Below are 57,671 nucleotides of genomic sequence, written 5' to 3' on the forward strand. Positions count from 1 at the left end.
GACTGACCTACGACGTCGCAGGGCTCGAGCGGTTCGCGCTGACCTGCGTCGAGGCGTTCGCCGGCCGGGTCGCCGTGGTCAAGCCGCAGTCGGCCTTCTTCGAGGTCTTCGGCAGCCGCGGGCTCGTCGTCCTCGAGCGGGTGCTCGCCGAGCTGCGCGAGGCGGGGACGCTGACGATCCTCGACGCGAAGCGCGGTGACATCGGGTCGACGATGGCGGCATACGCCCAGGCCTACCTGGGACCGGACGCCGTCGCGCCGCCGGACGCGCTCACCGTGAGTCCCTACCTCGGCTACGAGTCGCTGCGCCCCGCGATCGACCTCGCGCAGCAGAACGGGCGCGGGCTCTTCGTCCTGGCCCTGACCTCCAACCCGGAGGGTGCCGGTGTCCAGCACGCCGTGCGGGACGGCGAGTCCGTCGCGGCGTCCGTCGTGCACGGCGCCCGGGACGACAACGCCGCTGCGCGGGCCCGGGGTGAGCTCGGGAGCATCGGTCTCGTCATCGGTGCGACGGTCGGTACCGCGGTCACCGACCTCGGGCTCGACCTCGTGGAGGCCGCGACCCCCGTGCTGGCTCCCGGCTTCGGCGCGCAGGGCGGGACGGTCGAGTCCCTCGCGGCGACCTTCGGCGCCGCGCAGGGCCAGGTCCTGGCCTCGTCGAGCCGGGAGATCCTCGGGGCGGGACCTGACCCGAGCCGTCTCGTCGCGCAGACCGAGCGCGTCCTCGAGTCGCTGCGCGGCTGACGCCTGGCCAAGAGCGGTCAAGACCGGCCAAGGCCGACTGAGGCCGACTGAGGCCGACCGCGGCCGACCCCGCGTTGCGGCGCGCGCCGCCAGATCGCTAGGTTCGGCGGAGACATCACGAGACGTTGAGAACGACGGGGGCGCGGCACGCTTCCCGAAAGCAGCAAGGAGACCGAAGACCGTGGCGCTTCCACCGCTCACCCCGGAGCAACGGGCCGCAGCACTCGAGAAGGCTGCAGCCGCCCGTCGGGAGCGAGCTGCGGTCAAGAACCGGCTCAAGTACTCCAGCGGCTCGCTCGCCGAGGTCCTCGAGGACGGCAAGGTCGACGCGGTCATCGGCAAGATGAAGGTCACCGAGCTGCTCGAGTCGATGCCCGGTGTCGGCCGCGTCAGGGCCAAGGCGATCATGGCGGAGGTCGGGATCGCCGAGTCCCGCCGCGTGCGGGGTCTCGGTGCCAACCAGGTCGCGGCGTTGCTGCACCGCTTCGAGAAGCCGTGATGGCGGCGGACGCACCCTCGACCGCGCAGCCCCAGCACGAGCCAGCCGGGCGTGCCCGCGGCCGCCTCACGGTGCTCGCCGGCCCGACCGCGGTCGGCAAGGGCACCATCGCCGCCTATGTGCGCACCCACTTCCCGGGCGTGTGGTTCTCGGTCTCGATGACGACGCGGAGTCCCCGGCCCGGCGAGGTCGACGGCGTCCACTACCACTTCGTGGACGACCACGAGTTCGACCGCCTCGTCGAGGCGGGCCAGTTCCTCGAGCACGCCGTCGTGCACGGCGCGGCCAAGTACGGCACCCCGCGCGGACCCGTCGAGCGGGTCATCAGCGAAGGCCGCGACGCCCTGCTCGAGATCGACCTGCAGGGAGCCCGTCAGGTGCGGGAGACGTGGCCCGAGGCCCTCTTCGTCTTCCTCGCGCCGCCGAGCTGGGACGAGCTGGTGCGCCGTCTTGTCGGTCGCGGCACCGAGGACGAGGCCGAGCGGGAGCGTCGGCTGTCCACCGCCCGTGCCGAGCTGGCTGCCCAGAGCGAGTTCGACGAGGTCGTCGTCAACGACGATGTTCGTCGCGCCAGCGAAGAACTCGTATCATTGATGAGATCGGGACGCGCCGACCGGTGAGTCCCGCCCTGATGTGTGCCAGCCCACGGCATACGGCCGCGTGGCCGTCGTCGCGTCGCACACCTCACGCCCGCTGAAACCAACGAAACGAGATCACTGTGTCCGGTACCCAGGCAGCTCCCATCGGCATCACCAACCCGCCGATCGACGACCTCCTGACCGTTGCCGACTCGAAGTACGCGCTCGTCATCTACTCCGCCAAGCGCGCGCGCCAGATCAACGCCTACTACTCCCAGCTGCAGGAGGGCCTGCTCGACTACGTCGGCCCGCTCGTCGAGACCGAGGTCCACGAGAAGCCGCTGTCGATCGCGCTGCGCGAGATCAACGAGGGCCTGCTGACCTCGACGCCCACCGAGGCCTGAGCACCCCGACGAGGCCGGAGCAGCCGATGCGCGTCGTGCTCGGGGTGAGTGGCGGCATCGCCGCCTACAAGGCGTGCTCGCTGCTCCGGCTCTTCACCGAGCACGGGCACGACGTCACGGTCGTGCCCACCGCGGCGGCGCTCGAGTTCGTGGGCGCCCCGACGTGGGCTGCCCTGTCGGGCAAGCCGGTCAGCACCGAGGTGTGGTCCTCGGTCCACGAGGTTCCGCACGTGCGCATCGGCCAGTCCGCCGACCTCGTCGTCGTCGCGCCGGCCACGGCCGACCTCCTCGCGAAGGCCGCGCACGGGCTCGCGGACGACCTCCTGACCAACACCCTGCTCACCGCCCGGTGCCCCGTGGCGTTCGCGCCGGCCATGCACACCGAGATGTGGGAGCACCCGGCCACGCAGGCCAACGTCGCCACCCTGCGCTCGCGCGGTGCGCACGTCATCGACCCCGCCGTGGGCCGCCTCACGGGCAAGGACACCGGCTCCGGCCGCCTCCCCGAGCCCGAGGTGTTGTATGCCGCGTGCCTCGCCATCGTCGAGGGTGGCTCTCCCGCTCCGGCGGCGGCACCCACCCGCGATCTCGAGGGCCGCCGCGTCGTCGTCTCCGCCGGCGGCACCCGCGAGCCGCTCGACCCGGTGCGCTACCTCGGCAACCGCTCGTCCGGCAAGCAGGGCGTGGCCATCGCGCGTGCGGCGGCCGAGCGTGGGGCCAAGGTCACGCTCGTCGCGGCTACGATGACGGTCCCGGTGCCCGAGGGCATCGATGTCGTAGCGGTCGAGACGACCCTCGAGCTGCAGCGTGCGGTCGAGGAGGCCGCCGACGGCGCTGACGTCGTCGTCATGGCCGCGGCCCCGGCCGACTTCCGGCCCGCGTCGGTGAGCGAGAGCAAGATCAAGAAGTCCGACCCCGACGGCGGCCTGACGGTCGAGCTGGTCGAGAACCCCGACATCGTCCGCGCCCTGGTCACGGCACGCGACGCCCGCGGGAGCCGGGAGCCGCTCGTCGTCAGCTTCGCGGCCGAGACGGGCGACGCCCAGGGCAGCGTCATGGACCACGCCCGCGCGAAGTTCGCCCGCAAGGGCAGCGACCTGCAGGTCGTCAACCAGGTCGGCACCGACCTCACCTTCGGCAAGGACGAGACGACCGTGCACCTGATGCTGCGCGGCAGCGACGAGGTGACCACGGTCGGACCCGCCTCCAAGGACGCCGTGGCGGACGCGCTGTGGGACACCATCTCGCCGCTGCTGGACTGAGCACTAGACTCTCGCCCCAACGCGGGCGCGTGCCCCGCGGGAGGCCCGCCCGGGCTCCGCGCAGCACCCGCGCCGCACGCATACGAACCGCACACCACCCCGCACACCACCCCGCACCCGAGCTAGGGAGAGCAAGTGTCCGCACGGCTGTTCACGTCCGAGTCCGTCACCGAGGGACACCCGGACAAGATCTGCGACCAGATCAGCGACTCGATCCTCGACGCCCTCCTCACCGACGACCCGCAGGCGCGCGTCGCGGTCGAGACGATGGTCACGACCGGGCTCGTGCACGTGGCTGGTGAGGTGTCGACGACGGCCTACGTCGAGATCCCGAGGATCGTGCGGGAGACCATCCTCGAGGTCGGCTACGACGGGTCGCAGAAGGGCTTCGACGGGCGCACCTGCGGTGTCTCGATCTCCATCGGGGCGCAGTCGCCCGACATCGCCCAGGGCGTCGACACCGCCCACGAGCACCGCAGCGGCGAGGTCGGCGACCTTCTCGACAAGCAGGGCGCCGGCGACCAGGGCCTGATGTTCGGCTACGCGTGCGACGACACGGCCGAGCTGATGCCGCTGCCGATCCACCTGGCCCACCGTCTGTCCGAGCGGCTGACCCAGGTGCGCAAGAGCGAGGAGCTCGCCTACCTGCGCCCCGACGGCAAGACCCAGGTCACCATCGCCTACGAGGGCGACAAGGCCGTGTCGCTCGACACCGTCGTCCTGTCGACCCAGCACGCGCCGGACGTCTCGCTCGACGGCATGCTCGAGCCCGACATCCGTGCCCACGTCATCGAGCCCGTGCTCGCCGAGCTCCGCGAGAGCGGCACCGACCTCGACGTCAGCAGCTACCGGGCGCTCATCAACCCGACCGGGCGCTTCGAGATCGGCGGCCCGATGGGTGACGCCGGTCTGACGGGCCGCAAGATCATCGTCGACACCTACGGCGGCATGGCCCGCCACGGCGGCGGTGCCTTCTCCGGCAAGGACCCGAGCAAGGTCGACCGCTCGGGCGCCTACGCGATGCGCTGGGTCGCCAAGAACATCGTCGCGGCGGGCCTCGCGCGCCGCTGCGAGGTGCAGATCGCGTACGCCATCGGCAAGGCCCAGCCGGTCGGCCTCTACGTCGAGACCTTCGGTACCGAGACGGTGCCCGTCGACAAGATCCAGCAGGCCATCGGCGACGTCTTCGACCTGCGCCCGGCCGCCATCGTCGACGCGCTCGACCTGCTGCGCCCGATCTACAAGCCGACCGCCGCCTACGGCCACTTCGGCCGCACCAAGGCCGACGGCGTCGAGAACCCCTTCACATGGGAGCGCACCGACCGCGTCGAGGCCCTGCGCAACGCCGTCTCCGGCTGAGGATAGGTTCGCCCTCGTGGGCGACGACAACGACGAAACCAAGCAGCGACCGGCCCGTGGGCCGGTCGCTGCCGTCGTCGTGGAGACCCCGCTCGCGCACCTCGACCGCGTCTTCGAGTACGCCGTCCCCGACGCGCTCGACGCCGATGCCGTCCCCGGGGCCCGGGTGCGGGTGCGCTTCTCGGGCCGCGAGCTCGACGGCTTCGTCGTCGAGCGCCGTGAGCAGCCCCAGCACGATGGCCGGCTGACGCCGCTGCGCCGCGTCGTCAGCGCGGAGCCGGTGCTGACCCCGGAGGTGCTGGCCCTGTGCCGGGCCGTCGCCGACCGGTATGCCGGCACGCTGAGCGACGTGCTGCGCCTGGCGGTGCCGAAGCGCCACGCCACCGCAGAGCGCAACCTGGCCATGGAGGCGCCGCTCGTCGAGGAGGTGGCGGCGCCCGGGCCGGGCCCGTGGGCGGCCTATCCCGCAGGTCCGGCGTGGCTGCGCCGCGTCGCGTCGGGCGAGGGACCTGCGGCGGCGTGGGCCGCGCTCCCGGGTCGGACGGGTGACGCCGACTGGCCCGCGGCCCTTGCCGTCGCAGCCGTGACAGCGCTGGCGGCGGGCCGTGGCGCGCTCGTCGTCGTCCCGGACCACCGCGACGTCGACCGCCTCGACGCGGCGCTCACGGCCCTGCTCGGCAAGGGGCGGCACGTGCGGCTGACCGCCGACCAGGGGCCCCAGGCCCGCTACACCGCGTGGCTCAAGGTGCTCCGGGGGCACGCCAAGGTCGTCATCGGCACGCGTGCCGCGGCGTTCGCCCCGGTGCACGACCTCGGGCTCGTCGCCTGGTGGGACGACGGCGACGACCTGCTCGCCGAACCCCGCGCCCCCTACCACCACGTCGGCGTCGTCCTCGGCCTGCGGGCGGCCGCGACGGGCGCCGCGCTGCTCACCGGCGGCTTCGGGCGCAGCCTGCGGGTGCAGGTGGAGGTCGAGGCGGGGGCGCTCGTCCCCGTCGAGGCCGACGCGGCGGTCCTGCGTGCCGCCGCGCCTCGCGTCACGATCGCGGGCGAGGGCCTCGACGAGGAGCGCGACGGACCGGCCGCCCGTGCCCACATCCCGTCCCGCGCGTGGCGTGTGGCCAAGGACGCCCTCGTCGACGGGCCAGTGCTCGTCCAGGTGCCACGGCGCGGCTACCTCCCGTCCCTCAGCTGCGCCGAGTGCCGCACGCCGGTCCGGTGCGCCCGCTGCCAGGGGCCGGTGGCCCTCGGGGCCTCGGGCACGGCCCCGGCGTGCCGGTGGTGCGGCCTGGTCCTCGCCGGCCACGGTTTCGAGTGCGACCACTGCGGGTCGCGCCGGTTGCGCTCGTCGATCACCGGCGCGAAGCGCACCGCCGAGGAGATCGGCCGTGCCTTCCCGGGCTTCCCGGTCCACACGTCGGGCTCCGGGGAGGTGCTCGCCGCCGTCGGCCGGGAGCCGTCCCTCGTCATCGCCACGCCCGGCGCCGAGCCTGTCGCCGACGGAGGCTACACCGGCGTGCTGATCCTCGACGCGTGGGCGAGTCTCGACCTGCCCACCCTCGATGCACCGCTCGAGGCGCTGCGCCGGTGGATGGCGGCTGCCGCCCTCGCGAGGGAGGGGCGTGCCGTCGTGCTGAGCGGCGCCCCCGAGGCCGTGGCGCTCCCGGCCGTCGAAGCCCTCGTGCGGTGGGACCCCGCGTGGCTCGCGGCCCGCGAGCTCGCCGAACGGCGCGAGCTCGGCCTGCCGCCCGCCGTACGCGTGGCGCAGCTGACCGGCAGCCGCCGGGCCCTCGAGGAGGCGCTCGGGCAGGCTGACCTTCCGGCGGCAGCCCAGGTGCTCGGGCCCGTGCGGCTCGCGAACGCCGGAGCGCCGCCGCGTCGCCCGCCAGGAGACGGTGAGTCCGAGCGAGCCCCTGCCGACCACCACGTGCTCGCGCGGGTGCCCGCCTCCGAGACGCAGTCGCTGACGCGGGCCCTGCTCGCGCTCAAGGCGTTTCGTTCGGCGCGCAAGGAGACCGACGTCGTGGCCGTGCGGGTCGACCCGCTCGACATGTTCTGACGGGTGGTGCTGGGCTGCGGCGTGGCCGTGACAGAGTGACGGCATGTCCGATCGCGAGCTCGACATCGTCCTCTACGGCGCCACCGGCTTCGTCGGGGCCCTGACCGCCGCCCACCTCGCCCAGCACGCGGGACCCGGCGTGCGGATCGCCCTCGCAGGGCGCTCGCGGTCCAAGCTCGAGGCGCTCCGGATCGAGCTGGGTCCGACGGCGTCGTCGTGGGAGCTCGTCGCGGTCGACGCGACCGATGCGCCGGGTCTGCGCGGCCTGGCGGGGCGCTCCCGTGTCCTCGCCACGACCGTGGGTCCCTATGCGACCCATGGCAAGGAGGTCGCTCGCGCCTGCGCGGAGTCCGGGACGCACTACGCCGACCTGACCGGAGAGGTGCTCTTCGTCCGGTGGTCGCTCGACGAGCTCGACGCCCGGGCCCGGGAGACCGGGGCGGCCATCGTGCACGCGTGCGGCTTCGACTCCATCCCGTCCGACCTCGGGGTGCTCACGACGGCCAGACGCGTCGCCGCGGACGGGGAGGGCACCCTGGCCGAGACGACGCTCCTCGTCCGGTCGCTCAAGGGCGGCTTCTCCGGTGGAACCATCGACTCGGCCCGCCAGCAGGCCATCACCGCTCGTGCCGACGCCCGAGCCCGGGCGGTTCTCGGCGACCCGTATGCGCTCAGCCCTCGGCGTTCCGAGGAGCCCGCGTCCGGCCGACGGCCGGCCGGCGGCATCGCCGGGGTGGCTGGGGTTGCCGGGGTCGTGGACCGGCTGCGCCGGCTCGTGCCGGTCGACCGGGACCCGGCCACGGGCCGGTGGACCGGCCCGTTCGTCATGGCGTCGTTCAACACCCGCATCGTGCGACTGTCCAACACGCTGACCGACTGGTCCTACGGACGCGAGCTGCGCTACCGCGAGGCGACCGACTTCGGCTCGGGTCCGATGTCGCCCGTGATGGCCGGTGGCATGGCCGTGGGTCTCGGGGGCGTGGTGGCCGGCATGGCATACCGCCCGACCCGTGCGGTCATCGACCGTTTCCTGCCCAAGCCCGGCGAGGGCCCGAGTCCCGAGACGCAGGCCGCCGGCCGCTTCCGGCTCGACATCCGCTCGACGACGACGACCGGGGCGCGGTACCGCACCCGGGTCGGCGCCGACTACGACCCCGGCTACGGCGGCACGGCGGTCATGCTCGGTCAGACGGCACTCGCCCTCGCCCTGGACGACGGGCTTCCCCGACGGGTCGGGGTCTGCACACCAGCCACGGCGCTCGGGGAGGTTCTCGTCGAGCGACTGCGCGCGCAGGGGTTCACCTTCGACGTCGAGCGCGAAGGGTAGGACCGGCCGGGCGGTGTCGGCCTGCGCCTCCGGCTCCGCAACTGACCAGGTGGCGGGTTGTCGTGCTCCGGCACGGCATGGCCCGCAACAAACCACCACGTGGCTCAGTGTCGCGGCGCATCCGGTGCCGACGCGGCGACCTGATCGCTGGGATGGCGTCCGAGCTCAGGGGGCGGCGAGCAGGGTGAGTGCGTCCGCCACGCGACCGATCTCGATGCTGGCCGGTCTCGTCCGCGGATCGTCGTCCGCGCGGGCGGCGACCAACGTGCTCACGCGTTCCCGGGCCTCGACCACCGCAGCACCCGACTCGGCGGGGGCGGGGAGCGCGGCGAGGTCGGCAAGGCTGCGCGCCTGTGCCGCCAGCTCGCAGCAGCCCGAGGCCAGCTCGGGCGAGGTGATCCCGGACTCGGCCACCTCGACGGCGAGAGCGCGCGCGTGCCCCCCGCACGCGCCGAGCACGCTGAGCCGGTGGCGCAGCCGACCGCGGTCGACCCCGACCAGCCCTCCGCGGGCGACGGAGCGGTACGTGTTGACGACCTGCCGCCCCCACGCGTCCAGAGCGACCGCGAGGGCCAGGAGGTCACGGTCCGGGTCTTCTCGCAGGTGGTCTGCGCAGCCCTCCAACAGGTCGGCCAGCTGGAGCAGGAAACCGGACCGGGCCGCGCGGGCCGTGGCTCGGGTCCCGGTCGGCAGCACGAGGATCGAGACGGCGACGCCGATGGCTGCCCCGGCGGCGGTCTCCTCCAGGCGCAGCACGAGGACGGCGTCGGTGAACGTGTTCAGCAACGTGTACATCTGCCCCAGGAGCAGCGTGATGAAGAAGATCATGGCGGCGTACGACAGCCGCTGGACGTAGAAGGCCAGGAAGATGCACGCGAACAAGGCGGTCACGGCCACGGTCGGGTGTCCGGTGGTCACGTGCGCCAGCCCGATGGCTCCGACGAGCCCAGCCATGGTGCCGGCCACCCGGGCGAAGCTGCGTCGGATCGTCTCGCCGGCGTTGGAGGCGCCGGTGAAGGCGATGAACGCGGCGATGACCGCCCAGTAGTACCGCTGCGCCGAGATGACCTCGCCGACGATGATGGCCAGCGCGGCTGCCAGCGCCGCCTGCACCGCCTGGCGCGTGGTCAGCTCGAGACGCGCGAAGGGCCACCGTCCCTGGCCGCGGGACTCCTCGACCATGTCGGATGCCACGGCCGCCGAGCCCGGCAGGTTCCCGGCGAAGAGCGTGATGACCGGCTCGAAGTCCGCGTCGTCGTCACGGCCGGCGTCGCCGGCATCAGCGGCGTCGGCGGTGTCGAGCGGGTCGCTGCCCGAGCGGGCGGCGCCCTGGTCGTCGAGCCGCCCCGCGTCCCACTGCTCCACCAGCTGCAGCAGGTCCGCCGCCGCCCAGGTGAGCCTGCGAAGGCCGGGCAGCTGTGGCGCGGGCTGCTGCTCGAGAGTGCGGACCCAGTGGCGCGCCCGATCGCCGGCACCCCACCCCAGGACCTGGAGCAGACGGCGGATGTCGTCCAGCTGCCCGGGCGGCAGCTCGTCCTTGTGCCGCGCGAGGTCGACCACCGCGGCGGCTGTCTCGTCCATGGCGATCTCGATGTCGACGGCCCACCGACGCACCTGCCCTCGCCGCAGCCCTGCGGGAACGGCGCGCGGGTCGGCGAGCTGCCCGTCCATGAGCAGCGCGATCTCCGAGAGCTGCACCAGCTGCGTTCGCAGCCGGCGTTGGGGACCGACCGCGTCCGGGTCCTCGAGGACGTCGAGCATGGCCGCGATGCCGGCCCGCGCGCGGGCGCGAAGCGCCTCGACGGTCCGGCGCAGGCGTACACGCGGGTTGCCGCGCAGCACCGTCAGAAGCAGCAGCGTCACCCACATCGACGCGACGACGACCGCACCGAGCAGGAACGGCAAGGCGCTCAGCGGTGGGTGCAGGAAGAGCGCGAAGAAGAAGCCCTGCCACGCCAGGAACCCGTAGGTGAACCACCGCACGCCGAACCGGCGCACCCAGACCGCCGCGAAGGAGACCACGACGAAGGTCACGAGGCCGAGCACGTGACGGGTGGAGGTGACGACGCCCAGGGTCACGCCGACCGAGGCGGCGAGCGGCACGCCCGCCATCGTGCCGAGCGTCGCGGTCCGTGAGGGCTCGCTGACGAGGGTGGAGACGAGCATGGCCACGATCGCCCCGACGAGGACGGCCATGGTGGCAGGCACACCCAGCGCACCGGCATACCGGGACTCGACGAGCACCGTGGTGCCGACAGCGAGCACCGCCCGGAGTCCCTGGCGAAGTCGTCCGAGCCCGGGGTCAGAGGCGACGAGTCGGTCGCGGGAGTCGCGCAGCCCCGTCCTCAGGCGACCGGCGCCGAGCTGCGGCAGCACCCTGGACCAGCCGGGGGCAGGGGTGGGGTGCACAAGAGCGGATCATTCCAGACGACACCGGGGGTGCCGGTGGTCAGGTCGGCTCCAGCACCAGCATCCGGCCGCGCACCTCGCCAGCGGCCAGCAGGGCGCCCATCCGGCCCGACTGCTCCTCGGCAGTCTGCCAGCGCGGGTCGTCACCGTGTCGGCGCTCGAGCTCCCGCTGGACCGTGGCCATCACGTCCTCCCAGTCGGCGGGGAACGCGGCGAAGTGGTCGGTCCAGCCACTGTCCTGCACCCGCAACGATGCGCGGTCGAGCATGCTCTCGAGCGCCGCGACGGTGGGGAAGTCGTTGCCCTCCGGTGCCTCCAGCCGCAGGTCCCCCGCGTGGGAGGCGCAGTACACGATCAGGCCGAAGCGGGCCCCCGGGTGCAGCACTCGTCGGATCTCCGCGAGGTATGCCGGCTGGTCGTCCACCGTGCAGAGCACCCCGAGGCTCCATCCGAGCTCGACGGCCCCCGTCGCGATCGGCAGCTGGGTGCCGGCCTGCAGGGCCGGCAGGCCGAACAGGGAGCGGGCTGCCCGGCACGCCCCGGGCTCCGGGTCGGTCAGCACCGGGCGGACGCCCGTCTCCCGCGCCGCGAACGCAGCCGGGCCGCCCACACCGGCACCGCAGTCGAGGAAGACCTGGTCGCTCTCGGGCTCCAGGTGGTCGAGCAGCCAGTGCAGGGCGCCCGGGCTGCCGCTCCCGCGGCATCCCGCCGGGATGCGCTGCGCCGGCTCGAGGCCAGCGACGACCTCGGCGGTCCACAGCGCCACGGTGTCGAACTCGGCATCCATGGAGTCGGTGGAGTCCGTGGACTGCGTCGGGTCGGGGGAGGTGCTCACTGCTGGGCTCCTTGCGTTGCGCGGATTCGACGTCCGATCTCGGCCTGGATCTCGGCGGCGGCCTGCACGCCCTCGGACGACGCGAGGCCGGAGAGGTTCACCCCCGCCACGCCTGGCATACCCAGCAGCAGGGCCGCCTCGTCCACCGCGGCCGCGATGCCGGCTTCGACCGGGTCGGCGGCCGTCAGCACGGTCTCCCGGCGCTCCAGCGCGATCTCCAGTCCCGGCAGGGCGGCCAGCACGTCGGCCGAACGCTGGTCGGTGAAAACGACGACCGAGGCGATGACCGGCATGCGCAGCCCTGCCGCGCGGGCGGAGGCGAGGAACTCGAGCAGCTGCGCCCCGGTCGGCACGTGGTTGAGCGCGCCCACCCGGGCTCCCGCCCGCTGCTTGTGCACCAGCCTGGCGGGCCGCAACGCCACGGGCCGGGCGGTCGGGGTCTCGGCCACCGCGACCGGCAGCCCCAAGGAGGCGGTCAGTGCAGCCAGTCGCGTGCCGTCCAGGTCGAAGGCCTGGGTCACGTCCGGCCGCACGTCGTACGCGCGGCCGTCCCCGGTGACGCACAGCACCGTGGCGAGCCGGTCGAGCGCGAGGGCCCGGAGCTCCTGCTCGAGCGAGAGCCGGTTGCGGTCGCGGCAGGCCAGCGTCACCCAGGGCACGGCGCCGGCGTCGGCGATCAGGCGGGCCAGGGTGCTGGGCGGGAAGTCGATGCGGTCCTGGTGGTCGCCGACGAGCAGCGCATCGCAGCTCCCGGCCAGCACCCGGGCGGTCGCCCGGAGGGTGGCGGCGTCGGCCGGGGGCACGCTCAGGTCGGTCAGGATCGTCGGCACCCGCCACCCGTCCGGTGCCTGCGACGGCCGGTCGGCGGCGGCTGCGTCCGTCTCGGCGAACACGTCCTGCGGGAAGGCCCGGAGAGCGTCGAACACGCACGGGGCCGCCGCCACCATCTCGCAGCTCCCGTCCTGGCGGACGCCTCCGCAGGGGCCGTAGACCATCCGCTTCGGACAGCCGGGCACGCGCTGCTGGGAGAGCTCCACGCCGCCCAGCCTGTCACCCTCCGGCGCGGGGTCGGCTGCTGGGCCGCGACCGACCACGGCGCCGACCCCCAAAGGGTTGCTTGACGGTTGAGCCCGCGAGACGGCATACTCCCAAACATGTCTTTGGAGGATGAGCGCATCAGCGAGCTGCGGGCCACCGCGCACCCGTTGCGCCTGCAGATGCTGTCGCTGCTGACGGGCGCCGAGCTGAGCGCCGCCGAGGTCGCCCGCGAGCTCGACATCACGCAGGCCAACGCCAGCTACCACCTGCGCCTGCTCGAGTCGGCGGGTCTCCTGGAGATCGCGGGGGAGGAGTCCGTCCGCGGCGGGCGGGCCAAGAAGTACCGGCACCCGTGGGACGCCCCGACCGTGCGTCCCGAGTCGACCCGCGACGAGGACCGTCTCGCCTCCGTGCGCGTGCTCGCCGACATGATCCCGCGCCGGTTCGCCGAGCGGCGGCAGGGGAGCCGGAGCCAGTTCACCGACGCCGAGCTCTGGGTCGAGCCGGAGGTGTGGGACCGGGTCACCGCGCTCCTCGTCGAGGCCAGCTCCCTGCTGCATGGATCCGCCCGTCCTCCGCGCACCGAGGAGACCGTCCGCGTCGCCCTGTCCGTCGCGGCGTTCCAGCTCGACGGCGAGAGGAAGTCGGCGCGATGAAGGTCCAGGACTCGCTGGGCGCGCTGGCCGACCGCAGGTTCGCGTGGTACTTCGCGGCTCGATCGGTCTCGACCGCGGGGTCGGTGATGGTGCCCGTGGCGCTCGCCTTCGCCGTGCTGCACATCGACTCCTCAGCCGGCGCGCTCGCGCAGGTGCTGGGCGTCCGCACCCTGACGATGGTGGTCTTCCTGCTCGTCGGCGGCGTCGTCGCAGACCGCTTCTCACGCATCGTCGTGCTCCAGGTCTCGCACGTGCTCACCTGCGTCACCCAGGCGCTCGCGGCATACCTCATCATCAGCGGTAACGCGACGCTCACGCAGCTGACCGTCATCGAGGGTGTCAACGGGGCCGTGTCGGCGTTCACGATGCCGGCGATGATGGGCATCGTCCCGCTCGTCGTCGACCGGTCACGGCTCCAGCAGGCCAACGCACTGCTGTCGTTCAGCCGCAGTGGGCTCTCCATCATCGGGCCAGCCGTGGCCGGGGTGCTCGTCGTGAGCGTCGGCCCGGGCTGGGCGCTCGCCGTCGACGCGCTGACGTATGCCGTCGCCATCGTCTGTCTCGCCCGCGTCGGTCTGCCACGTCGCCCGGACGGGGCGGGCACAGCGCGCCACTCGATGGTGCGCGAGCTGCGGGAGGGATGGAGCGAGTTCCGCCGGCGTGAGTGGCTGTGGGTCGTCGTGCTCGTCTTCGGACTGACCAACGCGATCCACTCCGGGGTCATCGGGGTGCTCGGGCCGCTCGTGGCGGCGTCGACCGAGTCCATCGGCGAGGCAGGTTGGGGTCTGGTGCTGAGTGCCGAGGCCGTCGGCACGGTGCTCATGACCCTCGTCATGCTGCGACTGCGCCTCAAGCGCCCCTTGCGTGCCGGCATGATCGCCATCTGCGTGCTCGCCGTGCCCATGGTGCTGCTCGGGGTGGCCCCCGCCCTGGTGCCCGTCGCCATCGGGTTCTTCCTCGCCGGTGCGGCAGTCGAGGTCTTCGGCGTCGGGTGGAGCACCGCGCTGCACGAGCACGTGCCGATCTCCGTGCTGTCGCGCGTCTCGAGCTACGACGCGTTGGGGTCCTTCGTCGCCATCCCCGTCGGCACGTTCCTCTACGGGTGGCTGGCGACGGCCGTCGACACGGAGACGCTGATGATCCTCAGCGCCGGCGTCTACGTCGTGATCTCGCTGTCCGCGCTGCTCTCACGGTCGGTCCGCGAGCTGGGCCGGACGGTCGAGGAGCCCGCTGAGGAGCCCGCCGGGGAGCCCACCGAGGAGCCCACCGAGCTGTCCCGTCCCGGCGTCAGCGAGTGACGACGCCGTTGTGCGTCGCAAACACCTTCTGCAGGTCGGCCGAGTCGACCAGGGTGGGGTTGGACGACGACTGGTTGCCCCACCCGTAGGCGTAGTCCATCACCGGCGACGGCACCAGCCGGTGCCACTCGGCCTGCATGGCGGACATCTGCGCTGCGGTGGGGAGTCGGTAGTAGCCCCCCGACAGCCGCTCCTGGCCGAAGGCCTGGAAGACCGGCACGATCGCCGACAGGGGGATCCCGGCGTCCAGGGCGGCCACGACCTTGTCGGTGATCTTGCGCACCGGGCAGGTCGGCGACGCGTTCGAGCAGGGGTAGGGGTCGAGGCCGACGAGGTCGACATGGCTGTTCGCCGGGCTGAACGCGCTGTAGTCCGTCGTCCGGGACAGGACGATGAAGGACTTCTGGCTCCCGGCGGTTCGTGACCGGATGTAGTCCGCGCGGCTCCGCAGCGCCGCGGCGCCTCCCTGGCAGTCCGAGACGTGGGGCTCGTCCGAGAGGTAGTAGCCGAAGACCTTGGGGCTGGAGGCGAGCTGGTCGACGGTCGCGCGGAAGGCCGCGTCAGCCACGGTCGGGCACTTCTGGCCCAGCCAGACCACGCCCGAGACCCCGTTGGGCAGGGATGCGACCGTCGATGCCCCGGTGTCGAAGACGTCGAACCCCAACGCCGCCGGCGCCGTCGAGCCGTGAAGGTTCGTGATGAAGTGCTTGGTGGTGGGCGACACGGCCTGACCGCTCGGTGCGGCGCCGATGACGAACACCGCGGCGAGCGAGACCAGGGCGATGAGGACGCGGACCACAGGCCGCTTCCGCTCTCGCGGCGACCGGTCGGCCGCTGCCTGCGCGGCCGTCATCAGCTGCTCGGTGCTGTCACGCATGGGGTGCTCGCTCTCGGTTGGTTGGGGCCCCCCTGTGGTAGGCGGGACGAACATCCTGTTCGGCTCGCTTGGAGAGACTCTAGGGCGTTCGGGCGACTCGTGCTCGGGCCGCCGCGCGGCACCCCCCTAGGATTGGCGGTGCCTGGCTCGCCCACCCCTGAGGACCTCACATCGTGTCGATCAAGGACATCCGACTCTTCGGCGACCCGGTCCTGCGCACCGCAGCCGCCGAGGTCACCGACTTCGACAAGCAGCTGCGGGTGCTGGTCAAGGACCTCGAGGACACCATGCTCGACGCCCCCGGCGCCGGACTCGCCGCCCCGCAGATCGGCGTCGGACTGCGCGTCTTCACCTACTGGGTCGACGGCGTGCTCGGCCACCTCGTCAACCCGGTGCTCGACCTGTCGACCGACGAGCAGGACGGCCCTGAGGGGTGCCTGTCGATCCCGGGCCTGGCGTTCGAGACCAAGCGCGCCCTGTCGGTCGTGGCCACGGGGCAGGACATGCACGGCGAGCCCGTCGTGCTCGAGGGCACCGAGCTCCTCGCGCGCTGCGTGCAGCACGAGACGGACCACCTGGACGGCATCCTCTTCGTCGACCGGCTCGACCCCGAGGCGCGGCGCGAGGCGATGCGCGCCATCCGCGAGGCCGAGTGGTTCGCGGACAACCCGCCCGAGGTGCGGATCAGCCCGCACTCCACCTTCGGCCGGGCGATGTGACATGAGAGTCGTCTTCGCAGGCACCCCCGAGGCGGCGGTGCCCAGCCTTGATGCCGTTGCAGCCTCACAGCACGAGCTCATCGGCGTCGTCACGCGCCCCGACGCGCCGTCGGGCCGCGGCCGGCGTCTCGAGGCCTCCCCGGTCCGGCGCCGCGCCGAGGAGCTCGGCGTGCCGGTGCTGACCCCGTCGCGCGCCAAGGACCCCGACTTCCTCCGCGCGCTGTCGGCGCTCGCGCCCGCTGCGTGTCCCGTCGTGGCGTACGGCAACCTCCTCCCGCCCGACGCTTTGGCGATCCCGCGACTCGGCTGGATCAACCTGCACTTCTCGCTCCTGCCTGCCTGGCGCGGGGCTGCCCCCGTCCAGCACGCGATCATGGCCGGCGACGAGGTGACCGGCGCATCGACCTTCGTCATCGAGCGAGGCCTCGACACCGGGCCCGTCCTGGGTGTCATGACCGAGACGATCCGCCCCACGGACACGGCGGGCGACCTCCTCGCCCGGTTGTCGACGGCCGGCGCCGGTCTGCTCGTCGCAACCCTCGACGGGCTCGAGTCGGGCGACCTCGTGGCGGTGCCGCAGCCGTCCGAGGGAGTCTCGCTCGCGCCGAAGATCGAGGTGGAGGACGCCCGCATCGTGTGGACCCGGCCGGCGACGGCGGTCGACCGGCTCGTGCGGGGCTGCACCCCGGCACCCGGTGCCTGGTCCACGTTCCGCGGCGAGCGACTCAAGGTGTCGCCGCTGACGGTCGCCGCGCCCGGCGACGTCCCGGCGGGCGGCGGGCCACTGGGCGCCGGGGACCTCGTCGTCACGAAGAAAGCCGTCTTCGTCGGCACCGGGACGGGGGCCGTGCGTCTGGGCACGGTGCAGCCACACGGCAAGAAGCCGATGCCGGCCGCGGACTGGGCTCGTGGCACGCGCATCGAGGCAGGAGAGCGGGTCGGCGATGAGTGACGAGCGACGAGGCGGCGGAGGCGGCGGAGGCGGCCGCGGCTCCGGCGGCGACGGGCGACGGGGAGAGCGTCAACGCCCACCGGCACGTGAGCGCTCGGCCCGACACCGTTCGGAGCAGCGACCGGCCGAACGTGCCCGTCGGACCGATGCGCCGCGACTCGCGGCCTACACCGCGATGCGTGAGATCGCCGACGGCGCCTACGCCAACCTCGCGCTGCCGAAACTGTTGCGCGACAAGCGAATCAGCGGCCGAGACGCCGGGTTCGCCACTGAGCTGGTCTACGGCGCGACGCGACTCTCCGGCCTCTACGATGCGATCATCGCGTCTGCTGCAGGTCGCCCCGTCGACAAGATCGATGCCAACGTGCTCGACACCCTCAGGCTCGGCGCGCACCAGCTGCTAGGCATGCGCGTGCCCAGCCACGCGGCGGTCGACGAGACCGTGGCCCTGGCCCGGCAGGTCAACGGGGCCGGGGCGGCCGGTTTCGTCAACGCCGTCATGCGGCGCATCAGCGAGCGGGATCCGGACGCGTGGACCGACCTCGTCACCGCAGGTGTCAACGACCCCGTCGAGCGACTCGCCCTGAGCACCTCGCATCCGGTCTGGATCGCCAAGGCCCTCCGGGCTGCGCTCATCGGACACGGGGCCGCGGGGCCTGGCGACGTCGAGGAGTCATTGACCGCCCTCCTCGAGAGCGACAACGACGCGGCGAAGGTGTCGCTCGTCGCGCGGCCCGGGCTCGTTTCGCTCGACGAGCTCGAGGATGCCGGTGCCGAGCGTTCGGGGCTCAGCCCCGTCGGGGCGACCTTGCCCGAGGGTGACCCCGGTTCCATCGCTGCGGTCCGCGACGGCCGCGCCGCCGTGCAGGACGAGGGCTCGCAGCTGCTGGTCCTCGCCCTCGCCGCCGCGGCAGTCGAGGGTGACGCGGCGCAGCACGAGCGCTGGCTCGACCTGTGCGCCGGACCGGGAGGCAAGGCAGGCCTCCTGGCAGCACTTGCCATCGAGCGTCGGATTCCCTTCGTGGCCAACGAGATCAGTGAGCACCGTGCCGATCTCGTATGGCAGACCCTGGCTGCGGCGCGAGTGGCAGCCCGTGACGCCGACACGAGCCTCAAGGTCCGTCACGGTGACGGGCGCGAGCTCGGGGACGTCGAGCCGGGCGGTTTCAGCCGTGTGCTCATCGACGCTCCGTGCACTGGTCTTGGGGCGCTGCGTCGTCGCCCCGAGGCGCGGTGGCGCCGCACGGCCGGTGACGTCGCGGCCCTCGCGGGGCTGCAGCGCGAGCTGCTGGTGTCCGGCATCGACGCGACCGCGTCCGGCGGGCTCGTCGGCTACGCCACGTGCAGCCCGCACCTCAACGAGACACGCTTCGTGGTCACCGACATCCTCAAGCGTCGCAACGACGTCGAGCTCGTCGATGCTCGACCGCTCTTCGTCGACGCGAACGGGTACGAGCTCGTGGGCCTCGGCGAGGGGCCGTACGTCCAGCTCTGGCCGCACGTCCACGGCACCGACGCGATGTTCTTCGCCCTGTTGCGCAAGCTGTGACCGGAGGCAGTCCGAAAAGCGCTCGCGCGCGTGACTGCTCGATGGGCAGGGTGGGGCCGTGACGGCATACGCGATGGACGACCTGGAGCCCAACCCCTTCGACGAACGGGTGGCGCCCACGTATGACGTCGGCTCGGCGCACATGTTCGAGCCCCAGGTGCTGGGACCCACCGTCGACCTGCTGCAGGAGCTCGCCGGCGACGGGCCGGCCCTCGAGCTTGCCATCGGCACCGGCCGGGTCGCCTTGCCGCTCGCCGCCCGCGGCGTCGAGGTGCACGGCGTCGACTTCTCCGAGGCGATGGTCGCCGAGCTGCGCCGCAAGCCCGGCGGCGACCGGTTGCCGGTGACGATCGGCGACATGGCGACGACGCGGGTGGGCAGCGGCTTCACGCTCGCGTACCTCGTCTACAACACCATCACCAACCTGCTGACCCAGGACGAGCAGGTCGAGTGCTTCCGCACGGTCGGCGCCCAGCTCGCGCCGGGCGGATCCTTCGTCGTCGAGGTCTTCGTGCCCCAGCTGAGGCGAATGCCCCCGGGGCAGACCGCGGTGCCCTTCCACGTCGGGAAGCGGCACGTCGGCTTCGACACCGTCGACGTCGTGAGCCAGCGCTCCGTGTCGCACCACTACGTGCGGACCGAGTCGCTGGAGGGCAACGGAGGACGAGGGCTCGCGACGTACTCGGCCTCCGCGCACCGCTACGTGTGGCCCTCGGAGCTCGACCTCATGGCGCGGATCGCGGGCCTGCGGCTGCGTGACCGCTGGGCCGACTGGGACCGCACGCCCTTCACGGCGGACTCCGAGTCCCACGTGTCGGTCTGGACGAAGGTCGCCGACTGACGGCGAGGGCCCGGAACTAGGCTGTGCGCGTGCAGATCTCACCGAGCATCCTGTCCGCCGACTTCGCCAACCTGGAGGCCGAGCTGGGGCGCATCGCGAACGCCGACTGGGCGCACGTCGACGTCATGGACGCCCACTTCGTCCCCAACCTCACGCTCGGTCTGCCGGTGATCGAGGCCCTGCTGAAGGTGAGCCCGATCCCCATCGACGCCCACCTCATGATCGAGGACCCCGACCGCTGGGCTCCGTCCTACGCCGAGGCCGGCTGCCAGTCGGTCACCTTCCACGTCGAGGCCGCGCGCGACCCCCGGACCCTGGCGCGGACGCTGCGTGCCGCCGGTGCTCGCTCGTCGATGGCCCTCAAGCCCGGGACCGCGTTCGGGCCCTACGAAGAGCTGCTGCCCGACCTCGACATGGTGCTCGTCATGACCGTCGAGCCGGGCTTCGGTGGTCAGTCCTTCATGGCCGACCAGATGCCCAAGGTGCGTCAGGTCCGTGATGCGGTGCGGCGGCACGGCGGGGAGATCTGGATCCAGGTCGACGGCGGCGTCAGCGCCGACACGATCGAGCAGTGCGCAGACGCGGGTGCCGACGTGTTCGTGGCGGGCTCTGCGGTCTACGGCCCCGCGGACGCGGCAGCCGCCGTCGACGAGCTGCGGGCGCTCGCGGTCCAGCACCGGCACTGACGGGACGTTCGACCCCCGGGGCGCGCTCAGCCCGGCAAACCAGGTGCGGCGACGTCCGGGAGTGCACTTGGATGGGTCCCGTGCCCATCACGCTGGAGACCGCGACCGCCGACTCACTGGACGAGGCCGTCGAGGCGTTGGCGTCCTGGCAGGACGAAGGGGCGCCGGTCCAGCTCCACCCGGGTGACCTCGGGTGGAACTGGAAACTGGGGACGGAGAACCTCGCCGCAGCCCTCCGGGTGTGGCGCCGGGACGGGCAGGTCATGGCGGTCGGCCTCGTGGAGGATGCCGGCCTCGTCCGGATGGGGGTCGCCCCCATCGTCGATCGGGACGATGCGTTCGCGGCGCGGCTGCTCGCCGACCTGTCGGATCCGGAGCGTGGCGTGCTGGCCGCGGACGACGCGAGTGTCGAGGCTCGGTCCGGCACCGCCTTCCGACGGCTCCTCACCGAGAGCGGTTGGGTCGCGGACGAGTCGTGGACGCCGCTGTCGCGTGACCTCACCGACGCGGTGGACGACTGCGGCCTCAGGGTCGTGGTCGCGGACGCAGCCACGGCGCGGGAGCGGGTCGAGGTTCAGCGCGCCGCGTTCCCGAACTCGACGTTCACCGTCGAGCGCTGGCACACGATGGCCACCTCCTCGCCGTACCGGCGGGCGCGGTGTCTGGTCGCCTACGACTCCGGTCATGCCGCGGTCGCCGCCGTGACGGTCTGGTCGGCGGGCCCGGGAAGGCCCGGCCTGCTCGAACCACTCGGCGTGCACCAGGACCATCGCGGTCGCGGGTTCGGCGCGGCGATCTCGCTCGCGGCTGCGGCCGCGCTGCGGGAGATGGGCGCCTCCAGCGCGACCGTGTGCACCCCGAGCAGCAACGTCGGCGCCGTGGCAACGTACGCCTCGGCCGGCTTCCGACGGCTCGCGCCCGTCACCGACTTCCGTCGGCCGGGCTGACGTGGCGAGACCGCGGACCAACGGGCGCGCCCGGGGGCGTTGACGGTCGCCGGCCCCTCGTGGTGCCCGTCACGCGGTCGGGGTGTGCCCGGGGCGCGGTCAGGGGTGCATACTGGCTGTACGTGCTCCGGGGTCGGTGTAATTCCGAGCCGGCGGTTACAGTCCGCGACCCGACCGCATCCAGCGGCCGGTTGACCTGGTGAAATTCCGGGACCGACGGTGAAAGTCCGGATGGGAGGCAGCACGAAACAGGCCGTCGTGGCCTGGACCGTCGGCATCGTCCGTCCGGGTCCGGACCGCGTGGGCGTGTGGAGGTACCCCGGAGTTCGTCCGTGCCACGACGAACGACCAAGGACGAAACCCCACATGCAGGCTCTTGCTCTGGCCGACCAGACGAAGAACGTCTTCCAGCAGGCCATCGACGCCACCATCCCCATCGGCCCCTACCAGCTGCACTGGCTCGAGCTGATCGGCGTGCTCATCGGGCTCGCCTCCGCCTACCTCGGCATGCGCCGGTGGGTCTGGGCCTGGCCCGTCGGGATCCTGGCCAACATCATGCTCTTCTTCGTCTACCTCGGCGCCGTCTTCGGCGCCGACGAGCGCATCCCGCTCTTCGGCCAGGCGGGCCGCCAGGTGTTCTTCATCGTCACGAGCATCTATGGCTGGTGGCGCTGGTCGCAGGTACGCCGGCTCAACCACGCCGGGGACGCGAGCGGCGTCGCCATCACGCCGAGGTGGGCCACGAGCCGCGAACGTGTGGGCGTCGTCGTCTTCTGGCTCGTCGGCACCGTCGTCGTCCACCAGGCCTTCGTGTGGCTGTGGAACCTCTCGCCGAACCCGTTCTTCACCCCGCAGTGGTGGTTTTACTGGTGCGACGCGTGGATCTTCGTCGGCTCCATCGTCGCCACGTATGCCATGGCTCGTGGGTGGAACGAGTTCTGGCTCGCGTGGATCGCTGTCGACCTGATCGGCGTGCCCTTCGCCTTCGCGACCGACTACGTGCCGACGGCCGTCCTCTACACCTTCTACGGCCTCTTCGTCATCTACGGCTTCACCCAGTGGGTCAAGGCGTCGCGGGTCGACGAGCGCGACGTCGAGCCCCAGCTGGCCGGCACGCCGAGCTGACCCGTGGGCAACACGGCGGCCGCGGCCTGGATGCGACGAGCCCTTCAGCTCGCCGCGGCCGGGCCGTGGCCGGACCCCAACCCGCGCGTCGGGTGCGTGCTCGTGGCACCGGACGGCACCGTCGTCGGTGAGGGGTTCCACCACGGCGCAGGGACGCCGCACGCCGAGATCGAGGCCCTGACCGCGGCGGGTGACGCGGCGAGGGGAGCGACGGCGTTCGTCACGCTCGAACCCTGCTCGCACACGGGGCGCACCGGTCCGTGTTCGGACGCCTTGGCCGAGTCCGGGGTGGCGCGCGTCGTGTTCGCCCAGTCGGACCCCAATCCGGACGCCTCCGGCGGAGCCGAGCGGCTGCACGCCGCCGGCGTCCAGGTCACGGGGGGTGTGCTGGCCGACGAGGCCGCCGCGATCAATGAGCGGTGGGCCCGGACCGTGGCGCTCGGCCGCCCTCTCGTCACGTGGAAGCTCGCCACGACCCTCGACGGTCGCAGCGCCGCCGCCGACGGCACCAGCCAGTGGATCACGGGAGAGGCCGCACGGGCCGACGTCCACCTGCTGCGGGCCACCCGTGACGCCGTGCTCGTCGGCACCGGCACCGTCCTTGCCGACGACCCCCGTCTCACGGTGCGTATGCCGGGTGGGGAGCTCGCCGCGCGGCAGCCCCTCCGTGCGGTGATGGGGGAGCGCGACGTCCCGGACGGAGCGCGGGTCCGTGACGCGCCCGGCACGCTCGTCCACCTCGAGACGCGAAACCCGCGGGAGGCCCTGGACCTGTTGTGGCGCAAGGGTGTCCGCGACGTGTGGCTCGAGGGCGGCCCGACGCTGGCAGCGGCCTTCATCTCCGCCGGTCTCGTCGACGACGTCTATGCCTACGTCGCACCGGCCCTGCTCGGCGCCGGCCCCGCCGCCGTCGCCGACCTCGGCATCCGGTCCGTCTCGGACGTCCGCCGGCTCGACCTCCTGGACGTCGCCGTCGTCGGGGGAGACGTCCGCATCCACGCCGTCCCCGTAGTCGGAACTCCCGCCGTCGGAACCCCCGCAGCCACCCCCGCCACGGACTCGTGAGCACACGCCGACCCTGAGGAGACACATGTTCACCGGAATCGTCGAGGAGCTGGGCACCGTCGCCGCCATCGAGCACGGCACCGACTCGGCCGTGCTCCGCATCGACGGACCCCTCGTCGTCAGTGACGCGACGCACGGCGCCTCCATCTCCGTCAATGGGGTCTGCCTCACCGTGACCGAGCACGACGCGACCGGCTTCACGGTCGACGTCATGGCCGAGACGCTCGCCCGCAGCAGCCTGGGCGCGCTCGCCCCGGGCGACCGCGTCAATCTCGAGCGCGCGATGCCCGCCGACGGCAGGTTCGGCGGCCACGTCGTCCAGGGCCACGTCGACGGCACCGCCACCATCACGGCGCGCACGCCCGGGGACCGTTGGGAGACGGTCGACTTCACGCTCCCGGCCGGCCTGGCGGCATACGTCGTCGAGAAGGGCTCGATCACCGTCGACGGGGTGTCGCTCACGGTCGCTCATGTCGGTGACGACTCGTTCGGCGTCTCGCTGATCCCCACGACCCTCGAGCTGACGACGTTGGGACACAAGGGAGTCGGCGACGTCGTGAACCTCGAGGTCGACGTCATCGCCAAGTACGTCGAGCGACTGCTCACCCACCGACAGGAGGTCGCGCCATGACCACCCTCTCGACCATCGAGGCGGCGCTCGAAGCGCTCCAGGCGGGTCGGCCCGTCCTCGTCCTCGACGACGAGGACCGCGAGAACGAGGGCGACCTCGTCCTCGCCGCCGAGACCGCCACCGAGGACTGGATGGCGTGGACGATCCGTCACTCCTCGGGCTACCTGTGTGCGCCGATGCCCGACGAGGTCGCCGACCGTCTCGAGCTGCCGCTCATGGTCGCCGACAACCGCGACCCGCTGCGCACCGCCTACACCGTGTCGGTCGATGCGGCCACGGGTGTCAGGACGGGGATCAGCGCGGCCGACCGGCTCCGCACCGTCCAGGTGCTCGCCGACGTCGACTCGACGCCCGCCGACCTCATCCGACCCGGACACGTCCTGCCGCTGCGCGGCCGCCCCGGAGGCGTGCTGACGCGCCCCGGCCACACCGAGGCAGCGGTCGACCTGACCAGGCTCGCCGGTCTCTCGCCCGTCGGCGTCATCGGCGAGCTCGTCCACGACGACGGCACGATGATGCGGTTCGACGCAGTCGTCGGGCTCGGGCGCGAGTTCGGTCTGCCGGTCATCACGATCGCGCAGCTCGTCGACCACCGCCAGCGCCTCGACCGGGTGGAGCGTCTCGCGACGACCCGCATCCCGACGGTCCACGGCACGTTCACCGCGCACGGCTACCGCGACACCCTGACCGGCGACGAGCACGTCGCCCTCGTCAGCCCCCGGGGGCTGCAGGGACTGCGCCACGCGGGGCCGGTCCTCACCCGTCTGCACTCCGAGTGCCTGACCGGCGACGCCTTCGGGTCGCTGCGCTGCGACTGCGGCCCCCAGCTGCAGGCGGCCCTGGCGCGGGTCGGCAGCGAGGGCGGCATCGTCGTCTACCTCGGCGGTCACGAGGGCCGTGGCGTGGGACTCGTCGACAAGCTGCGCGCCTACGCCCAGCAGGACCGCGGGGCCGACACCGTCGATGCGCAGACCGCCCTCGGGCTGCCCGTCGACGCGAGGGAGTACGCCGCCGGCGCGGCGATCCTGCACGACCTCGGGGCGACCGAGGTCGTCCTGCTGACGAACAACCCCAACAAGGTCACGGCCCTGCGGCGGCTGGGCGTCGACGTGGTCGCCGTCGAGCGTCTGCACGGCCCGATGGGCGAGGACAACGAGCAGTACCTCATCACCAAGCGCGAACGCCTGGGTCATGACATCCCGGTCACGAACGACCGGCACGGCGGCAAGGAGACGGCATGAAGGACGGCGCACCCACTCTCACCACCGACGGCAGCGGCCTCCGGGTCGCGGTCGTCGCGGCGAGCTGGCACCAGCAGGTCATGGACGGACTGCTGGACGGGGCCCGGCGCGGCCTCGCCGACGCCGGTGTGACGGCCGTCGACGTCGTCCGGGTGCCCGGTACGTTCGAGCTGCCCGTCGCGTGCGCGACGTTGGCCGACCGCTACGACGCGCTCGTCGCGCTCGGCGTCGTCATCCGCGGCGGCACCCCGCACTTCGACTACGTCTGCCAGGCGGCGACGGTCGGCATCACCGACGTGTCGGTGAGCACGGCGACGCCCATCGGGTTCGGCGTGCTGACGTGCGACGACGAGGCGCAGGCGCTCGACCGCGCAGGGCTGCCCGGCTCGGCCGAGGACAAGGGGCACGAGGCCGCGACGGCGGCAGTCGCGACCGTCGTGGCACTCCGCTCCGTCGCCACGTCGTGAGCACCGTCCGGACCCGGGGTTCACGGCCCGTAGGCTGGGGCACCGTGAAGAGCTTTGAGCAGCTGTATGCCGAGCTGGCCGAGAAGGCGCAGACGCGACCCGAGGGTTCGGGCACCGTCGCGCAGCTCGATGCCGGCGTGCACGCGATCGGGAAGAAGATCGTCGAGGAGGCCGCCGAGGTGTGGATGGCCGCCGAGTACCAGTCGAACGACGAGGCCGCCGAGGAGATCAGCCAGCTCCTCTACCATCTGCAGGTCCTCATGCTCGCCAAGGGCATCTCGCTCGACGACGTCTACTCCCACCTCTGAGGACTCTCATCCCCATGCTGCGAATCGCCGTGCCCAACAAGGGTTCCCTGTCCGACGTCACCGTCGAGCTGCTCCGCGAGGCGGGCTACCGCACGCGTCGTGACAGCAAGGAGCTCGTCGTCTCCGACGCCGAGAACGACGTCGAGTTCTTCTACCTGCGCCCGCGCGACATCGCCGTCTACGTCGGCTCGGGCACCGTCGACGCCGGGGTGACCGGCCGTGACCTGCTGCTCGACTCCGGCTCTGACGCCGTCGAGGTCATGGCGCTCGGCTTCGGGGCCTCGACGTTCCGGTATGCCGGCAAGCCGGGTCAGGTGGCCACGGTCGAGGACATCGCGGGCAAGCGCGTCGCGACGTCGTACGCCGGTCTCGTCCGCGCCGACCTGAGCTCGCGCGGTCTGTCCGCCGAGGTCGTGCGGCTCGACGGCGCCGTCGAGACCGCCATCACCCTGGGGGTGGCCGACTGCATCGCCGACGTCGTGGAGACCGGCACGACGCTGCGCCAGCAAGGCCTCGAGGTGTTCGGCGAGCCGATCCTGCGCTCGGAGGCCGTCCTCATCCGCGGAGACCGCCCCGGCGAGGCCCAGGCCATCGAGGTGCTCCAGCGACGCATCGCCGGCGTCATCACGGCCCGGACGTACGTCATGCTCGACTACGACTGCCCCAGGGACCTCGTCGACAAGGCCTGCGAGCTGACGCCGGGCCTCGAGTCGCCGACCGTCTCGCCGATGCAGGACGAGGGTTGGGTCGCCGTGCGCGCCATGGTGCCGAGGCTGGGACGCAACCGGCTCATGGACGAGCTCTACGACCTCGGGGCGCGGGCCATCCTCGTCACCGACATCGCCGCCTGCCGGCTGTGACCCGCGACGGTAGGAGGAACAGCATGACGCCGCCGTCCGGGTCGCACCAGGCGCCCGGGGCCGACTCAGGCCCAGACGCGCTGGCGCCCTTCCGGCCCCGACGGGGTCGCACCGTGGCGCTGGTGGTGGCGTGGTTGTCGCTCGTCGTCTTCGGGGTCATCGCGGTCGTCATGCCGGCCCAGGCCGACGGACGTTGGGGCGTCGGCGACCGCCTGATGTTCTTCGGCCTCGGCGTCGCCGTCGCCCTCATCGCCTGGCGCTACGCCTCCATCGTCGCGGTGCCGAGCCGGGCGGGCATCGTCGTGCGCAACCTCATGCTGACCCGCACCCTCACGTGGCCGGAGGTCGTCGGCATCCAGTTCGGTGGCGGAGAGCCGTGGGTGACGCTCGACCTCGAGGACGGCGACTCCGTCGCGGTCATGGCGATCCAGAAGGCCGACGGACCCGTGGCGGGCCGTGAGGCCTCGCGGCTCGCCGCCCTCATCCAGGCGTTCGGTGAGGCCAGCGAGCCGGAGCGCCCGCTGGGCCCGTCATGACCGGGGCCCCGACGCCGGACCGCATGCGGCACGCGCTGGGCCACTTCGCCACCGGGGTGACCATCGTGACCGGTTTCGCGGACGGAGCCGCTCCGGTGGGGTTCGCCTGCCAGTCCTTCGCGTCCGTGTCGCTGCACCCGCCGCTGGTGCTGTTCTGTGCCGACCATCGCGGGCGGTCCTGGCCGCGGATGCGTGACCACGGTCGGTTCACCGTCAACGTTCTCGGGCACGACCAGCACGACCTCATCGCACGCTTCGGCTCGGCCGACGGTGCACGGTTCGACGGGTTGGACTGGGCGCCGTCGGTGCACGGTGGCCCGAGTCTGCCGGGCGTGCTGATGCGGGTGCACTGCTCGGTCGAGCAGGTCCACGTCGCGGGCGACCACGACGTCGTCATCGGTCGGGTGCTCGACCTCGAGGACGGCGAGTCCGGTCGGCCGATGCTCTTCTACCGCGGGCGCCTGACGGTCACGGAGCGACGCACCGCGTCGGCGCCCGGGGAGACCGCCCAGGACGTCGAGGACGCAGCCCGGGCGATGGACGACTACTGGGGCTGAGCGCCGACGCGAGGCGTTGCGGAGCCGTCAGCGGAAGTGGATGAAGTTCGACGGCCAGGAGTAGCTGCTGCGCGCGATGATCCGGCGGCCGCTCATCGAGGTGTACGTCTTTCCGAGCACCGTGCCGCCGTAGCCACTCTCGGAGATCGCGACCGTGTTGCCGTCGGCGCTGACCCAGTCGACGTAGGCGACGTGGTTGGAGTTCCACTGCGCGATGTCACCGACCCGCGGGCTCTGGTCGACGGCGAAGCCCTTGGCCCGCGCATTGTCGTCCCACGTGTTGGCGTTGCCGAGGTTGCCCGGGTTCTGCACCCCGTCGCGGGACAGGCGGTAGGCCGAGTAGTTCGTGCAGTTGTTGCCCCACGCGTCGACGGGGTAGTACCAGGCGCGCTGCCCGTAGTAGCCGAACCGCTGGATGCAGTCCTGGGTGGCCCGCGAGTAGCACGCCCAGCCCGACGGCGCGGGGCCGCCGGTGATGGCCCACGTGACGACGGAGCCCTGGTAGACGGCGACGTTGCCGGTGGCGAGCACGCGCACGACCGATCCGGCACCGCTGGTCTGCGTCGACCACAGGATGACGCCGCGGCTGTCGCGGACGACGAAGTTGCCGTCGGTCTGCATCGTGGCCGTGCTGCCGCTGCCCGAGGTGAAGGCCGCCCACTGGCGCTTGCCCTGGGCCGAGCTGAGCACGAGGTTGCCGTCGTTCTGCATGGCGAGGCTCCACCCCTGGCTCGTCGAGACGAGCGACTCGCCGGGGCGCAGGACCTGTCCGGGCAGCATCTGGTCGTAGCGGACGCCGCGGTGGTCCCACACGGTCGTCGTGCCCTGACGCACCTGGAGCAGCCCCTGGTCGGTCAGGGTGAGCACGCCCCCGGTCCAGCCGTTGGTGCCGCTCGACCAGGCGACCGTGCCGTTCGTGCGCAGGATGACGACGTTGCCGTCGGCGCGCACCTCGAGGCGGTTGCCGGCACCGGGCGTCGCGCTCGTCCAACGGCTGGCGCCGGCTGACGTCGCGACGACGAGGTTGCCGTCCGCCTGCATCGTGGCGGTGTACGTGCCCGAGGGGGACCGCAGGGCGGTGGCGGGCGAGAGCACCTGGCCGGGCGTCAGGGTGGCGCCGGCGACATAGGTGAAGCCGTCGGTGCGCTCGACCGCACCGGCCCGGGTGGTGACGCGGATCGTGATGGGACCGGTCGCCGGGCGGGCCGGCACGACGGCGGTCAGTGCCGTGGCAGACACCCGGGTCCAGGACGTCGCGGCGACGCCGTCGAACTGCACAGCGCTGACGTCGGTGAACGAGGTGCCGCTCAGGGTGATGACGGCACCGCTCAACGGGCCGGAGGCCGGGGTGACGGAGCTGATGACGGGTGGGTTCTGGTAGGTGAAGCGTCCGCCGGGCACGACCGCCGAGGTGCCACCGGGGGTGGTGACGCGCACGTCGACGTCGCCCTCGGCCTGGGGCGGCACGGTGACGACGAGCTGGGTCGCCGACAGGCGGGTCACCGTGGTCGCGGCGACGCCTCCGAAGGTCACGGCGGAGATCCGGTCGTATGCCGTCCCGGTCAGCGTGACGCTGCCGCCGCCCTTCGTGGGAGCGAGGGCGGGGGACAGGGCGGTCACGGTCGGGACGGCCTGGTAGGTGAACTGCCCTGCCGGGACGACCGGCGAGACGCCGCCGGGGGTGGTGACGCGCACGTCGACGGTGCCCGCCGGGCGTCCCGGTGCGGTGATGCGCAGCTCCGTGTCCGAGACCCGGACCAGCCCGGTGCCCGGCGTCGTGCCGAAGTCCACTCCGGTGGCGAGGCCGAGCCGCGTCCCCGTGATGACGACGGCACCGCCGCTCAGCGGGCCGGCCGGCGTCGACAGTGCCGAGACGGCAGGCACCCCGACGTAGGTGAAGAGGCCCTTGTCGGTCTCGGGGCTCGTCCCGTTGGCGTTCACGACACGGACCGTGACCGCGCCCTCGGCCTGCGCCGGGGCGGTGATCCGCAGCGAGCTGTCGGACACCCGGACGAGACCGGTGCCCGCGACGGAGCCGAACTGCACCGCGGTGGCCTCGCCGAGCCCGGTGCCGGAGATCGTCACGACCGTGCCTCCGGTCAGTGGCCCTGCGACAGCAGACAGCCCGGTGACGGCGGGTGGCGAGCCGAAGGCATACCGGGCTCCCGCCCCGGCGGCGGACGTGCCGCCCGGGGTGGTGACGAGCACGTCGACCGGCCCGGATGCGTGGGCAGGCGTCGTGACGCGCACCGTCGTGTCCGAGACCCGAACGAGGTTGGTGGCCGTCACCGTGCCGAAGCTGATCGTGGTGGCTCGGGTGAGGCCGGTGCCCGTCACCGTGACGACGGTGCCTCCGCTCGGCGGACCGGTCTGCGGCGACACCGACGCGATCGCCGGCGCGGGATCGAACGCGAAGGTGCTCGACGCGCCGTCGGGCGACGTGCCGTACGGGGTCGTGACGGTGAGGCCGACGGGCCCTGCGGAGTGGGCGGGTGTCGTGACTGCGATGGTCGTGGCTGACAGCACGGTGAAGGGGATGGGCGTGCCATCGAGGTTCACGCGGGTCACGCCGACGAAACCGACCCCGGTCACGGTGACGCGAGTGCCACCACTGAGCGGGCCGGCGGTGGTCGACAGCGAGGTCACGGCCGGCGCGGTTGCCTGGAAGGCGAAGCGAGCGCGCGTCGTCGCAGCCGACGTGCCACCCGGCGTCGTGACGCGTACGTCGACCGTGCCCGCGGCGCCGGCCGGGGTGGTGACGCGGAGCGTCGTGGCCGAGACCCGGACGACCTGCGTCGTCGTGGCGGTGCCGAGCTGCACCGCGGTCGCGCGGCCGAGGCCTGTGCCCGTCAGCGTGACGACCGTGCCGCCCGTCGTCGGCCCCGAGGCGGGGGACGCGCCGGTCAGCGTCGGGAGGGCCTCGTAGGAGTAGGCGTTCGCGGTGGTCGCTGGTGAGAGACCGGCCGCCGTGCGCACCTGGACGTTGGCGAGGCCGGCCGGGCGGGCCGGGGCCGTGACCCGCAGCTGGGTGCTCGACAGCACCGTGAAGCCGGCGGTCGTCCCACCGAAGGTGACGTGCGTCGTCCCGGTGAAGTTGGTCCCGCCCACGACGAAGACGGTGCCTCCCCGGACCGGGCCGGCCGACACGGACAGGCTCGTGACCGTTGGCGTCCTGACGACGGGCGGGGCGATGTAGGTGAAGCGGCCCGCACCCGTGATGGGCGACGTGCCTCCCGGCGTGGTGACCCGCACATCGACCGGGCCGGCGGGGTGGGCCGGGACGGTCACGCGGACCTGGGTCGCGGAGAGGCGGGTGAGTCCGGTGGCCGCGGCGTATCCGAAGTGGACCGAGCTCGCCCGCTGCAGACCCGTTCCGGTCAGGGTGACGGTCGTTCCGCCACGCGACGACCCGCTCCGCGACGAGAGGGCACCGAGGGTGGGAACGGCGTCGAAGGAGAAGGTGGACCGAGAGGACACGGGTGAGGAGCCGGTCGGCGTGGCAACGCGAACACTCACGAGGCCCGGGCCGTGGGCCGGGGTGACCACCCGGACCTTCGTGGTCGACAAGCGCGTGACGCGGGTGACGGTGGTCGTGCCGAACAAGACCTTCGTGGTCGCGCCCACCCCGGAACCCGACAGGTCGACGACCGTGCCACCGCGAGTCGGCCCGGCGACGACCGACAGGCTGACGGCCGACGGAGCGGTGAGTGCGGCGGCGGGGACGGCGCCCACGAGGCCGGGGATGCCCGCGACGAGGACCAGCGCGATGAGCGCGGCGACGAGGCGGCCCGGGCTCGCTGGGGTGGCCTCGCGCTCAGGCTCGGTCACCGGGGTGGGGCGAGGCAGCATCGTCGGTCTCCTTGCAGTCAGCACGTCGTCGTGCATTCTGCACAGGTTTGTCCTCCGTTGTACGCCGTTTGACCCGAATTGTGCGTCTCAACTGCATCACGAGCCCCGCGGGTGACGGAGCGGTGCGACTCAGCCTCACGCCCCCGAGGGAACCCCCCGCCCAATCGAAAGAGCAATCCGTCCGGTTCCGGGCCAAGATGCCTGACGCGAAACGGGGACGGATTGCTCTTTCGATTGGTTCTTCGGAGCGGTGCGACTCAGCCGACCCGGCGGAGGTCGGGGCGCAGCCTCACCACGACGACGGCCTGCACCACGCCGATCGCCGCGAGGACGGCCCAGACGAGCGACAGGCCGCCGGTCACGTCGCGCACCAGGCCCATGGCGACCGGGCCGATCGAGGCGATGCCGTAGGAGATGAGGAAGGCCATGCCGGTGAGCCGCCCGCTCGCCTCCGGCGTCCGCGTGTAGCGCACGAGGAGGACGAGGGCGAGGGAGAACGCGGCTCCCTGGCCGAGGCCGGTCACGACCGCCCACAGCCACGGCGCCGTCAGCGGGGCGAGCCAGATGCCGACGGAACCGGCGACACCGAGGGTCGCCGCAGGCAACAGGAGCCGACGCATGTCGTGCGTGCGGTCGCTGAGGACGGGTCCGAGCAGCCCCGAGACGATCTGCGCCCCGCTGAAGGCCGCCGCGAGGAAGCCGGCCGACTCACGGGACCAGCCGTGCTCGACGTAGGTCGGGGCGAGCCACGTGACGGCGGAGTAGAAGCACCAGGACTGGAGGGCGAGGTAGCCGGCGACGAGCCACGCCGTGGGGTGGCCCCAGGGGAGGCGACCCGGCCCCTCCTCGTCGGGCGTGTGGTGCGGGTTGGCGCGCACGGTGAACGGGGCCCAGGCGAGGGCACCGACGAGGGCGACGACCGACCACGAGCCGAGCGAGGCCTGCCAGCTGCCGAGCCGGTCGGCCAGGGGCACGGCGATCGCCGAGCTCAGCGCGGCGCCGCCCATCATCGCCAGCATGTAGAGGCCGGTGACGAGACCGGTGCGCTCGGGAGGGAAGTAGGTCTTGACGAGGCGGGGGAGCAGCGTGCCGGCCACGGCGATCCCGACACCGCAGACGAACGTCCCCGCGTAGAGCACGACGACGTGGTCGCCGGCGAAGCGGCTCGCCGTCCCCGCGAGGATGCCGATGACGGCCCCGAGGACGGCGCCCGCCGCGCCGGTGCGGTGGGCGATCCGGCTCGCCACGGGCGCGAAGACACCCATGCAGAGGACCGGCAGGGTGGTCAGCGCCCCCGCGGCGGCATGGCTGAGACCGAGGTCCGTGGAGATCGCGTCGAGCAGCGGGGGGACGCTCGTGATCGCGATCCGCAGGTTGGCGGCGACCGCGACGAGCGCGACGGCCATCACCCACACCGCGGGGAGGGGCCGGACCGCTCGTCGACGTGTGCGCACCGTCAGAGACTAGATGTGTCGAGGACGAGGTCGGCGCGCTGCCTGGTCGCGTCGGCCGTGAAGAGCACCGTCTCCTGCCTGGCCCAGCGCTCCCACTGCGGACGGTAGGCCTCGCCGTCGCGCTCGATCCCACGGCACCTCCGCAGCGCGACCTCGGCGTCGACGAAGACGGACACGGCGGCATACGCCCCCGCCGGCTGCACGCTGGAGCCGCACCCCTCCACGACGAGGAAGCGGCACGGGGGCACCTCGCGCGAGCCGGCCCATTCGTCGCGCACCCAGCTCCAGATCCGGTATGCCGCCCGCTCGCCTCGGGCGAGCGGCTCCAGCACCTGCGTGGTGAGGAGCCCTGGGCCCCGGGCCAACCCGTCCCAGCCGGGGTAGAGGTGGTCCATGTGTACGACGGCCACGGGAGCGACCGGTTCGAGCGCCAGCTCGACGCCGCGGGCCAGCGTCGTCTTGCCGGCACCGCTCGGACCGTCGAGGGCGATGACGACGACGTCGCCACACCGTGGGCGCGCGGCGAGCGCGAGAGAGACGACGGCGGTGACATGGTCCTCGCGCGGCGCCCGCGTCACGTCGTCCCACATGGGCGCGAGACTACCCATCGGCGCCACTGGCCTAGATTTGTCGCATGCCGGTCGCCACGAGAGTCATCGCCTGCCTGGACGTCGACGCGGGCCGGGTCGTCAAGGGCGTCAACTTCGAGAACCTCCGCGACGCCGGCGACCCGGTCGAGCTGGCCAAGCTCTACGACGAGCAGGGCGTCGACGAGCTGACCTTCCTCGACGTGACGGCGAGCAGCGGCGACCGGGAGACCACCTATGACGTCGTGCGCCGCACCGCAGAGCAGGTCTTCATCCCGCTCACGGTCGGTGGTGGCGTGCGGACCGTCGACGACGTCGACCGCCTGCTGCGCGCAGGCGCCGACAAGGTCGGGGTCAACACCGCAGCGATCGCCCGGCCCGAGCTGATCGCCGAGATCGCGAGCCGATTCGGTGCGCAGGTGCTGGTCCTGTCGGCCGACGTCCGCCGTCGTCTCGGCGACGACGGGCAGCCCACGGACGACTTCGTCATGACGACGCACGGTGGCCGCACCCCGGTCGACCTCGACGCGGTCGACTGGTGCGCGCGGGCCGCCGAGCTCGGAGCGGGGGAGATCCTGCTCAACTCGATGGACGCCGACGGCACGAAGCACGGCTTCGACCTCGAGCTCATCCGCCGCGTGCGGGCGGCGGTGTCGGTGCCCGTCATCGCGAGCGGCGGCGCCGGGCGCGTCGAGCACTTCGCGCCGGCCGTCGAGGCGGGCGCCGACGCGGTGCTCGCCGCGAGCGTCTTCCACTACCGCGAGCTCACCGTCGGTCAGGTCAAGGACGCCCTGCGGGCGGCCGGTCTCACCGTCCGGTGACCTCGGGCGCGGCAGCGTTGTAGGGCGCGGCGCTGCCGGATCAGCCGATGCCGAGGTCTGCCTGCTGCAGCGCCGCGATGTCGTCGGCATCGCCCTCGAGCTCGACCCGTGCCACGGCCGCGCGGCCGTACGCGTAGAGGACGAGCTCGGCCGGGGCCCCGCGGAGCACGACGGTGCCGTGGTGGTCGGGCAGCTTCGCGGCATACCGCCCCTGTCCCTCGCCGATGAGGACGATGCCGGTCGCGGACTTGCGGAACGTCAGTCGGGCGGAGCGCTTGAGCGCCGACCACAGCTTGCCCTGCAGCGCCGCGGGCAGCTCGCGCGGCTCCCAGTCGGGCTGTGCCCGGCGAACGTCCTCGAGGTGCACGAAGAACTCGACGAGGTTGGTCAGCTCGTCGAGCTTGGGGCGGGACATGGGGTTCCACGCGGGTGCACCGTGACGGACCCGGTCGACGAGGGCGGCGTAGTCGCCCTGCGCCATCCGGTGCTGCTCGCGCTCGAGGCGGCCGGAGAGGAACGGGACGACGGTGCCGACGGCGAGGTCGGGCCGTCCCTCCCGGATGACGAGGTGCGCCGCCAGGTCGCGGGTGTCCCACCCCTCGCACAGGGTCGGCGCGTCGGGCCCGAGCCGGTCGAGCTCGTCGCAGAGCTGGAGGCGTTCGGACTGGGCGTGGCGCGTCATGACCCCATCCTCTCAGGGACTGCTCGGCCCGAATCGGGTGGCCGTCGAGGGCGGCCGCTCTCTAGGGTCGGACGGTGATCGAGCTCGTGCGCCCCACCGTCGACCTGGCCGACTCGTGGTGGGAGATGGTCGAGGACTTCGCCGGCGCCACCATCCACGGCTCGGGCTACCGGCCGGGCGACCGCGACCGGCTGCGCGACCGCGCCGTGTTCGAGGAGTGGGTGGACTGGCTGGGCAGGATGGAACGCGCTGACGAGGCGCTGCCCGAGGGGCGGGTGCCGTCGTCGAACCGGTGGATCGTGCGTGACGGACGCGTCGTCGGCACCATCGCGGTGCGGCACGCGCTCACCCCGTCGCTGCTCGCCGAGGGCGGCCACATCGGGTATGCCGTGTCGCCGGGTGCCCGGCGCCAGGGCGTCGCGCGTGAGGCGCTCGGTCTCGCCCTCGCGCTGGCCGCGGCCCGAGGCATCGACCCCGTGCTCGTGACGTGCGACGTCGACAACATCGCGTCGGCCCGCACCATCGCCTCGGCCGGGGGCGTCGTCGAGGACGAGCGAGACGGGGTGCTGCGGCACTGGGTGCGCACGGGGGCGCCCGCCCGGCCGATCGGTCCGGGACCGATCGAGACGCGGGACGCGCGGCTCGTGCCCATCACCCCCGAGGACGCCGCCGCGATGCGCGCCGGGGAGCACCGGGCCGACTGGGCCGAGGGCTACCCCCGCGAGGACGACCTCGACGCCGTCGGGATGACGACCTCGGGTCCGGACGCGTGGTCCCCGCGCCACATCGTCCGGCGGTCCGACGCCCTCGTCGTCGGTTCGATCGGCTGCTTCGGTCCGCCGGTGGACGGCGTGGTCGAGGTCGGCTACGGCCTGGTCCCGCAGGCCCGGGGTGGCGGGCTCATGACGGACGTCCTGTCGGGCATGGTGCGCTCGCTCGAGGCGTCCGGGCTGTCCGTCGTGGCCCACACCGAACCGGACAACGTCGCGAGCCACCGGGTCCTGGCGCGGCTGGGGTTCCGGCGGATCGAGGAGCCCGGGGCGGGTGCCGGCGCGGAGTGGTTCTGGGCGAGGCGTGCGGGTGACCGGGGTGTCAGCGCCGCGTGAGAGGCTGTGGGGTCGACCACAGAGCACGTCACCAGGGGAGCAGCACACCGTGAACGTCCCGCCCACCTCGACCCTCCGAGAGGGTCTCGCCGTCATCGGGCGGGGCATCAAGGACCAGCCGCGCTGGTTCGCCGTCGCCGTGCTCGGGAGCGTCGTCTACGGCGTCATGACGAGCCTCACGGCAGCCGCGATCGGCTTCGTCGTCAATCGCGCCGTCGCCCCAGCCATCGCGGCCGGGCACGTGACGGCCTCCCAGCTGTGGTTCATCGGCGGCGTCATGGCCGCCGTCGTGCTGACGACGATCGTCGGCGTCATCGGTCGCCGCGTCGCCGGCGGCATCGCGATGTACAACCTCGGTGCGATGTACCGCCGCCAGGTCACGCGACAGTACCTCCGGCTCCCGCTCAGCTGGCACCACAAGCACCCGTCGGGTCAGCTGCTCTCCAACGCGAACGCCGACGTCGAGGCGACCTGGAACATCTTCGCGCCCCTGCCGATGGCCCTCGGTGTCGTCGTCATGCTCGTCTTCGGCATCGTCCAGATGGTCATCGTCGACCCGTGGCTGGCCCTCGTCGGGCTCACCGTCTTCCCGATGCTCTTCCTGGCCAACGTCGCCTTCCAGCGCGCCATGTCGCCGCGGGTGACCCGCGCCCAGCAGCTGCGCGCCGACGTCTCCGAGGTCGCCCACGAGAGCTTCGAGGCCGCCCTGATCGTCAAGTCGCTCGGGCGCGAGGACCACGAGGCCGAACGCTTCCGCGTCGTGACCCACGAGCTGCGCGACGCCAACATCGAGGTCGGCCGCACCCGTGGCCGGTTCGACCCGGCCATCGAGGCCATCCCCACGATCGGCACGCTGGCCGTGCTCTTCGTCGGCACGCTGCGCGTCAGCAGCGGCCAGCTGACGGCCGCCGAGGTCGTCCAGATCGCCTACCTCTTCTCCATCCTCGCGTTCCCCGTGCGCGCGCTCGGCTGGGTCCTCGCCGAGCTGCCGCGTGCGGTCGTCGGCTGGAACCGTGTGTCGGCGGTCCTCGACGCGACGGGCAGCATGACCTTCGGCGAGCGCTCGCTCCCGTCGGGCACGGCGAGCCACCTGCAGACCGAGCGACTCGCGTACGCCTACGAGATCGAGACCGAGACCGGCGAGGCCGACCTATACCCCGCCGTCGTCGACGTCACCCTCGACGTCGCGCCCGGAGCGACGGTCGCGATCGTCGGACCCACCGGCAGCGGCAAGTCGACCCTGACCAACCTCGTCATGCGCCTCGTAGACCCCGACTCGGGCGCCGTGCTCGTCGACGGGGTCGACCTGCGCGAGGTGCGGCGCGGGGGCGTCAGCGACGTGGCCGCGCTCGTGGCGCAGCAGACCTTCATGTTCGACGACAGCGTCCGCGGCAACATCACGCTCGGTGTCGAGCACGACGACGAGAGCGTCTGGCGCGCCCTGCACGTCGCGCAGGGTGCCGGCTTCGTCGAGAAGCTGCCCGACGGGCTCGAGACCCGTGTGGGCGAGCGCGGCGCCAGCCTCTCCGGGGGTCAGCGCCAGCGAATCGCCTTGGCGCGCGCCGTGATCCGCGAGCCCCAGCTGCTCATCCTCGACGACGCCACCTCCGCCGTCGACCCCAGCGTCGAGCAGGCCATCCTGGCCCGGTTGCGTGAGGCGAGCTCGGGGACGACGGTCCTCGTCGTCGCGTACCGGATGGCCACGATCCTGCTCGCCGACGAGGTCGTCTACATGGAGGCCGGACGCGTCGTCGACCACGGCTCGCACGGCCAGCTGCTCGGCAGGTGCGTGGGCTACGAACGGCTCGTCACGGCATACGCCCGCGAGGCCGCGGAACGCGAGGCGATCGCCGCCGACGAGGAGTACGGCGACGACCTCGGGCGCGGAGCCGACGCGGCCGAGGAGGTCTCCCGATGAGCATGCGGTCCCAGGTCCTCGTGGAGCACCACGGTGTCGCGACGGGCAAGGAGATGACGACGTGGCAGACGCTGCGTCGTGGAGTCGAGCTCTCACCCGAGCTGCGCAAGGGCATCTGGGTCACGGTGCTGCTCGCCGTGCTGTCGACCCTCGGCCGGGTGCTCGTGCCCTTCGTCGTCCAGCGCATCACCGACAACGGCATCCTCGCTGCCGGCGGCCCCGACATGGCGGTCGTCGCGCGCTACATCGGGATCGCGCTCGTCGGCGTCGTCGTGACGGCGTTCTCCGCCTACTTCGTCAACATCCGCCTCTTCCGGTCGTCCGAGAACGGCCTGGCGACGTTGCGGCTCAAGGCGTTCCGTCACATCCACGACCTCGCGATGCTGACGCAGAACAGCGAACGGCGCGGGTCGCTCGTCTCCCGCGTGACGTCCGACGTCGACACGATCTCGATGTTCGTGCAGTTCGGCGGGCTCATGCTGCTGATCAACATCGCGCAGATCACGCTCGCGACGGTGCTCATGGTGGTCTACAGCCCGCTGCTCGGCCTCGTCGTCTGGCTCTGCTTCGTGCCGCTGTTCGTCATCATCCGCAAGTTCCAGGGCGTCGTCGGCCGGGCCTACACGCGGGTGCGCGAGCGCGTCGGCGACATGCTCGGCGCGATATCCGAGGCCGTCGTCGGTGCCCAGGCGATCCGCGCCTACGGCGTCGAGGACCGCACGGCCGAGCGCATCGACGACGCCGTCGAGGCGCACCGCAAGGCCGCCATCGGCGCGCAGGCCCGGTCGGTCGTCGCGTTCACCTCGGGCCAGCTCGTCTCCGGTCTGACGACCGCGGTCGTCCTCGTCGTCGGCACGGTCCTCGCCGCTCGGGGGAGCCTCACCCTCGGCGAGCTGCTCGCGTTCCTCTTCCTCGTCAACCTCTTCACGCAGCCCGTGCAGCAGGCCACCGAGATCCTCAACGAGATGCAGAACGCCGTGGCCGGCTGGCGCCGCGTCATCGGCATCATCGACACCCCGGCCGACGTCTCCGATCCCGGCGAGTCCGGCGTGACGCTGCCGCGCGGGCCGATCACCGTGCAGTTCAACGAGGTCGGGTTCGCCTATCCCGGTGGCGCCCCCGTGCTCCACGACATCGACCTGACCATCGCGCCGCGCAGTCGGGTCGCCATCGTGGGCGAGACCGGATCGGGCAAGTCGACGCTGGCCAAGCTGCTGACCCGGCTCATGGACTCGAGCAGCGGACAGGTGCTCCTCGACGGGGTCGACCTGCGGACGATCCGCTTCTCCTCACTCCGCTCCCGCGTCGTGCTCGTGCCGCAGGAGGGCTTCCTCTTCGACGGCACGCTGCTCGACAACATCCGGTTCGGCCGGCCCGAGGCCAGTGAGGAGGACGTCCGGATCACGCTCACCGAGCTCGGCCTCGACCCCTGGGTGGCCACGCTCCCGCTGGGGCTGGCGACGGATGTCGGGCAGCGCGGGGAGTCCCTCTCGGCCGGGGAGCGCCAGCTCGTCGCGCTCGCCCGGGCCTACCTCGCCGACCCCGACCTGCTCGTCCTCGACGAGGCCACGTCCGCGGTCGACCCCGGCACCGAGGTGCGCATCCAGCGAGCCCTCGACTCGCTGACCCGCGGCCGCACGTCGATCGCCATCGCGCACCGGCTCTCGACCGCCCAGGCCGCCGACGAGGTCATCGTCGTCGACGCCGGTCGCATCGTCGAGCGCGGGCCCCACACCGAGCTCGTCCGCCTCGGTGGCGTCTACTCGAAGCTGCACGAGTCCTGGGTCGCCCAGCAGCAGGCGGTCTGAGGAGTCCACGGCAGAATGTGCGGGTGACCGACGCCAGTGACCCGATCCCCGACCCGACCGCCCTCGACCCGCAGATCGCCGGGCTGCTCAAGCGCGACGAGCACGGACTCGTCGCCGCCGTGGTGCAGCAGCACGACACCGGCGACGTCCTCATGGTCGGCTGGATGGACGACGAGGCGCTGCGCCGCACGCTCGGAGAGGGCCGGGTGACGTTCTGGTCGCGTAGCCGGCAGGAGTACTGGCGCAAGGGCGACACGAGCGGCCACGTCCAGTGGGTCAAGGCGGTGCGCCTCGACTGCGACGGGGACGCGCTGCTCGTCTCGGTCGACCAGGTCGGCGCGGCCTGCCACACCGGCGACCGCACCTGCTTCGACGCGCGCGTCCTCCCCGCCACCGTCGGGGAGCCCGACCCCGACGCCACCGCCCCCTCCTCCTCCTGACCGTCGAAAGGCCACGTATGGCCGCCTCTTAAACGTCGAGAGGCCACGTTCGGCCGCCTCCTAAACGTCGAAAGGCCACGTTCGGCCGCGGGCCCTCGAAAGACGCGCCGCTTGCCGCGCCCACATGTGGCCTCTCGACCGTGGAGGGGCGGCCACACGTGGCCTCTCGACGGTGGAGGCGGGGACGCGGCATACGACCGGGTGGGCGAGAATGGCTCGGTGCCCGACTCGAACACCTCGCTCGCCACCCCTGCGCCGCACGCCGACCTCGCGTGGGGCCGCACGTGGCCGAGCCTCGAGGTGTTCACCGAGCTCGCGCTCGAGCACCGCCGTGTCATCCCGGTCGTACGCCGCGTGCTGGCCGACGCCGAGACGCCGGTCGGTGTCTACCGCAAGCTCGCCAAGGACGCTCCGGGCACGTTCCTGCTCGAGTCCGCGGAGCACGGGGGCGTGTGGTCGCGCTACTCGATCGTCGGAGCCCGCAGCGCTGCGACCCTGACCGAGAAGGACGGGAGCGCCCACTGGATCGGCGAACCACCGATCGGTCTGCCCACCCACGGCGATCCCGCCCAGGCGGTCCGCGACACGGTCGCGGCCCTCGCCACCCCGCGCACGCCGGGCCTGCCGCCGCTGACCGGCGGCCTCGTCGGTGCCATCACCTACGACGCCGTGCGCCGGTGGGAGAGCGTGCCCGACGGCGGCCGGGACGAGCTCGACCTTCCCGAGGTCGCGATGATGCTCACCACCGACCTCGCTGTCTTCGACCACAGTGACGGGTCCCTGCTGCTCATCGCCAACGCCGTCAACCACGACGCGACCGACGAGCGCATCGAGGACGCCTGGGCCGACGCCGTCGCCCGGATCGACCGGATGACCGACGAGCTCGCGGCGCCGGCGCCGAGCACGGTCGCCACCATCGAGCCGATCGAGAGCCGCCCGACGAGCAGCCACACCCAGCCGGAGTTCGAGTCCATGGTCGAGGAGGCCAAGGAGGCGATCCGCGCCGGCGAGGCCTTCCAGATCGTGGTCTCGCAGCGCTTCACCGTGCCGTGCCGGGCCGACGCCCTCGACGTCTACCGGGCGCTGCGGGTCAGCAACCCCAGCCCGTACATGTACCTCCTGCGCCTGCCGCACCCCGACGGCTCGGCCTACGACATCGTCGGCTCGAGCCCCGAGGCCCTCATCAAGGTGACGGGGAGGCAGGCGATCACCCACCCGATCGCCGGCTCGCGCCCGCGCGGCAAGAGCCCCGACCACGACGCTCACCTCGCGGAGGAGCTGCTCGGCGACGCCAAGGAGCGGGCCGAGCACCTCATGCTCGTCGACCTCGCCCGCAACGACCTCCAGCGCATCTGCCGCGCCGGCACCGTCGACACCGTCGACTTCATGTCGATCCGGCGCTACAGCCACATCATGCACATCGAGTCGACCGTCGTCGGCGACCTCCGCGACGACCGAAGCGCCTACGACGCGCTCGTCGCGACGTTCCCCGCAGGCACGCTCAGCGGAGCCCCGAAGCCTCGCGCCATGGCGCTCATCGACGCCTACGAGGGGCTGCGTCGCGGTCTCTACGGCGGCGTCGTCGGCTACCTCGACTTCGCCGGTGACCTCGACATGGCGATCGCGATCCGCACGGCCCTGATCAAGGACGGCCTGGCGCACGTCCAGGCCGGAGCAGGCATCGTGGCCGACTCGGTGCCGCACCTCGAGTACGAGGAGACGGTCAACAAGGCCGCCGCCGCCCTGCGCGCCGTGGCTGCCGCGGCGGGCCTGCGACCGCTCGGAGACCACCGCGCATGACCTCGACCGGACCGACCGCCGACCCGACCCGCCGCGGGCCCCTCGTCCTCGACAAGAAGCGCGCGGCGCTGGCAGTCCTCGTCCCGGCAGCCCTGCTGCTCGGCCTCACCACGCGGACCTGGGCGAGCGGCGAGTCCCGCGACGTCCTCAGCCAGGCGTTCACGGAGGTGACCGGTGGCGCGGCCGCGCCGGGGGTCGTCGGACTCACGGCGGTCTGCGTCGTGGCCCTGCTCGGCCTCATGACCGGTGGGCGTGTCATCCGTGCCGTCGCCGCCGTCGTCATCGTGCTGGCCTCGCTCGGTGCCCTGGCGATGACCCTCCTGGTCGCGCTGCGCCCGGTCGACACGGTCGCCGAAGCCGTCGCACGCGAGCTCGCCCGCACGACGGCGCCAGCCGCCACGGGTTCGAGCACCGCGTGGGCCTGGGCGGCGGTGCTCGTCGCCGCTCTGCTGGCGGTCGGAGCCGTCATGACCGCCGTCTCGAGCCGGTCCTGGGCCGGCCTCTCAGGACGCTACGAACGCGGTGACAAGCCCGCGAGCGGACCCCGGGGTGAGGTCCGCACCACGTGGGACGAGCTGTCCGAGGGCCGGGACCCGACCCTGCGCGACGCCCCTGACGAGACCTGACAGAATGAACGACGTCGGCCCGCACGCAAGTGGAGTCGACCGAACAGAGAGGACGCCATGGAAGAGCAGCACGAGGACCACGGTCACAGCACCGCCGCCTGGACCGGGGTCGGGATCATCCTGCTCGGCACGGCAATCGCATCCGTCGCTGTCGTGATCCCCAGCCTGGTCCTCGGCATCATCGGTGCCGTCGTCATCGTGGCCGGTGTCGCTGCGGGCAAGACGATGTCCATGGCGGGCTACGGCCAGAACGGTCACCACGCGCAGGCAGGCTCGGTCGTCGACGCCCCCGACGAGTCGGGCACCGGCACCGTCGGCAAGAGCTGAGAGCAGTGCCGACGGTTCTCGACGGGATCATCAGCGGCGTCCGCGAGGATCTCGGGCGCCGTCGTGCCGCGCTGCCGCTCGCTGGCCTCGAGGCGCGGCTCGCGTCGGTGCCCCCGGCCCTCGACCCGATGCCCGGCATCCGCTCGGCCGAGGGCGTCGCCGTCATCGCGGAGGTCAAGCGGTCGAGCCCGAGCAAGGGCGCGCTCGCGGACATTCCTGAGCCGGGCGAGCTGGCGCGGTCGTATGCCGCGGGCGGGGCGAGCGCCATCAGCGTGCTCACCGAGGAGCGCCGGTTCTCCGGCAGCCTGGCCGACCTGGACGAGGTGCGTGCCGCTGTCCGGACTCCCTTGCTGCGCAAGGACTTCATGGTCGACGCCTACCAGGTGACCGAGGCCCGGGCCCACGGCGCCGACCTCATCCTGCTCATCGTCGCCGCGCTCGACGACGCGCTGCTGCGTGACCTGCACGACCAGGCCCGCGAGCTCGGCATGACGGCCCTCATCGAGGTCCACGACGCCGCCGAGCTCGACCGCGCGCTCGCGCTCGACCCCGTTCTCGTGGGCGTCAACGCCCGCAACCTCAAGACCCTCGAGGTCGACCCTCGCACCGTCACCGACCTGCTGCCTCGCGTTCCCGAGGGTGTCGTCGGCGTGGCCGAGTCCGGCGTGGGCGCGCCGGCCGACGTGGCCGCCTACGTCCGCGCCGGCGCCGGTGCGGTCCTCGTCGGCGAGGCCCTCGTCAAGGACGGTGCCCCCGAGGCCGCGATCCGCGGCTTCATCGACGCCGCGACCGCGGTCCGGGCCCAGGCCCGCCCCGGCGCAGCAGGAGAGTGAGCATGACCACGACATCCAACGTGCCGGCATACGGCCGCTTCGGGGGGTTCGGTGGACGCTACGTCCCCGAGGCGCTGATCCCCGCCCTCGAGCAGCTCGAGGAGGTCTGGCGCAAGGCCGTCGTCGACCCCGCGTTCGTCGGTGAGCTCGAGCGACTCCAGCGCACGTACACCGGCCGGCCCAGCATCATCACCGAGGTGCCCCGGTTCGCCGAGCACTGCGGCGGCGCCCGCGTCATCCTCAAGCGCGAGGACCTCAACCACACGGGGTCCCACAAGATCAACAACGTCCTCGGCCAGGCCCTGCTCACCAAGCGCATGGGCAAGACCCGCGTCATCGCGGAGACCGGCGCCGGCCAGCACGGAGTGGCAACGGCCACCGCTGCGGCCCTGCTGGGGCTCGAGTGCGTCGTCTACATGGGCCGCAAGGACACCGAGCGCCAGGCGCTCAACGTCGCGCGGATGCGCCTGCTCGGCGCAACCGTCGTGCCCGTCGACAACGGCAGCAAGACGCTCAAGGACGCCGTCAACGAGGCGTTCCGCGACTGGGTGGCCAACGTCTCGACGACCCACTACGTCCTCGGCACGGTGACCGGTCCGCACCCGTTCCCCGAGATGGTCCGCGACTTCCACCGGGTCATCGGGGTCGAGGCGCGCCAGCAGGTGCTCGACCTCGTCGGACGCCTGCCCGACGCCGTGCTCGCCTGCGTCGGCGGTGGATCCAACGCCATCGGCATCTTCCACCGCTTCATCGACGACGAAGCGGTGCGGCTCATCGGCTTCGAGGCGGGTGGCGAGGGCGTCGCGAGCGGCAAGCACGCCGCGCGCTTCGCGGCGGGCGTCCCGGGCGTCCTCCACGGTGCCTTCACGTACGTCCTGCAGGACTCCGACGGCCAGACCGTCGAGTCGCACAGCGTGTCGGCGGGTCTGGACTATCCCAGCGTCGGCCCCGAGCACGCCCACCTGCTTGAGTCGGGCCGGGCGGAGTACCGCCCGATCACCGACGTCGAGGCCATGGAGGCGCTCTCGTTGCTGTCGCGCACCGAGGGCATCCTGCCGGCGATCGAGAGCGCGCACGCGCTCGCGGGTGCGATGAAGGTCGGGCGCGAGCTCGGCCCGGACGCCGTCCTGCTCGTCAACCTCTCGGGGCGCGGCGACAAGGACGTGCACACCGCGGCCGAGTGGTTCGGCCTCATCGACGAGGAGGGCGGGACCCGCCTCCCCGACGACGACGGCGGCGCCAAGGCCATGGGGGTCGAGCAGTGAGCGTCGGCACCGTCATCGAGAAGTGCCGGGCCGACAACCGTGCGGCCCTCATCGGCTACCTCCCGGTCGGTTTCCCCACCGTCGAGGGCTCGATCAAGGCGATGAAGGTCCTCGTCGAATCCGGGGTCGACATCGTCGAGATCGGTGTTCCCTACAGCGACCCCGTCATGGACGGTCCGGTCATCCAGGACGCCGCCGTGCGCGCGCTGGCCGGCGGCGTGCACCTGAGCGACATCTTCACCGCTGCCCGGGAGGTCTCGGCCGCCGGCGCCGGTGCGCTGGTCATGACGTACTGGAACCCCGTCCTGCGCTACGGGGTCGAGCGTTTCGCCGCCGACCTCGCCGCCGCAGGGGGAGCCGGGCTCATCACGCCCGACCTCATCCCCGACGAGGCCGGCGACTGGATCACGGCCGCCGATGCCCACGACCTCGACAAGGTCTTCCTCGTCGCCCCGAGCTCGACGCCCGAGCGGCTCCAGGCCGTCACCTCCCAGTGCCGCGGCTTCGTCTACGCGACCGCCGTCATGGGTGTCACGGGGGCGCGCGCCAGCGTCGGCGACGCCGCCGACGCACTCGTGTCCCGCACGCGCGAGCACACCGACCTGCCGGTCTGCGTGGGCTTGGGGGTCTCGACCGGCGACCAGGCGGCCGAGGTCGGCCGCTACGCCGACGGCGTCATCGTCGGCTCCGCGCTCGTGCGGTGCCTCACCGAGGCCGACTCCGAGCAGGAGGGCCTCGACGCGCTCGGCGCCCTGGCCCGCGAGCTCGCCGACGGCGTGCGCCGGAGCCGGTCATGAGCCTGCTCGCCGGCGTGCCCGCCGCCATCGAAGCGGCACTCCCGGCTGAGATCCCGTCGCCGAGCGTCGGCGTCTGGCACCTCGGACCCCTGCCGATCCGCGGGTATGCCCTGTGCATCCTCGCCGGCATCGTCGTCGCGGTCTGGCTGACGCAGAAGCGCCTCGAGGTCCGGGGGCACCGCAAGGGCATCGCCATCGACATCTCCGCGTGGGCCGTGCCCTTCGGCATCGTCGGCGGACGGCTCTACCACCTCATCACCACCCCGCAGCCGTACTTCGGCCAGAACGGCGACCCGTGGAAGGCCTTCGCCATCTACGAGGGTGGTCTCGGCATCTGGGGCGCGGTCGCGCTGGGGGCCGTCGGGGCGTGGATCGGCTGCCGCAAGAACGGCGTCGCCTTCCGTGACTTCGTCGACGCCGCCGCGCCCGGCCTGGCGATCGCCCAGGCGATGGGCCGCTTCGGCAACTGGTTCAACAACGAGATCTACGGCGCTCCGACCGACCTGCCCTGGAAGCTGCGCATCTACGAGTGGGACACCTCTCTCGGCCGCGCCGTCGTCGACGCCCAGGGCAACCCCGTCGTCAAGGGCTACTTCCAGCCGACGTTCCTCTACGAGGCGCTCTGGTGCCTGCTGCTCGCGGCCTTCCTCATCTGGTTGGGCCGCCGTCGCCCGCTCAAGGCCGGCCAGGTCTTCGCGGCCTACGTCATGGGTTACCCGGTCGGGCGCATCGTCATCGAGAACATGCGCAGCGACTCGGCCAACCTCATCCTCGGCCAGCGCGTCAACACCTGGGTCTCGATCCTCGTGTTCCTGCTCGGGGTCTACCTGTGGCGCCGCTTCGGCCGCATGGAGCAGCCGGTCGCCCCTTCCGCGCCGGCCGACGCGGACGGCGCCGAGCTCGGGCGGGGGGACGCCGAAGATCCTCCGGTCCAGACCGCCCCCGACGGGCCGAACGACACCGCCCCCAGCGAGCCGAAGGTGGACCGTCCGGCGCAGCCGTGACGCATTTTGTGCCGTGTCGTGGCCGAGGTGATGAGCACGACGTCTCAGGATTTGGAATCCGCCGTATCAACAGGTAGGACGAGCGGCCACTCCGATATCGTCTCCTGAAACGCCTGTGGCCAGTGCCGTCCACATGCCCTCAGTCATGTCGCGTGGCCCCGTGCGGTCGCCGCCTGGGACCCCAGCAGAAGGACGGTGAACATGCCGCCGCACACCCGCACCAGTGCCCTCTACAGTGCACATCCGGAGAACTCCGGTCTCTACCGACGCGAGTTCGAGCACGATGCCTGTGGTGTCGCCCTCATCGCGACGATGCGGGGGACGGCGGGCCACGACATCGTCGACCACGCCCTCACGGCGCTGCGCAACCTCGACCACCGTGGGGCGACCGGGGCCGACCCGCTCGTCGGCGACGGCGCGGGCATCCTGACCCAGATCCCCGACGCGTTCTTCCGCGCGACCGTCCCCTTCACGCTGCCGAACAACGGGGCGTATGCCGCGGGCATCGCCTTCCTTCCGCAGAACCCCATCGAGCGGGCCGCGGCCAAGGCCCGCATCGAGGAGCTCGCGGTCGCCGAGAACCTCAAGGTCCTCGGCTGGCGTGAGGTGCCCGTCGAGAGCGACCTCGTCGGCGCCGTGGCCCGCGAGTGCATGCCGTCCTTCGAGCAGCTGTTCGTCAGCAGCTCGATCGGCCGGCAGGTGGCCCTGGGGCTCGACCGGCTCGCGTTCTGCCTGCGCAAGCGCGCCGAGCACGAGGTGGGCGTCTACTTCTCCTCGCTCAGCTCGCGCACCATCGTCTACAAGGGCATGCTGACGACCGGCCAGCTCGAGCCGTTCTTCCCGGACCTGTCCGACCCCCGCTTCGCCAGCGAGCTCGCCCTCGTGCACTCGCGCTTCTCGACGAACACGTTCCCGTCCTGGCCGCTCGCGCACCCCTACCGCTTCATCGCGCACAACGGTGAGATCAACACCGTCAAGGGCAACCGCAACTGGATGAGCGCGCGCGAGAGCCTGCTGACGTCCGACATCATCCCGGGCGACCTCGAGCGGGTCTTCCCGATCTGCACGCCCGAGGCGTCCGACTCAGCGAGCTTCGACGAGGTGCTCGAGCTGCTCCACCTCGGCGGCCGCTCGCTGCCGCACGCGGTCCTGATGATGATCCCGGAGGCGTGGGAGAACCACGCCACGATGGACCCGGCGCGCAAGGCGTTCTACGAGTTCCACTCGACGTTCATGGAGCCCTGGGACGGTCCCGCCAACGTCTGCTTCAGCGACGGCACGCTCGTCGGCGCGGTCCTCGACCGCAACGGCCTGCGGCCGGGTCGCTACACCGTGACCGACGACGGCCTCGTCGTGCTGGCCTCCGAGTCCGGCGTGCTCGAGCTCGACCCCGAGACCATCCTGCAGCGCGGACGCCTCCAGCCCGGCAAGATGTTCCTCGTCGACACCGAGCACGGCCGCATCGTCAGCGACGAGGAGATCAAGTCCCAGCTCGCGGCCGCCAAGCCGTATGCCGAGTGGCTGCATGCCGGTCTCATCCGCCTCGAGGACCTGCCGGAGCGTGAGCACATCGTGCACACCGCGGCCTCGGTCGCCCGCCGCCAGCAGACGTTCGGCTACACCGCCGAGGAGCTGCGCATCCTGCTGACCCCGATGGCCCGCTCGGGTGGCGAGGCGCTCGGCTCGATGGGCACCGACACGCCCATCGCCGTCCTGTCGTCGCGGCCGCGGCTGCTGTTCGACTACTTCACGCAGCTCTTCGCCCAGGTGACCAACCCGCCGCTCGACGCCATCCGCGAGGAGCTGGTCACCTCCCTCGGCACCTACATGGGTCCCGAGGGCAACGCCCTGTCGGCCTCGCCGTCGCACGCCCGCCAGCTCGTCCTCGACTTCCCGGTCATCGACAACGACGAGCTCGCCAAGATCGTCCACATCAACGCCGACGGTGACCTGCCCGGCTACGCGACGCACGTGGTCCGCGGCCTCTACGACGTCACCGGGGGAGCGGCCGCCATGCGCGACCGCCTCGAGGAGATCTTCGCGGAGGTGTCGCAGGCCATCACCCGCGGCGCGCGGTTCGTCGTGCTCTCCGACCGTGACTCCGGTCGCGACCTCGCGCCCATCCCGTCGCTGCTCCTCACGGCCGCCGTCCACCACCACCTCATCCGTGAGAAGACCCGCACCCAGGTGGGTCTGCTCGTCGAGGCCGGCGACGTGCGCGAGGTCCACCACGTGGCGCTGCTCATCGGTTTCGGTGCGGCCGCCGTCAACCCCTACCTCGCCATGGAGACCGTGGAGGACCTCGTCCGGGCCGGCGAGATCGAGGGCGTGACGGCCGAGAAGGCCGTGGCCAACCTCATCAAGGCGCTCGGCAAGGGTGTCCTCAAGGTCATGTCCAAGATGGGCATCTCGACCGTCGCGTCGTACCGCGGCGCCCAGGTGTTCGAGGCCATCGGTCTGTCGCAGGCGCTCGTCGAGCGCTACTTCACCGGCACGGTGAGCCAGCTCGGTGGCGTCGGCCTCGACGTCATCGCCCGCGAGACGGCCGAGCGCCACGCCCGCGCCTACCCGCCGGACGGCGTCCACCAGCCGCACCGGACCCTCGAGGTCGGGGGCGAGTACCAGTGGCGGCGCGAGGGCGAGCCGCACCTCTTCGACCCCGAGACGGTCTTCCGCCTCCAGCACTCGACGCGCCAGCGCCGTTACGACATCTTCAAGCAGTACACCGACCGCGTCGACGACCAGACGTCGCGTCTGATGACGCTGCGTGGGCTGATGGGCTTCCGCCCGACCGGGGTGACGGGGCGCCTCCCCGTGCCGATCGAGGAGGTCGAGTCCGTCAGCGAGATCGTCAAGCGCTTCAACACCGGCGCCATGAGCTACGGCTCGATCTCGCAGGAGGCGCACGAGACGCTCGCCATCGCGATGAACCACCTCGGTGGTCGCTCCAACACCGGTGAGGGCGGCGAGGACGTCGACCGCCTCCTCGACCCGGAGCGCCGCTCGGCGGTCAAGCAGGTCGCCTCGGGCCGGTTCGGCGTCACGAGCCTCTACCTCACGCACTCCGACGACATCCAGATCAAGATGGCCCAGGGCGCCAAGCCCGGCGAGGGTGGACAGCTGCCCGGCCACAAGGTCTACCCGTGGGTGGCCAAGACCAGGCACTCGACGCCCGGGGTCGGCCTCATCTCGCCGCCGCCGCACCACGACATCTACTCCATCGAGGATCTCGCACAGCTGATCCACGACCTCAAGAACGCCAACCCGTCGGCCCGCATCCACGTCAAGCTCGTCTCCGAGATCGGCGTCGGCACCGTCGCGGCCGGCGTCTCCAAGGCGCACGCCGACGTCGTGCTCATCTCGGGCCACGACGGCGGCACCGGTGCCTCGCCGCTGACCTCGCTCAAGCACGCCGGAGCCCCGTGGGAGCTCGGCCTCGCCGAGGCGCAGCAGACCCTCGTGCTCAACGGCCTGCGCGACCGCATCGTCGTCCAGGTCGACGGGCAGCTGAAGACCGGTCGCGACGTCGTCGTGGCGGCGCTGCTCGGCGCCGAGGAGTTCGGCTTCGCCACGGCCCCGCTCGTCGTGTCGGGCTGCGTCATGATGCGCGTCTGTCACCTCGACACCTGTCCGGTCGGCATCGCGACGCAGAACCCCGAGCTCCGCTCGCGCTTCTCCGGGAAGCCGGAGTTCGTCGAGACCTTCTTCGAGTACATCGCGCAGGAGGTCCGCGAGCACCTCGCGTCGCTCGGCTTCCGCTCCATCGAGGAGGCCGTCGGCCAGGTCGGCAGCCTCGACCTCGACAAGGCGATCGCGCACTGGAAGGCCTCCGGTCTCGACCTCAGCCCGATCCTCGCCGTGGCCGACAACCCCACCGGCGGCACGCTGCACCAGTCGGCCACGCAGGACCACGGGCTCGACAAGGCGCTCGACAACGAGCTCCTGAGCCGAGCCCTGTCGGCCATCGAGACCGGCGAGCCGGTGCGCACCGAGATCGCCGTGCGCAACGTCAACCGCACGGTCGGTACGATGCTCGGCCACCACGTGACGAAGGCGCACCCGTACGGGCTCGCGGACAACACCATCGAGCTGACGATGACCGGCTCCGGCGGGCAGTCCTTCGGCGCCTTCCTACCGGCCGGCATCACGATGCAGCTGTTCGGCGACGCCAACGACTACGTCGGCAAGGGACTCTCCGGCGGCCGCATCGTCGTGCGACCGCACCGTGACGCGACGCTCGTGGCCGAGGAGAACGTCATCGGTGGCAACGTCATCGCCTACGGCGCCACGACCGGTCAGCTCTTCCTGCGCGGGGTCGTCGGGGAGCGCTTCTGCGTCCGCAACTCCGGCGCCCAGGCGGTGGTCGAGGGCGTCGGTGACCACGGGTGCGAGTACATGACCGGCGGTGCTGCGGTCGTGCTCGGACAGACGGGTCGCAACTTCGCGGCCGGCATGTCGGGCGGCGTGGCCTACGTCCTCGACCTCGATCCCGACCTCGTCAACCCCGAGATGGTCGACCTCCTCGCGCTGCGCGACGAGGACGAGAGTCCGCTGCGCGAGCTGCTCGAGGCCCACGTCACGTGGACCGAGTCACCCGTCGCGCAGGCGCTGCTCGACGACTGGTCGGCCGCGCGCGAGCGCTTCACGCTCGTGCTCCCGCGCGACTTCCAGCGTGTCCTCGACGTCCGGGCCGAGGCGCAGGACCAGGGCCTCGACCCCGACGGACCCGAAGTGTGGAACCGGATCATGGAGGCTTCCCGTGGCTGACCCCCAAGGCTTTCTCACCACCCGCGAGCGCGAGCTCCCGGCCCGCCGTCCCGTCCCGGTGCGCATCCGGGACTGGAAGGAGGTCTACGAGGAGCAGGAGCTCGGGCAGCTCCAGCGCCAGGCCGGTCGCTGCATGGACTGCGGCATCCCGTTCTGCCACTCGGGCTGTCCGCTCGGCAACCTCATCCCCGAGTGGAACAACTTCGCGTGGCGCGGCGACTGGTCCGACGCGATCGAGCGCCTGCACGCGACGAACAACTTCCCGGAGTTCACCGGCCGGCTCTGCCCCGCGCCGTGCGAGACCGCGTGCGTCCTCGGCATCAACCAGCCGGCCGTGACGATCAAGCAGGTCGAGGTCACGACGATCGAGCGTGCCTTCGACGAGGGGCTCGTGACGCCGCTCCCGCCCGAGCGGCTCTCGGGCAAGACCGTCGCCGTGGTGGGTTCGGGCCCGGCGGGCCTCGCCGCGGCCCAGCAGCTGACCCGGGCCGGCCACACCGTGGCCGTCTTCGAGCGGGCCGACAAGCCCGGCGGGCTGCTGCGCTACGGCATCCCGGAGTTCAAGATGGAGAAGTCGGTGCTCGACCGCCGGCTCGACCAGATGACGGCTGAGGGCACCCGCTTCCGCAACGGCATGGACGTCGGCGTCGACATCACGGGTCGCCAGCTGCGCGACCGCTACGACGCCGTCGTGCTCGCTCTCGGGGCGACGGTGCCGCGAGACCTCGACGTGCCCGGGCGCCGGCTCGGCGGCATCCACCAGGCGATGGACTTCCTCCCGCAGGGCAACCGTGCCGCCCTCGGCGAGCAGGTCGAGGACCAGATCCTCGCGACCGACAAGCACGTCGTCGTCATCGGTGGCGGTGACACCGGCGCCGACTGCATCGGGACGTCGCACCGTCAGGGCGCGGCCTCGGTGACCAGTCTCGAGATCATGCCCCAGCCGGGGGAGGACCGCCCGGGCAACCAGCCGTGGCCCACCTACCCGATGCTCTACCGCGTCGCGAGCGCCCACGAGGAGGGGGGCGAGCGGCTGTATGCCGTGAGCACGACGGAGTTCGTGGGGGACGACGAGGGCAACGTCGCGGCGCTGCGCCTGACGGAGGTCGAGATGGTCGACGGACGTCCCACCGCCAAGCCGGGCACCGAGCGTGAGATCCCTGCGCAGCTCGTGCTGTTCGCGATGGGCTTCCTCGGCCCGCAGGGGAGTGGGGTCGTCGAGCAGCTCGGCGTTGACCTCGACGAGCGCAGCAACGTCCGGCGCGACAAGAACTTCATGAGCTCGGTCCCCGGCGTCTTCGTCGCCGGCGACGCCGGCCGCGGCCAGTCGCTCATCGTCTGGGCCATCGCCGAGGGCCGCGCCGCCGCCGCCGGAGTCGACGCCTGGCTCACGGGGTCCAGCTCCCTGCCGCGGCCCATCGCACCGACCGACCGGCCCCTCACCGCCTGACCGGGCCGGGGTCTGCCCACTCTGCGAACCCGCTCGGTGACCCGCGTCACAGCACCCCTAAGGTTGAAGCATGCGCCGCGCCAAGATCGTCTGCACCATCGGCCCCAAGACCTCATCACCCTCCCAGCTGCGAGCCCTCGTCTACGCCGGGATGGACGTGGCGCGGCTCAACCTCTCGCACGGGGACCACGCCGTGCACGAGCAGGTCTACCGGGACGTCCGTGCCGCGGGTGACGCCTCGGGCCGCGCCGTCGGCGTCCTCGTCGACCTGCAGGGGCCGAAGATCCGGACCGGACGCTTCGCCTCCGGGCCCGTGACGCTGAGCCCCGGCCAGCGCTTCACCATCACGACCCGCGACGTCGAAGGCGACGACAGCATCGTCGGGACCACGTATGCCGGCCTGCCCGGTGACGTGACGCCGGGTGACGTCCTGCTCATCGACGACGGCAAGGTCATGCTGCGCGCGGTCGAGGTGAGCGACACCGACGTCGTGACCGAGACCGTCATCGGTGGCGTCGTCAGCAACAACAAGGGGATCAACCTGCCCGGCGTCGCCGTCAGCGTGCCGGCCCTGTCGGAGAAGGACCGCGAGGACCTCCGGTTCGCCATGCGCCTCGGCGTCGACATGATCGCGTTGTCGTTCGTCCGCTCGGCCGAGGACATCGTCGACGTGCACGCCATCATGGACGAGTTCGGCGACCGCATCCCCGTCATCGCCAAGATCGAGAAGCCGCAGGCGGTCGACAACCTCGAGGGCATCGTCGCAGCCTTCGACGGCATCATGGTCGCCCGCGGTGACCTCGGCGTCGAGATGCCGCTCGAGGACGTGCCGCTCGTGCAGAAGCGCGCGATCGAGCTCGCCCGGCGCGAGGCCAAGCCGGTCATCGTCGCCACGCAGGTGCTCGAGTCGATGATCGAGAACCCGCGCCCGACGCGTGCCGAGGCCTCCGACGCCGCCAACGCCGTGCTCGACGGCGCCGACGCACTCATGCTCTCCGGTGAGACCTCGGTCGGCGCCTGGCCCATCGACTCGGTGCGCACCATGGCACGCATCATCGAGTCGACCGAGGAGAAGGGCTTCGACAAGATCGTCCGGATGCCGACCAACCCCAAGACGGTCGGGGGAGCGGTGACCAAGGCTGCGGTCGAGATCGGCGAGGTCGTGGGGTCGAAGTTCCTCATCGTCTTCACCGAGACCGGCGGATCGGCCACGCGGATGGCCCGCATCCGGCCCCGCCAGCCCATGCTCGCCTTCACCTCGGAGCCCCGGGTCCGCTCCCGGCTCGCCCTGGTCTGGGGCATCGAGACCTACCTCGTGCCGCGCATGCACCACACCGACCAGTTCGCGATGCAGGTCGACCTCAAGCTCATCCCCGAGGGCCGCGTCGCCGAGGGTGACCGTGTCGTCATCGTCGCCGGCTCGCCCCCCGGCATCCCGGGCTCGACGAACGCGCTGCGCGTCCACCGGGTCGGCGACGCCGTCAACCGTGCTGCTCCGGCCTACCGGCCGGAGGAGGTCACCAGCTGACGGCACGCGCGGTCCGCGCCGGTATGCTGGCGCGGCACTCCGGCCGGGGTGGTGGAATGGCAGACACGGGGCACTCAAAATGCTCTGGCCGAAAGGCCGTGCGGGTTCGAGTCCCGCCCTCGGCACTCTCGACGCCCTCGATGGCCCTCGCTGCGGCGCGACGAGGGGAAGCGGTGGGTTGACCGTCCCGAAACGCGCCGGAAATCTCGCCCCGGATAGGATTTCCCCGTGAGCACCGACGAGAGCATGAGCCCCAAGCCGACCCCTGGCACCGCCACCACGCCTGCCGTCCCCACCGAGGCTGCTGCGTCTTCGGAGGCCGCGGACACCGCAGCCGACCGGGCGGGGGCGACCCGGATCCTCGTCGCCGAGGACGAGGCGCTCATCCGTCTCGACCTCGTCGAGATGCTCGGGGAGCAGGGCTACGACGTCGTCGGCCAGGCCAGCAACGGCGAGCAGGCCGTCGAGCTGGCCAAGGACGTCAAGCCCGACCTCGTCATCATGGACGTCAAGATGCCGGTCCTCGACGGCCTGTCCGCCGCCGAGCAGCTGCACGAGTCCAAGCTGTGCCCCGTCATCATGCTCACCGCGTTCTCCCAGACCGAGCTCGTGGAGCGGGCCCGCGACGCCGGCGTCATGGCCTACATCGTCAAGCCGTTCACGGCCGACGACCTCCGCCCGGCCATCGACATCGCCACGTCGCGCTGGCAGGAGCTCAAGGCCCTCGAGGCCGAGATCGCCGACCTCGGTGAACGGCTCGAGACGCGCAAGCTCGTCGACCGGGCCAAGGGTGTGCTCATGACCCAGCTGAAGCTGAGCGAGTCCGATGCGTTCCGGTGGATCCAGAAGACGGCGATGGACCGCCGCCTCGGGATGAAAGAGGTCGCCGAGGCCGTCATCAACGGCTTCCCGGCGTCCTGAGCCCGGCTGCGCCGCAGATCATCCGGCCGCGAGGTCCACAGAGGTTACGACACGGTCACCGATCGCCCATTTCTGCTGACCGCGAAGGCGATTCCGCCTAGTCTCCGTGTCAGCCCTCATCAGAGGGATGAGTGACATCAGGAGGACATCCGTGCGTTCTACCCTCAAGCTCGTTGTGCCGTTCGCGGTTGCGGCGCTTGCCCTCGGCGCCTGTGGCACCAAGGGCGGCGACACCTCGTCGGCCGGCGGCTCCGGCGGCGCGGCCAAGGCCGCTTGCGACCAGAAGATCGGCATGTTCGGTGCCCTCACCGGCCCGAACGCCAACCTGGGCATCTACATCCAGAACGGCGTGAACCTCGCTCTCGACGACTACAACAAGAAGCACGCCGACTGCAAGGTAACCCTCGAGAACTACGACTCGCAGGGTGACCCGACGCAGGCGCCGGCCCTCGCCAAGAAGGCCATCGACGACAAGAAGGTCGTCGGCATCGTCGGCCCCGCGTTCTCCGGTGAGTCCAAGGCGGCCGACCCGGCATTCAACGAGGCCGGCCTCGTCACGATCACGCCGTCGGCCACCAACCCGAAGCTCGCCGACAACGGCTGGAAGACCTTCTTCCGTGCCCTGGGCAACGACGCCACGCAGGGCCCTGCAGCCTCGAAGTACATCAAGGACACGCTCAAGGCCGCGAAGCCGTTCGTCATCGACGACGCCTCCGAGTACGGCAAGGGACTGGCCGACATCGTGCGTCAGGACCTCGGCTCGGCCGTGGTCGGCAACGACACGGTGCAGCAGAAGCAGACGGACTTCAGCGCCTCTGTGACCAAGGTGAAGGCGTCCGGCGCCGACGCCCTCTTCTACGGCGGCTACGCCCCGGAGGCGGCTCCGCTCGTCAAGCAGCTGCGCGACGCGGGCTGGAAGGGCACCTTCGTGGCTGCCGACGGCGTCAAGGACCAGTCGTTCATCGACAACGCCGGGCCCGCGGCCGTCGGCGCCATCGTGACCTGCCCCTGCGTCCCGGCGGACATCGCGCCGGCCTTCGCCTCGGCGTACAAGGCGAAGTACAACCAGGACCCCAACACCTACTCGGGTGAGGGCTACGACGCCGCGACGATCCTGCTCGACGGCATCGCCGCCGGCAAGGACCGCTCGAGCATGATCGACTTCGTGAAGTCCTACGACAAGAAGGGCGTCACGAAGCAGCTGAAGTTCGACGCCAAGGGCGAGTCCTCCGACATCAAGGTCTTCGCCTACAAGGTCGCGGACGGTAAGTTCACGTCCGTCGGCGAGATCAAGTAGCACGGTCGTCATCGTCCGGGGCGGTCGGAGCACTACGCTCCGACCGCCCTTCGTGCGGTGACACCGGACGTGCGATCCCGCCCACCGCACCCGGCCCAGGAGGTCTTGGATGCAGTACCTGTTGGACAACTTCTTCGCCCTGACCATCACGGGTCTGACGCTCGGGGCCGTCTACGCCCTCGTCGCCCTCGGCTACACGCTCGTCTACGGCGTGCTGCGTCTCATCAACTTCGCGCACTCCGAGGTGTTCATGTATGGCACCTTCGCCTGCCTGTGGATCGTCGTCTTCCTCGGCGGCAAGGCCGGAGGCAGCCTGGGCAACGTGATCTTCTGGATCGCCGCGATGTTCGTGGCCGCGATGCTCATGTCGGGCCTCATCGCGGTCCTGCTCGAGCGTTTCGCCTACCGACCGTTGCGCAAGCGCAATGCACCACCGCTCATCGCCCTGATCTCGGCCATCGGCGCCTCGTTCGTGCTCTCCGAGCTCATGGGCCTTCGCCAGCAGATCACCGGCGCGGTCGGTTTCGACACGTACCTGCGCGCCTACGTCGCCAACTCGCGCA

At 72.0% G+C, this 57,671-nt stretch carries 51 protein-coding genes, 1 tRNA gene and 1 riboswitch (2 of these 53 cut by a window edge); of the genes, 44 read left to right on the plus strand and 8 right to left on the minus strand.

Annotated elements, in window-relative coordinates:
• The 8 genes from pyrF to AC1DIW_RS15545 form a co-directional block, all read left to right on the plus strand.
• Nucleotides 1–743: the 3' portion of an orotidine-5'-phosphate decarboxylase gene (gene pyrF / locus AC1DIW_RS15510; protein WP_478109271.1), read on the plus strand. Its footprint begins 100 nt before the window's first position; only the last 743 of its 843 coding nucleotides appear in the window; the start codon falls outside the window, past its left edge; its stop codon occupies nt 741–743.
• Between the two features lie 181 nt (nt 744–924).
• Nucleotides 925–1,242 carry an integration host factor, actinobacterial type gene (gene mihF / locus AC1DIW_RS15515; protein ID WP_030201881.1) on the plus strand — a complete coding sequence of 106 codons (318 nt, stop codon included), beginning with the start codon at nt 925–927 and terminating at the stop codon, nt 1,240–1,242.
• Entirely contained in the window at nt 1,242–1,862 is a 621-nt protein-coding gene (gene gmk, locus AC1DIW_RS15520) for a guanylate kinase (RefSeq protein WP_478109273.1), read from the plus strand. Before mihF ends, gmk begins: the two co-directional genes overlap by 1 nt.
• 98 nt (nt 1,863–1,960) lie before the next feature.
• Nucleotides 1,961–2,224 carry a DNA-directed RNA polymerase subunit omega gene (gene rpoZ / locus AC1DIW_RS15525; protein WP_030201887.1) on the plus strand — a complete coding sequence of 88 codons (264 nt, stop codon included), beginning with the start codon at nt 1,961–1,963 and terminating at the stop codon, nt 2,222–2,224.
• A 26-nt stretch (nt 2,225–2,250) separates the two neighbouring features.
• Nucleotides 2,251–3,486, plus strand: coding sequence for a bifunctional phosphopantothenoylcysteine decarboxylase/phosphopantothenate--cysteine ligase CoaBC (coaBC, locus tag AC1DIW_RS15530; protein ID WP_442277990.1), 1,236 nt, complete (start codon nt 2,251–2,253; stop codon nt 3,484–3,486).
• A 135-nt stretch (nt 3,487–3,621) separates the two neighbouring features.
• Nucleotides 3,622–4,845: a methionine adenosyltransferase gene (gene metK, locus AC1DIW_RS15535; RefSeq protein WP_442277991.1), complete on the plus strand. Its 1,224-nt coding sequence runs from the start codon at nt 3,622–3,624 to the stop codon at nt 4,843–4,845.
• A gap of 16 nt (nt 4,846–4,861) precedes the next feature.
• Entirely contained in the window at nt 4,862–6,904 is a 2,043-nt protein-coding gene (locus AC1DIW_RS15540) for a primosomal protein N' (protein WP_478109276.1), read from the plus strand.
• A 43-nt stretch (nt 6,905–6,947) separates the two neighbouring features.
• The gene (locus tag AC1DIW_RS15545) at nt 6,948–8,231 is read left to right on the plus strand and encodes a saccharopine dehydrogenase family protein (protein ID WP_478109278.1); all 1,284 of its coding nucleotides are present in this window, start codon (nt 6,948–6,950) and stop codon (nt 8,229–8,231) included.
• A gap of 165 nt (nt 8,232–8,396) precedes the next feature.
• Here the strand turns inward: AC1DIW_RS15545 and AC1DIW_RS15550 are convergent, their stop codons facing one another.
• The 3 genes from AC1DIW_RS15550 to AC1DIW_RS15560 are packed head-to-tail and all read right to left on the minus strand — an operon-like array spanning nt 8,397 to nt 12,512.
• Entirely contained in the window at nt 8,397–10,640 is a 2,244-nt protein-coding gene (locus AC1DIW_RS15550) for an FUSC family protein (protein WP_478109280.1), read from the minus strand.
• A gap of 40 nt (nt 10,641–10,680) precedes the next feature.
• Complete coding sequence (locus AC1DIW_RS15555; RefSeq protein ID WP_478109282.1) at nt 10,681–11,475, minus strand: class I SAM-dependent methyltransferase; 795 nt, start codon at nt 11,473–11,475, stop codon at nt 10,681–10,683.
• Nucleotides 11,472–12,512: a methylenetetrahydrofolate reductase gene (locus AC1DIW_RS15560; RefSeq protein WP_478109284.1), complete on the minus strand. Its 1,041-nt coding sequence runs from the start codon at nt 12,510–12,512 to the stop codon at nt 11,472–11,474. The genes AC1DIW_RS15555 and AC1DIW_RS15560 overlap by 4 nt, the downstream gene beginning before the upstream one ends.
• A gap of 117 nt (nt 12,513–12,629) precedes the next feature.
• Between AC1DIW_RS15560 and AC1DIW_RS15565 the strand changes: the two genes are divergently transcribed.
• Together AC1DIW_RS15565 and AC1DIW_RS15570 are read left to right on the plus strand one after the other, a co-directional pair.
• Nucleotides 12,630–13,169: an ArsR/SmtB family transcription factor gene (locus tag AC1DIW_RS15565; RefSeq protein WP_478109286.1), complete on the plus strand. Its 540-nt coding sequence runs from the start codon at nt 12,630–12,632 to the stop codon at nt 13,167–13,169.
• Nucleotides 13,166–14,467 (plus strand): MFS transporter, encoded by a 1,302-nt coding sequence (locus tag AC1DIW_RS15570; protein ID WP_478109288.1) that lies wholly within the window; start codon nt 13,166–13,168, stop codon nt 14,465–14,467. Before AC1DIW_RS15565 ends, AC1DIW_RS15570 begins: the two co-directional genes overlap by 4 nt.
• Here AC1DIW_RS15570 and AC1DIW_RS15575 read toward each other — a convergent pair.
• Nucleotides 14,457–15,344 carry a hypothetical protein gene (locus AC1DIW_RS15575; protein WP_478109290.1) on the minus strand — a complete coding sequence of 296 codons (888 nt, stop codon included), beginning with the start codon at nt 15,342–15,344 and terminating at the stop codon, nt 14,457–14,459. The genes AC1DIW_RS15570 and AC1DIW_RS15575 overlap by 11 nt on opposite strands.
• A gap of 173 nt (nt 15,345–15,517) precedes the next feature.
• Here AC1DIW_RS15575 and def point away from each other — a divergent pair, with 173 nt between their 5' ends.
• The 15 genes from def (at nt 15,518) to AC1DIW_RS15650 (ending at nt 27,828) form a co-directional block, all read left to right on the plus strand.
• Nucleotides 15,518–16,063, plus strand: a complete 546-nt coding sequence (gene def / locus AC1DIW_RS15580; protein WP_442278000.1) for a peptide deformylase — start codon at nt 15,518–15,520, stop codon at nt 16,061–16,063.
• A 1-nt stretch (nt 16,064) separates the two neighbouring features.
• Entirely contained in the window at nt 16,065–17,015 is a 951-nt protein-coding gene (gene fmt / locus AC1DIW_RS15585) for a methionyl-tRNA formyltransferase (RefSeq protein ID WP_478109292.1), read from the plus strand.
• Nucleotides 17,008–18,564, plus strand: a complete 1,557-nt coding sequence (locus tag AC1DIW_RS15590) for an RsmB/NOP family class I SAM-dependent RNA methyltransferase (RefSeq protein ID WP_478109294.1) — start codon at nt 17,008–17,010, stop codon at nt 18,562–18,564. The genes fmt and AC1DIW_RS15590 overlap by 8 nt, the downstream gene beginning before the upstream one ends.
• Before the next feature lie 58 nt (nt 18,565–18,622).
• Nucleotides 18,623–19,405 (plus strand): class I SAM-dependent DNA methyltransferase, encoded by a 783-nt coding sequence (locus AC1DIW_RS15595; RefSeq protein ID WP_478109295.1) that lies wholly within the window; start codon nt 18,623–18,625, stop codon nt 19,403–19,405.
• A gap of 29 nt (nt 19,406–19,434) precedes the next feature.
• Complete coding sequence (gene rpe, locus AC1DIW_RS15600) at nt 19,435–20,091, plus strand: ribulose-phosphate 3-epimerase (protein ID WP_442278004.1); 657 nt, start codon at nt 19,435–19,437, stop codon at nt 20,089–20,091.
• Between the two features lie 71 nt (nt 20,092–20,162).
• A complete protein-coding gene (locus AC1DIW_RS15605) occupies nt 20,163–21,038 on the plus strand; it encodes an N-acetyltransferase family protein (protein ID WP_478109297.1) in 876 nt (291 codons plus the stop codon).
• A gap of 119 nt (nt 21,039–21,157) precedes the next feature.
• Nucleotides 21,158–21,286: riboswitch (FMN riboswitch) on the plus strand.
• Between the two features lie 118 nt (nt 21,287–21,404).
• Nucleotides 21,405–22,163, plus strand: a complete 759-nt coding sequence (gene pnuC / locus AC1DIW_RS15610; RefSeq protein WP_478109298.1) for a nicotinamide riboside transporter PnuC — start codon at nt 21,405–21,407, stop codon at nt 22,161–22,163.
• A gap of 3 nt (nt 22,164–22,166) precedes the next feature.
• On the plus strand, nt 22,167–23,228 hold the full coding sequence (gene ribD, locus AC1DIW_RS15615; protein WP_478109299.1) for a bifunctional diaminohydroxyphosphoribosylaminopyrimidine deaminase/5-amino-6-(5-phosphoribosylamino)uracil reductase RibD: 1,062 nt from the start codon (nt 22,167–22,169) through the stop codon (nt 23,226–23,228).
• Nucleotides 23,229–23,253: 25 nt separating this feature from the next.
• Nucleotides 23,254–23,859 (plus strand): riboflavin synthase, encoded by a 606-nt coding sequence (locus AC1DIW_RS15620; protein WP_478109301.1) that lies wholly within the window; start codon nt 23,254–23,256, stop codon nt 23,857–23,859.
• The gene (gene ribB, locus AC1DIW_RS15625; RefSeq protein ID WP_478109303.1) at nt 23,856–25,100 is read left to right on the plus strand and encodes a 3,4-dihydroxy-2-butanone-4-phosphate synthase; all 1,245 of its coding nucleotides are present in this window, start codon (nt 23,856–23,858) and stop codon (nt 25,098–25,100) included. The genes AC1DIW_RS15620 and ribB overlap by 4 nt, the downstream gene beginning before the upstream one ends.
• The gene (ribH, locus tag AC1DIW_RS15630) at nt 25,097–25,567 is read left to right on the plus strand and encodes a 6,7-dimethyl-8-ribityllumazine synthase (protein ID WP_442278010.1); all 471 of its coding nucleotides are present in this window, start codon (nt 25,097–25,099) and stop codon (nt 25,565–25,567) included. Before ribB ends, ribH begins: the two co-directional genes overlap by 4 nt.
• 44 nt (nt 25,568–25,611) lie before the next feature.
• Nucleotides 25,612–25,875 carry a phosphoribosyl-ATP diphosphatase gene (locus AC1DIW_RS15635; protein WP_028785574.1) on the plus strand — a complete coding sequence of 88 codons (264 nt, stop codon included), beginning with the start codon at nt 25,612–25,614 and terminating at the stop codon, nt 25,873–25,875.
• A gap of 14 nt (nt 25,876–25,889) precedes the next feature.
• On the plus strand, nt 25,890–26,735 hold the full coding sequence (gene hisG, locus AC1DIW_RS15640; protein ID WP_442278011.1) for an ATP phosphoribosyltransferase: 846 nt from the start codon (nt 25,890–25,892) through the stop codon (nt 26,733–26,735).
• Between the two features lie 23 nt (nt 26,736–26,758).
• Nucleotides 26,759–27,271 (plus strand): PH domain-containing protein, encoded by a 513-nt coding sequence (locus AC1DIW_RS15645; RefSeq protein WP_442278012.1) that lies wholly within the window; start codon nt 26,759–26,761, stop codon nt 27,269–27,271.
• Nucleotides 27,268–27,828 carry a flavin reductase family protein gene (locus tag AC1DIW_RS15650; RefSeq protein ID WP_478109306.1) on the plus strand — a complete coding sequence of 187 codons (561 nt, stop codon included), beginning with the start codon at nt 27,268–27,270 and terminating at the stop codon, nt 27,826–27,828. The genes AC1DIW_RS15645 and AC1DIW_RS15650 overlap by 4 nt, the downstream gene beginning before the upstream one ends.
• Nucleotides 27,829–27,855: 27 nt before the next feature.
• Here AC1DIW_RS15650 and AC1DIW_RS15655 read toward each other — a convergent pair whose 3' ends face one another.
• The 3 genes from AC1DIW_RS15655 to AC1DIW_RS15665 form a co-directional block, all read right to left on the minus strand.
• Nucleotides 27,856–31,677: an IPT/TIG domain-containing protein gene (locus AC1DIW_RS15655; RefSeq protein ID WP_478109308.1), complete on the minus strand. Its 3,822-nt coding sequence runs from the start codon at nt 31,675–31,677 to the stop codon at nt 27,856–27,858.
• A 257-nt stretch (nt 31,678–31,934) separates the two neighbouring features.
• A complete protein-coding gene (locus AC1DIW_RS15660) occupies nt 31,935–33,131 on the minus strand; it encodes an MFS transporter (RefSeq protein ID WP_442278015.1) in 1,197 nt (398 codons plus the stop codon).
• 2 nt (nt 33,132–33,133) lie between these two features.
• A complete protein-coding gene (locus AC1DIW_RS15665; RefSeq protein ID WP_478109310.1) occupies nt 33,134–33,721 on the minus strand; it encodes a nucleoside/nucleotide kinase family protein in 588 nt (195 codons plus the stop codon).
• 44 nt (nt 33,722–33,765) lie between these two features.
• Between AC1DIW_RS15665 and hisF the strand changes: the two genes are divergently transcribed.
• Nucleotides 33,766–34,539 (plus strand): imidazole glycerol phosphate synthase subunit HisF, encoded by a 774-nt coding sequence (gene hisF / locus AC1DIW_RS15670; protein ID WP_478109312.1) that lies wholly within the window; start codon nt 33,766–33,768, stop codon nt 34,537–34,539.
• A gap of 40 nt (nt 34,540–34,579) precedes the next feature.
• Here the strand turns inward: hisF and AC1DIW_RS15675 are convergent, their stop codons facing one another.
• Nucleotides 34,580–35,221, minus strand: a complete 642-nt coding sequence (locus tag AC1DIW_RS15675; RefSeq protein WP_442278018.1) for a TIGR03085 family metal-binding protein — start codon at nt 35,219–35,221, stop codon at nt 34,580–34,582.
• A gap of 74 nt (nt 35,222–35,295) precedes the next feature.
• Here AC1DIW_RS15675 and AC1DIW_RS15680 point away from each other — a divergent pair, with 74 nt between their 5' ends.
• From AC1DIW_RS15680 to AC1DIW_RS15765, 18 genes are all read left to right on the plus strand, one after another.
• A complete protein-coding gene (locus AC1DIW_RS15680) occupies nt 35,296–36,327 on the plus strand; it encodes a GNAT family N-acetyltransferase (RefSeq protein ID WP_478109315.1) in 1,032 nt (343 codons plus the stop codon).
• 49 nt (nt 36,328–36,376) lie between these two features.
• Nucleotides 36,377–38,245 (plus strand): ABC transporter ATP-binding protein, encoded by a 1,869-nt coding sequence (locus tag AC1DIW_RS15685; protein WP_478109316.1) that lies wholly within the window; start codon nt 36,377–36,379, stop codon nt 38,243–38,245.
• Complete coding sequence (locus tag AC1DIW_RS15690; RefSeq protein WP_478109318.1) at nt 38,242–40,053, plus strand: ABC transporter ATP-binding protein; 1,812 nt, start codon at nt 38,242–38,244, stop codon at nt 40,051–40,053. Before AC1DIW_RS15685 ends, AC1DIW_RS15690 begins: the two co-directional genes overlap by 4 nt.
• Before the next feature lie 23 nt (nt 40,054–40,076).
• Nucleotides 40,077–40,493 (plus strand): phosphoribosyl-AMP cyclohydrolase, encoded by a 417-nt coding sequence (gene hisI, locus AC1DIW_RS15695; protein ID WP_478109320.1) that lies wholly within the window; start codon nt 40,077–40,079, stop codon nt 40,491–40,493.
• Between the two features lie 219 nt (nt 40,494–40,712).
• A complete protein-coding gene (locus tag AC1DIW_RS15700) occupies nt 40,713–42,293 on the plus strand; it encodes an anthranilate synthase component I (protein ID WP_478109322.1) in 1,581 nt (526 codons plus the stop codon).
• Entirely contained in the window at nt 42,290–42,919 is a 630-nt protein-coding gene (locus AC1DIW_RS15705) for a Trp biosynthesis-associated membrane protein (protein ID WP_478109324.1), read from the plus strand. The genes AC1DIW_RS15700 and AC1DIW_RS15705 overlap by 4 nt, the downstream gene beginning before the upstream one ends.
• Nucleotides 42,920–42,976: 57 nt before the next feature.
• Nucleotides 42,977–43,246, plus strand: coding sequence for an HGxxPAAW family protein (locus AC1DIW_RS15710; protein WP_442278025.1), 270 nt, complete (start codon nt 42,977–42,979; stop codon nt 43,244–43,246).
• A gap of 5 nt (nt 43,247–43,251) precedes the next feature.
• Nucleotides 43,252–44,079 (plus strand): indole-3-glycerol phosphate synthase TrpC, encoded by an 828-nt coding sequence (gene trpC / locus AC1DIW_RS15715; RefSeq protein WP_478109326.1) that lies wholly within the window; start codon nt 43,252–43,254, stop codon nt 44,077–44,079.
• A gap of 2 nt (nt 44,080–44,081) precedes the next feature.
• Nucleotides 44,082–45,344 (plus strand): tryptophan synthase subunit beta, encoded by a 1,263-nt coding sequence (gene trpB / locus AC1DIW_RS15720; protein WP_442278027.1) that lies wholly within the window; start codon nt 44,082–44,084, stop codon nt 45,342–45,344.
• Nucleotides 45,341–46,141 (plus strand): tryptophan synthase subunit alpha, encoded by an 801-nt coding sequence (gene trpA / locus AC1DIW_RS15725; protein WP_442278028.1) that lies wholly within the window; start codon nt 45,341–45,343, stop codon nt 46,139–46,141. Before trpB ends, trpA begins: the two co-directional genes overlap by 4 nt.
• Nucleotides 46,138–47,145, plus strand: a complete 1,008-nt coding sequence (gene lgt / locus AC1DIW_RS15730; protein WP_442278029.1) for a prolipoprotein diacylglyceryl transferase — start codon at nt 46,138–46,140, stop codon at nt 47,143–47,145. The genes trpA and lgt overlap by 4 nt, the downstream gene beginning before the upstream one ends.
• Before the next feature lie 201 nt (nt 47,146–47,346).
• The gene (gene gltB / locus AC1DIW_RS15735) at nt 47,347–51,912 is read left to right on the plus strand and encodes a glutamate synthase large subunit (RefSeq protein ID WP_478109329.1); all 4,566 of its coding nucleotides are present in this window, start codon (nt 47,347–47,349) and stop codon (nt 51,910–51,912) included.
• On the plus strand, nt 51,905–53,362 hold the full coding sequence (locus AC1DIW_RS15740) for a glutamate synthase subunit beta (protein ID WP_442278031.1): 1,458 nt from the start codon (nt 51,905–51,907) through the stop codon (nt 53,360–53,362). Before gltB ends, AC1DIW_RS15740 begins: the two co-directional genes overlap by 8 nt.
• A 70-nt stretch (nt 53,363–53,432) precedes the next feature.
• Nucleotides 53,433–54,890 (plus strand): pyruvate kinase, encoded by a 1,458-nt coding sequence (gene pyk, locus AC1DIW_RS15745; RefSeq protein ID WP_442278032.1) that lies wholly within the window; start codon nt 53,433–53,435, stop codon nt 54,888–54,890.
• A gap of 42 nt (nt 54,891–54,932) precedes the next feature.
• Nucleotides 54,933–55,015 (plus strand) — tRNA-Leu (locus tag AC1DIW_RS15750).
• A 121-nt stretch (nt 55,016–55,136) separates the two neighbouring features.
• A complete protein-coding gene (locus AC1DIW_RS15755; protein WP_478109497.1) occupies nt 55,137–55,811 on the plus strand; it encodes an ANTAR domain-containing response regulator in 675 nt (224 codons plus the stop codon).
• A gap of 151 nt (nt 55,812–55,962) precedes the next feature.
• Nucleotides 55,963–57,108 (plus strand): branched-chain amino acid ABC transporter substrate-binding protein, encoded by a 1,146-nt coding sequence (locus tag AC1DIW_RS15760; protein WP_442278033.1) that lies wholly within the window; start codon nt 55,963–55,965, stop codon nt 57,106–57,108.
• A 109-nt stretch (nt 57,109–57,217) separates the two neighbouring features.
• On the plus strand, nt 57,218–57,671 hold the beginning of the coding sequence (locus AC1DIW_RS15765; protein ID WP_442278034.1) for a branched-chain amino acid ABC transporter permease. Its footprint extends 536 nt past the window's final position; only the first 454 of its 990 coding nucleotides appear in the window; it begins with the start codon at nt 57,218–57,220; its stop codon lies beyond the right edge, outside the window.

The sequence above is a fragment of the Terrabacter sp. 01T434 genome (assembly GCF_056398545.1).

Excerpts from the sequence above, each read along its gene's own strand:
- hisG (WP_442278011.1), top strand. The coding sequence starts at position 25,890 with ATGCTGCGAATCGCCGTGCCCAACAAGGGTTCCCTGTCCGACGTCACC.
- fmt (WP_478109292.1), top strand. The coding sequence starts at position 16,065 with ATGAGAGTCGTCTTCGCAGGCACCCCCGAGGCGGCGGTGCCCAGCCTT.
- lgt (WP_442278029.1), top strand. The coding sequence starts at position 46,138 with ATGAGCCTGCTCGCCGGCGTGCCCGCCGCCATCGAAGCGGCACTCCCG.
- AC1DIW_RS15650 (WP_478109306.1), top strand. The coding sequence starts at position 27,268 with ATGACCGGGGCCCCGACGCCGGACCGCATGCGGCACGCGCTGGGCCAC.
- AC1DIW_RS15690 (WP_478109318.1), top strand. The coding sequence starts at position 38,242 with ATGAGCATGCGGTCCCAGGTCCTCGTGGAGCACCACGGTGTCGCGACG.
- gmk (WP_478109273.1), top strand. The coding sequence starts at position 1,242 with ATGGCGGCGGACGCACCCTCGACCGCGCAGCCCCAGCACGAGCCAGCC.
- AC1DIW_RS15755 (WP_478109497.1), top strand. The coding sequence starts at position 55,137 with ATGAGCCCCAAGCCGACCCCTGGCACCGCCACCACGCCTGCCGTCCCC.
- AC1DIW_RS15570 (WP_478109288.1), top strand. The coding sequence starts at position 13,166 with ATGAAGGTCCAGGACTCGCTGGGCGCGCTGGCCGACCGCAGGTTCGCG.
- AC1DIW_RS15645 (WP_442278012.1), top strand. The coding sequence starts at position 26,759 with ATGACGCCGCCGTCCGGGTCGCACCAGGCGCCCGGGGCCGACTCAGGC.
- ribH (WP_442278010.1), top strand. The coding sequence starts at position 25,097 with ATGAAGGACGGCGCACCCACTCTCACCACCGACGGCAGCGGCCTCCGG.
- AC1DIW_RS15655 (WP_478109308.1), bottom strand. The coding sequence starts at position 31,677 with ATGCTGCCTCGCCCCACCCCGGTGACCGAGCCTGAGCGCGAGGCCACC.
- AC1DIW_RS15565 (WP_478109286.1), top strand. The coding sequence starts at position 12,630 with ATGTCTTTGGAGGATGAGCGCATCAGCGAGCTGCGGGCCACCGCGCAC.
- AC1DIW_RS15545 (WP_478109278.1), top strand. The coding sequence starts at position 6,948 with ATGTCCGATCGCGAGCTCGACATCGTCCTCTACGGCGCCACCGGCTTC.
- AC1DIW_RS15605 (WP_478109297.1), top strand. The coding sequence starts at position 20,163 with ATGGGTCCCGTGCCCATCACGCTGGAGACCGCGACCGCCGACTCACTG.
- hisF (WP_478109312.1), top strand. The coding sequence starts at position 33,766 with ATGCCGGTCGCCACGAGAGTCATCGCCTGCCTGGACGTCGACGCGGGC.
- AC1DIW_RS15620 (WP_478109301.1), top strand. The coding sequence starts at position 23,254 with ATGTTCACCGGAATCGTCGAGGAGCTGGGCACCGTCGCCGCCATCGAG.
- AC1DIW_RS15590 (WP_478109294.1), top strand. The coding sequence starts at position 17,008 with ATGAGTGACGAGCGACGAGGCGGCGGAGGCGGCGGAGGCGGCCGCGGC.
- ribB (WP_478109303.1), top strand. The coding sequence starts at position 23,856 with ATGACCACCCTCTCGACCATCGAGGCGGCGCTCGAAGCGCTCCAGGCG.
- pyk (WP_442278032.1), top strand. The coding sequence starts at position 53,433 with ATGCGCCGCGCCAAGATCGTCTGCACCATCGGCCCCAAGACCTCATCA.
- pnuC (WP_478109298.1), top strand. The coding sequence starts at position 21,405 with ATGCAGGCTCTTGCTCTGGCCGACCAGACGAAGAACGTCTTCCAGCAG.
- AC1DIW_RS15665 (WP_478109310.1), bottom strand. The coding sequence starts at position 33,721 with ATGTGGGACGACGTGACGCGGGCGCCGCGCGAGGACCATGTCACCGCC.
- trpB (WP_442278027.1), top strand. The coding sequence starts at position 44,082 with ATGACCACGACATCCAACGTGCCGGCATACGGCCGCTTCGGGGGGTTC.
- AC1DIW_RS15705 (WP_478109324.1), top strand. The coding sequence starts at position 42,290 with ATGACCTCGACCGGACCGACCGCCGACCCGACCCGCCGCGGGCCCCTC.
- coaBC (WP_442277990.1), top strand. The coding sequence starts at position 2,251 with ATGCGCGTCGTGCTCGGGGTGAGTGGCGGCATCGCCGCCTACAAGGCG.
- AC1DIW_RS15575 (WP_478109290.1), bottom strand. The coding sequence starts at position 15,344 with ATGCGTGACAGCACCGAGCAGCTGATGACGGCCGCGCAGGCAGCGGCC.
- AC1DIW_RS15710 (WP_442278025.1), top strand. The coding sequence starts at position 42,977 with ATGGAAGAGCAGCACGAGGACCACGGTCACAGCACCGCCGCCTGGACC.
- gltB (WP_478109329.1), top strand. The coding sequence starts at position 47,347 with ATGCCGCCGCACACCCGCACCAGTGCCCTCTACAGTGCACATCCGGAG.
- AC1DIW_RS15675 (WP_442278018.1), bottom strand. The coding sequence starts at position 35,221 with ATGACGCGCCACGCCCAGTCCGAACGCCTCCAGCTCTGCGACGAGCTC.